Here is a 57130-nt window from a genome sequence, read left to right as displayed (position 1 = left end):
GCTACGCCCCGGTCACCCACCCCGACAACCACGACGGCTGGGGCACGACCGAGCAACAGGCGACCGCGGACTTCCTGCAGGACGCGGCCGCCGGCGGTGACGAGAACTTCCAACGGCACATCGAGGAGGGCCAACTCGCCCTGTACGTACGGGACATCGACTACGTCCGCGACCACGCCGAGGTCTGGTCACGGCTCGTCGTTTCTAGTGGTGATGGTGCTCATGGCCCCCGTGCGCGTGTTCCTGCTCGCCCTGGTCCGGTGAGCCGCCCATCATCCGCAGCATGGCCGGGCCGCCGCTGCGCAGGAACCGTACGACCAGACTCGCGGCCAGCAGCAGGAAGACGATGTTGAGCCAGGTCGTGTAGTTCCAGGTGATCCCGTTGTCGGGGATCTTGGCGTCTGCCTGGTCCGGGATGAGCCCCAGGCCGCCGAAGGCGAACTCGACGATGTACCCGGCGACGGCCATCGCCGTGAAGAAGGTGACGAGGAGGAAGCCGGCCATCCGGGCGCCGTAGTACTTCCGGTAGATGTTCAGGATCGGCAGGATCAGCAGGTCGGCGTAGATGAAGGCGATCACCCCGCCGAAGCTGATGCCGCCCTTCCACAGCACCACCGCGAGCGGCACGTTGCCGATCGAGCAGACGAAGGTCGCGATGGCCACCAACGGTCCGACGAGCGGTCCGACCAGCTTCGCGGCGAGGGGATGGTCCGCGAGGAAGAACGTGTGCCAGAAGCTGTCCGGCACCCAGGCGGCGATCGCGCCCGCGATCAGCAGCCCGGCCACCAGGTCGCGCAGGATCGCGGCCCACTCCATCACGAAGATGTGCGCGACGGACGTGAACCCGGCCCGCGAGAACAGCCGACGGACGAAGCTCCCCTCGCCCCCGATCGACATGTCCATCGCCGCATGCCCCTCCATGGAACCGGCCAGCCCGCGCTCCGCCTGTTCCCGCGCCCGGTCCAGCAAACGCTGCCGCAGGAAGAGACGGAACAGCACCGCGAGGACGACGATCATGATCGGTCCGCCGACGAACTCCGCGGCGGTGAACTGCCAGCCCATCAACAGGGCCAGGATCACGCCGAGTTCGACGACGAGATTGGTGGAGGCGATCTCGAACGCCATGGCCGCGGTGAAGTTCGCGCCCTTGCGGAACAGGGAACGGGCGAGCGCGACGGCCGCGTACGAACAGGACGACGAGGCCGCGCCGAGCCCGGCGGACAGGGCGAGCGTGCGCGGCCGGTCGTCACCGAGCAGCCGTACGACCGTCGACCGACGCACCACCGCCTGCACCACGGCGGAGAGCGTGAACCCGAGGATCAGCGCCCAGGTGACCTCCCAGGTCATCGAACCGGCAATGGACAACGCGTGCCCGATCGCTCCCATGAAACCGCCCCTCTCCGGTGTGTGCCTGGCAGGACTATACCCCTAGGGGGTATCAAGTGCGCGTGACGGGGCCCATCCGGTGGGGGTTGTCGGGTGCGGGTACGGGGCCCACGAACAGTACCGGCGGGGTTGGTTGCGGAGGCCTGCTCGTCCGCGTGCTCCGCAGCCGAAACCTGAGCCGAAGGCCGGCGGCAAGAGGCCGTTCAACCGATCGGTTGAACGCGACTTCAACCCCTCGCACACTCCTCGCTCCGTACGGACGACGCGAACGGCCCCCGGGCGGCAGAAGAATCACGGATGACCATGGCGCCGGGCTTCCGCCGACGCAGCTCATGGCTTCAAGCCCCCCTCAGAGAGGCCCCCCAGAGTGTCCAGTTTTCTCAGTAGGCGACGTGTCCTTGCCGGTGGAGCCGGTGCCGCCCTCGGGATGAGTGTGCTCGGTGCCGCGGCCACGCCCGCCGTAGCCGCGTCGGGCGGGCGGTCCTCCCGGAGTGGTTCCGGCGCGGAGGAGACCCGAACGCTCGACGAGCTGTACAGGGCCGCTCTGGCGGACGGCGGCAAGTTGGTGATCTATGCCGGGGGTGACACGCCGACCCAGCAGGATGCCACCAAGGCGGCCTTCAAGAAGCGTTTCCCCGCCATGGATCTGACGCTGATCGTCGACTACAGCAAGTACCACGACGTGCGCGTGGACAACCAGTTCGCGACCGACACCCTGGTGCCCGATGTCGTACAGCTCCAGACGCTGCAGGACTTCACGCGCTGGAAGGAGCAGGGACGGCTGCTGCCCTACAGGCCGGCCGGGTTCTCGAAGGTCTACGACAAGTTCAAGGACCCGCAGGGCGCCTGGGTCGCCATCGGCGCGGTCGCCTTCAGCTTCCTGTACGACGTCGCCGCGGCCGGTGCGGATGCCCCCAAGACCCCCCTCGACCTGATCGACCCCAAGTGGAAGGGGAAGATCGCCTCGTCCTACCCGCACGACGACGACGCGTCCCTCTACCTCTACTCGCTGTACGCGCAGCGCTACGGCTGGGACTGGGTGGCCGCGCTCGCCGGACAGGACGTGCGGTTCGCCCGGGGCAGCAACTCCCCGGGAGACGCGGTCCGCGGCGGGCAGAAGGCGATCGGCGTCGCCACATCGGGCTCGCTGGTCTCCACGTCTCCCGTGAAGTGGGTCGTTCCCGACAGCGCCCCCTTCATGGCCTGGGGCCAGCGCGCCGCGATCCTGAAGCAGGCCAAGAACCAGACGGCCGCCAAGCTCTACCTCAACTGGCAGCTGTCCGACGCTCAGCAGGGGGCGTCCTTCAACGGCTGGTCGGTGCGGACCGACACCACGCTCCCGGCGGGACTGAAGCCTCTCTGGGAGTACCCGAACGCGAACATCGACGGCTTCCCCCGCTTTATGGCCGACCGCGCGGGGGTCGAGCGCTGGAAGCAGACCTTCGCCCTCTACTTCGGCGAGGTCAAGGGTGATCCCTCGCCGGGCTGGCTGGGGCTGCACCCGGGGGCGTGACGGGTCCCACTGTTCACACCGGTCATACAGGTGGTCGATAGACTCGGGGGCCCTGTCCGGATCATGTGGCCCAAGGGGATCCGCCGTGTCCGCTCGCACTCCGCTGACCGCTCGCGGCAGTCGGCTCACCCTGGAGCATGTCTCCCATCTCTCGCTGTTCCTCGTCGTCGGGGCGGGCTTCGTCCGGCTCGCCCTCATCGACGTCCCGTTGTGCTGGTACATCGTGAGCCTCAGCGGGGCGCTGGCCCTGGTGTATGCCGGAGGGCTGACGTGGTGGGACCGGCTCGGGGTGCTCGGCAGGCGCGCCTGGATTCCCGTACTGATCCTGCTGTGGACGTGGCTGACCTTCCTCACCCCGGCGCCGCTCACCACCGCCTACGTGTGGTGCGCCGTTCCGCTCGCCTGCGCCGCGTTGCGCGTGCTCGGCCGGCGGGCCGCCGTGGTGACGGTGACCGTGATCACCGTCGTGCTCGTCGGGTCGCTCGTGCGGTCCACGGGCCGGTTCGACCCCGAGGTCGCGCTGGTCCCCGTCGCGGCGGTGTGGGCGACCGTCGCCCTCTACCGGACGCAGCAGCGGGACGCGGTCGTACGGCAGCGGCTCGTCGAGGAACTGCGCGACACCCGGGACACGTTGGCCAAGCAACAGCGTCAGGCCGGTGTGCTCGCGGAGCGCACCCGTATCGCCCGCGACCTGCACGACACCCTGGCCCAGGAACTCGCCGGCAGCGTCATGCTGTTGCAGGTGGCCGAGCGGGACTGGGACGAGCGGCCGGACGTGGCACGCACCCGCGTCCGTGCCGTGGCCGACGGCCTGGGCGCGAACCTGACGGAGACCCGGAGGATGATCCGCGATCTCACTCCCGCCGCTGTCGCCGAGGCGGGCCTGGAGGACGCGCTGCGGCTGCTGTGCGCCCGGTCGCGCACGGAAGGCGCCGGGGCGCGGGTCCAGTTCCGCGCGGTGGGCGCGTATCAGCCGGTCCTCGACGAGCACACGGCCACCACTCTCTTCCGCGTCGCCCAGAGCACGCTGGCGAACGTACGCGAACACGCCCGCGCGGCAAGCGTGTTGGTCACCTACCGGCGACACCGGGACCGGGTGGAACTCGAAGTGAGCGACGACGGGCTGGGCTTCGACCCATCCGCGGCCTTCGCGGCCGGTGCCCGCGCGGACCGCGGCTTCGGACTGCCCGCGGCCAGGGCGCGACTGCGCGAATGCGGCGGAGACCTCGACGTGAGCAGCGTGCCGGGGCGGGGGACCAGGGTCCGCGCCACGGTGTCCGCCCCACCCCGGATCCAGCCGGTCGCGCCTCTCACCGCGGCGAGCACCGCATGACCACCGCCTCGCTCCGCCTCCTGATCGCGGACGACCATGCCGTCGTACGGGCCGGACTGCATGCCCTGCTCGACGGCGAACCCGATCTCGACGTGGTCGCCGAGGCCGGCAGTGGTGAGGAAGCCGTGCGCCTGGCAACCCGGTTGACGCCCGATGTCGCGCTGATGGATCTGCGGTTCGCCGGGGCGGGGAGCGGGATCGACGGTGTCGAGGCCGTACGGAGACTCGCCCAGCGGGCGCCGGGCGTGGCCGTCGTCATGCTGACCAGCTATGCCGGACGGGCCGATATCGTACGGGCGTTGGAGGCGGGCGCCCGCGGATATGTGCTCAAGGCGGGGCCGCCGGAGGAACTGTTCCAGGCCGTCCGTACGGCCGTCGGCGGCTCGGTCGGGCTGGCCTCGGAGGTCGTGGGCGAACTCGTGGGCCAAGTGGTCAGCCCCGCCCAGGAGTTGACCCAGCGCGAGGTCGAGGTCGTCCGGCTGATGGCGGAGGGCCGCAGCAACCGGGCCATCGCCGAGGCGTTGTTCCTCAGCGAGGCCACGGTCAAGACCCATCTCGTGCGGATCTACCGCAAGTTCAAGGTCGACAACCGCGCGGCGGCCGTGTCGGAGGCCGTCCGCCGCGGGCTGCTCGAACTCACCTGACGGGCTGGCTCACTACGGCGACCTCCCTGGGGGAGAGCACGGGGAAACCGTCCTCGCCCGCGCTGCCGACCAGCAGTTCCCCGGACAGTCCGGTCAACGGCACTGTCCCGTCGGTCCGGTTGACCAGGAACAGATAGCGGCTCTCGGCGTTCCGGCGCACGGTCAGCTCGACACTGCCCCTTGCCGCGTGCGGGAGTTCACTGCCGACACCGGCGGGCGCGAGCAGCTCGGGGAGCAGACCGGCGAGGCCCTCGCGGCCCAGTCGCGTGGAGACGTAGGCGGCGGAACCTCCGCCCACCGTACGGCGGGTGACGGCAGGGCGGCCGGCGTACGTGCCGCTGCTGTAATGGGCCAGCACCTCCACCTCGGGGTCGGTCACCGTGATCCGGTCGGTCCACAGGGAGCCGGTGGCCGTGCCGTCGAGGTCCAGCTCGACCGAGTCGCCGTCGAGCAGCGGGCCGAACTCCTCGATGCGGATGCCCAACAGGTCGCGCAGGGCGCCCGGGTAGCCGCCGAGCCAGATGTGGTCGTTCTCGTCGACGACACCGGAGAAGTACGTGGAGACCAGGTGGCCGCCCTGCTCGACGTACCGCGTGAGTTCCTTGGAGAGGGCCGCCGGGATCATGTGCAGGACCGGCGTGATCACCACGTCGTAGCGGTCGAGGGCGGTCTGCGCCGTGACGATGTCGGCGCGGACGCCGAGGTCGAGGAGGGCGGAGTACCAGTCGAGCGCTTCCTGGCGGTAGTCGAGCCGGTCGGTGGGGTGCGAGTCCTGCTCGCTGGCCCACCAGGACTCCCAGTCGAAGACGATGCCGACCCGGGCCGTCTCGCGGTCCGACCCGGCGACGGGGGCCAACGTCCGCAGTGTGCGGCCGAGTTCGGCCACCGCGCGGAAGACCTCGCTGTCGGCTCCGGCGTGCGGGACCATCGCGGAGTGGTACTTCTCGGCGCCGGCCGCGGACTGGCGCCACTGGAAGTAGCAGACGGCGTCGGCGCCGTGGGCGACGTGCAGCAGCGAGTCACGGGCCAGGTCGCCCGGGCGCTTCGCCACGTTGACGGGCTGCCAGTTGACGGCGCTGGTGGAGTGCTCCATCAGGAACCACGGACGACCGGCGGAGATGCCGCTGACGAGGTTCGCGGAGAAGGACAGCTCGTCCCGGTCCTGCGAACCGGGCAGCACATAGTGGTCGTTGGAGACGAAGTCGATCTCGGCGGCCCAGTCGGCGTAGTTCATGCCCTTGGTGTTGCCCATCACCATGAAGTTCGTGGTGACCGGAACGTCCGGGGTGATCTCGCGCAACAGGTCGCGCTCCGCGCGGAGATGGTCCTTGAGCGCGTCGGAGGAGAAGCGCTTGAAGTCGAGCTGCTGGGTGGGGTTCGGGAAGGAGGCGGCCAGCCGGGGCGGCAGTATCTGCTCCCAGTCGCTGTACCGCTGGGACCAGAAGGCCGTGCCCCAGGCCTGGTTGAGCGTGTCGATCGTCGTGTAGCGGGCGCGCAGCCAGTCGCGGAAGGCGCGGGCCGCGTCGTCGGAGTAGTCGTAGACGTTGTGGCAGCCCAGCTCGTTCGAGACGTGCCAGGCGACCAGCGCGGGGTGGTCCGCGTACCGCTCGGCCAACTTCCGTACCAGGCGCAGCGCGTGCTCGCGGAAGACGGGTGAGGTGGGGCGCCAGTGCTGGCGGCCTCCCGGCCACAGGGTCTCGCCGGCGGCGGTCACCGGGAGGATCTCCGGGTGCTCCGTGCTGAGCCACGGCGGCGGGGACGCGGTGGCGGTGGCCAGGTCGACGCCGATGCCGCCCGCGTGCAGCAGGTCCATGACCTCGTCGAGCCAGCCGAAGTCCCATTCGTCCCGGGCGGGTTGGATGCGGGCCCAGGAGAAGATCCCCACGGAGACGATGTTGACGCCGGCCTCGCGCATCAGCCGGATGTCCTCGTCCCACACCTCCCGAGGCCACTGCTCCGGGTTGTAGTCGGCGCCGTAGGCGAGGCGGGGGGTGGCGTCACCGTCCGGCCCGTGCCGCAACTGGGACAGGAGGGTGGAGATCATGATGGTCCTTCCGGTTACTGCACAGGCGGTACGAGATGCGTGGTGGATTCCGGGCGGGCCGCCGCTGAGCGACTGCTGCTCAGCGGCGGCTCCCGAGGTGGTGCCGGCTGCTTCTTCGAGCCGGTTACTTCGAGCGGGTCACTTGTTGACCGTGAAGCCCTGCTCGTTGCCGTACTTGACCGAGGCGTCCTGCCAGCTCTTCAGGCCCTGGGCCAGCGTGGTGCCCGAGATGTAGGCCTTGCCGACGGTGTCGTTGAAGATCGAGTTGGCGTACTGCTGGAAGGGCAGGTACGACCAGTCGGAAGCGACCTCGGACGCGGACTGGGCGAAGATCTTGTTGGCCTGCTGCCCGCCGAAGTACGGGAACGTCTTGTTCTGGAACGCCGCGGACTGCTGCTCGGCCTTGGTGGCCGGGAAGGCGCCCTCGTTCACGCGGGTCTGGATGCCGGCGCCGGCGTTGGCGTACTGGACGAACGCGTAGGCGAGTTCCTTGTTCTTGCCCAGGGTGGGCAGGGTGAGGGAGCTGCCGCCGTTCTCCGCGCTGGCCTTGCCGCCCGCGGTCCACTGCGGCATCGGGGCCGCGCGCCAGTCACCGGAGGCACCGGCGACACCGCTGACGAAGTTGGCGGGCATCCAGGCACCGGTGGTCAGGGTGGCGATGGTGCCGTCACCGAGGCCCTTGTACCAGTCGTCGGTCCAGCCGTTGATCGGCGAGAGGAGCTTCTCGTCGATCAGCTTCTGCCAGGTAGCCGTGTACTTCTTGGCGCCCGCGTCCTCGAAGTTGACGGTCACCTTGGTGCCGTCGACCTTGTAGGGGCGCGAACCGGCCTGCCACAGCATGCTGGTGGTGAAGCCCGCGTCACCGGCGTCGTTGGCGATGTACGCCTTCGGGTCGGCCTTGTGCAGCTTGCGGGCCGCGACGACGTACTCGTCCCACGTGGTGGGGACGGCGATCTTGTACTTGTCGAAGACCTTCTTGTTGTAGAACATCGCCATCGGGCCCGAGTCCATCGGCAGGCCGTAGACCTTGGAGCCGTCGCTCACCGCGTTCCACGGACCGGCCGTGTACTTGGAGGCCAGCTTGTCGGCGCCGTAGGGCGTCAGGTCGGTCAGGCCCTTGGTGAGGGAGTACTGGCTCAGCGCGAAGTACTCGACCTGGGCGACGTCGGGAACGCCCTTGCCGGCCGCGATCGCGTTCGACAGCGCGGTGTAGTGCTTGTCGCCGGACCGGTCGCTGACCAGGTTGATCTTGACCTTCGGGTACTTCTTCTCGAAGTCCGCGGCGACCGTCTTCAGCGTGGGCTCCCAGGCCCAGACCGTGACCGAGCCACCCTTCTTCAGGGCCGCCTGGATGTCCGACGCGGAGACTGCCTTGCTGCTGGAGCCGCTGTCGTCCGAGCTGCCGCAAGCGGTCGCTCCCAGGGAGAGGACGGAGAGGACGGCGAGGCCGCGCAGCAGGCGGCTGGTGGTTCTGCGCATGGAGGTGCTTCCACTTCTTCGTGGGTGGGACTACTTGAGGGTGGGTTATTCCTTGACGCTTCCGGCGGCGAGCCCGGACTGCCAGTACTTCTGCAGCAGCAGGAACGCGGCGATCAGCGGCACGATGGTGAGCAGCGAACCCGTGATCACCAGGTTGAAGATGACGTCACCACCGATCGTCTGGGCCTGGGAGTTCCAGGCGTCCAGTCCCAGGGTCAGGGGGTACCAGTCCGGGTTCTTGATCATGATGAGCGGCAGGAAGTAGTTGTTCCACGTCGCGACCGTGGTGAACAGCAGCACCGTCACGACACCGGGGGCGAGCAGCGGCAGCGAGACCTGGAAGAAGGTGCGGATCTCGCCCGCTCCGTCGATCCGCGCGGCTTCGAGGAGTTCGACCGGGATGGCCTCGGTGGCGAACACCCACATCAGATACAGGCCGAACGGCGAGACCAGCGAGGGGATGATCACCGCCCACGGGGTGTCCGTCAGGCCCATCTTGCTGAACATCAGGAAGGTCGGCACCGCGAGGGCCGTACCCGGGACGGCGACCGCGCCGATGACCACGGCGAAGATGGCGCGCTTCCCCGGGAAGTTGAACTTCGCCAGCGCGTAGCCGCCGAGGATCGACAGGAAGGTGGCACCGCCGGCGCCGAGTACGACGTACAGCAGGGTGTTGAGCAGCCAGCGGCCGAAGATGCCGTCGTGGTAGGTGAACGTGTCGTGGATGTTGGACCAGAGGGCGAAGTGGTGGGCGAACCACAGGCCGTTGGAGTCGGAGAGTCCCTGCTGCGTCTTGGTCGCGTTGATGACCAGCCACAGCAGCGGCACCACGGTGTAGACCAGGATCAGACCGGTGAGCACGGTCAGCAGCACGCTGCGCTTGGGGCGCCCGGGGGAGTGCTTCTTGCGCGGGGTGCGCAGTCGGGGCGCGCCCTTGTGGCCGCCGCCGGACGGCGCGGATGCGGAGGGAGAGGCGGTGGTGACGGGGGTGCTCATGGCTCAGGCTCCCTTGCGCATGCCGCGGAGCTGCACGACGTAGGCGATGATCATGGTGATCAGCCCCATGATGATGGCGACCGCCGCGGAGTAGTTGTGCTGCTGTCCGTTGAAGGACAGTGAGTACGTGTAGAAGTTCGGCGTGTAGTCCGTCGTGATCGCGTTGCGCGCCAACGGGCGGAGGATGCTCGGCTCGTTGAAGAGCTGGAAGCTGCCGATGATCGAGAAGATCGTCGCGATGACCAGGGCGCCGCGGATCGCGGGGAGCTTGATGGCCGTGATGACGCGGAACTGCCCGGCGCCGTCGATCTCCGCCGCCTCGTACAGCGAGGTCGGGATGACCCGCAGCGCGGAGTAGAAGATCAGCATGTTGTAGCCGACGAACTCCCAGGTCACGATGTTGCCGATCGACGCCAGCACCAGGTGCGCGGAGAGCGGGTCGGGCAGCGTGACGTCGAAGGCGCTGTTGATGTCACCGACCAGACCGAACTGGGTGCCGTACATGAAGCCCCACATCAGGGTGGCGACCACGGCGGGCACGGCGTACGGCAGGAAGATCGAGATCCGGAAGAAGTCCCGGCCGAAGAGCCGGCCGCTGTCCAGGGCGAGCGCCACGAACAGGGCGATGCCGAGCATGATCGGCACCTGGATCACCAGGAACAGCGAGACCCGCTCCAGGGAGGACCAGAACTGGTCGTCCTGGAAGGCCTGCTTGTAGTTGTCCAGGCCGACGAAGTGGTTGCCGCCGATGAGCTGGTCGCGGAAGAGACTCAGGTAGATCGAGTACGCGATCGGAGCCAGGAAGACGAAGGCGAAGACCACCGCGAAGGGTCCGATGAAACCCCACCCTGTCCAGGAACGGCGGTCGCGTTGGGCCGACGGCCTGGTAGGAGGCCGAGTCGCGGCCGCAGGGGGTTGAAGCGTCGTCATGTAGTTCCTCGCTCGTCCATCTCGGAACCGGCGTCACACGCCGTCGCGATGTTGCGTAAACAGCCCGGTCCACAACGGCCCCGGCCTGTTATGTTTACGTAAACATCTGATGGCGGCATGTCTACACTGCCCCAATGTCGGTGGTCAAGGGTCGTTTGGTGAAACACGGCCGAGGCGATCGGATCGATATGTGAGGGATACAGGTGGACACAGTGGACAGTGCCTCGGGCGGTACGGAGAAGCCACGCAGACGCAGCGGGAAACGGTCGTCGAGACGCGCCCCGAGCGCGTCCATGGCGGATGTCGCACGCGTCGCCGGCGTGTCGTCACAGACGGTTTCCCGCGTGTCCAACGGCTTCGCGGGCGTGAACGAGGAGACCCGGCAACAGGTCCTCGCCGCCATGAAGGAGCTGGGCTACCGGCCCAACAGCGCGGCCCGCGCGCTGAAACGCGGTGAGTTCCGCACCATCGGCGTGATCACCTTCAACCTCTCCACCACCGGCAACATGCGCACCCTGGAGGCGATCGCCACCTCCGCCGCGCACGAGGGCTACGCCGTCACGCTCCTGCCGGTCGCCGTGCCCACCCAGGACGAGGTGCGCGGCGCCTTCTCCCGGCTGGGCGAACTCGCCGTCGACGCCGTCATCGCCATCATGGAGGTCCACCTCCTGGACGCGGCGACCATCTCCCTGCCGCCCCATGTCCAGGTCGTCGTCGCCGACTCCGACGCGGGCGACCGCTACAGCGTGGTCGACACCGACCAGAACGGCGGGGCACGCGCCGCCGTACGCCACCTCCTCGACCTCGGCCACCGCACGGTCTGGCACCTGGCGGGCCCCGAGGAGTCCTTCGCGGCCCAGCGCCGCGCCGACGCCTGGAGCGCCGAACTCACCGACGCGGGACGGCCCGTGCCCCCCGTCGTACGCGGCGACTGGTCCGCGGAGTCCGGCTACCGCGTGGGACTGGAACTCGCCCAACAGACCGACTGCACAGCGGTGTTCGCGGCCAACGACCAGATGGCCCTGGGACTGCTGCGGGCCCTGCATGAGCGCGGTCGGCGCATCCCCGAGGACGTCAGCGTCATCGGCTTCGACGACATCCCCGAGGCAGGCTCCTTCCTGCCGCCCCTGACCACCGTCCACCAGGACTTCGCCGAGGTCGGCCGCCTGTGCGTCGAGGGTGTCCTACGGCGGATGCGGGACCGCGGCGACGAGCACGGCACGACGCTGGTGCCCACGCAGCTCGTCATACGCGACAGCACGGCAGCGCCCGCCACCGCCGACGCGTAGCGGGCGCAAAGAACTCCGGCCCCCCCTGCCTGAGCAGGAGGGGCCGGAACGTCGTGCGCGGACGGCTCAGGCCGTCGTCTCCGGGCGGCCGGGCCGGGACCAGTGCGTGTGGAACATACCGGTGCGGTCCGTACGGCCGTAGGTGTGGGCGCCGAAGAAGTCGCGCTGGCCCTGGAGCAGGGCCGCCGGCAGCCGGTCGGCGCGCAGTGTGTCGTAGTGCGAGAGCGCGGCGGAGAACGCCGGGACGGGGATGCCGCGGCGGGCCGCGGAGGCGACGACCTCACGCCAGGGGACCTGCGCGTCGCCGATCTCCTGCGCGAAGCGCTCCTCGCCCAGCAGGCTGACCAGCCCCGGGTCGGCCGTGTACGCGGCACGGATACGGTCGAGGAAGGAGGCGCGGATGATGCAGCCGCCGCGCCAGATCCCGGCGACCGCGGCCAGGTCGATCGACCAGCCGAACTCGGTCGCCGCGTCCTGGATCATCTTCCAGCCCTGGTCGTAGGCGATGACCTTCGAGGCGTACAGCGCCTGTTCCACCTGGGCGGTGAACCGGTCGGCCTCGGTGCGGCTCAGCGGGGGAGTGGTGCCGCCGGGCAGGCCGCGGTAGGCCGCGCGCAGGTCGCCCTGGCTGGACGAGGCGCGCGCGAAGGTGGCCTGCGCGATCGCGGTGACCGGCGAACCCAGCTCCAGCGCGGTCTGCACGGTCCAGCGACCGGTGCCCTTCTGGCCGGCCGCGTCGGTGACGATGTCGACGAACGCCTTGCCGGTCTCCGCGTCGGTGTGGCCGAGGACCTCGGCGGTGATCTCGATCAGGTAGGAACCGAGCCGCCCCTCGTTCCAGCGCTGGAAGATCTCCGCGATCTCGGCCGGGGTGTAGCCGCCGACCTGGCGCAGCAGGTCGTACGCCTCGGCGATGAGCTGCATGTCGGCGTACTCGATGCCGTTGTGCACCATCTTGACGAAGTGCCCGGCGCCGTCGGTCCCGATGTGCGTGGAACAGGGCTCACCGTCGACCTTCGCGCTGACGGACTCGAACATCGGACCCAGCACGGCGTACGACTCCGCCGAACCGCCGGGCATGATCGACGGCCCGTTCAGCGCGCCCTCCTCACCGCCGGAGACACCAGCGCCGACGAAGTGGAGACCCTTGTCGCGCAGGGCGGCCTCGCGGCGGCGGGTGTCGGCGAAGTGGGCGTTGCCGCCGTCGATGATCATGTCACCGGGCTCCATGAGCGCGGCGAACTCGTCGATCACGGCGTCGGTGGCCGGACCGGCCTGCACCATGATCATCAGGCGCCGGGGCTTTTCGAGCGCGGCCACGAACTCCTGTGCCGTCTCGGCCGGGACGAAGGCGCCCTCGTCGCCGTACTCCTTCATCAACTCGTGGGTGCGGTGCGGCGACCGGTTGTGGACGGCCACCGTGTAGCCGTTGCGGGCGAAGTTGCGCGCGAGGTTGCGGCCCATCACGCCGAGGCCGGTGACGCCGATCTGGGCGGTTCCGTCGGCGGCGGAGCTGTGCGGTGCGGATGCGTTCATGGGGTGCCTGTTCTCCGGGTCGGTGACGTGGCGGGTCGGCGCGGGGCGCCCATGACCGCAGGTACGTCTGTGATCACGAATTGACTCGAAGTCCGGGGACCCGATTCGTAATTCGTTCCGGCGCCCCGCAGTCGGACCTACCTCTCAGCAACCCGTTCCGGCCGGGGCGAATTCCACGCGCGCGTGATCGTCCGCCGTGCGGACCTCGTCGTAGACGGCCCGCGTGACCTGGTACCAGACATCGTCCTTGGCGGTGTCGCCGCCGACGTCGTCGAGGCTCACACACCACTGCTCCTTGCGGACGGTCCGGGTGTACGTCTCGGTGCCGCTGTGCACTTGCGAGCACTTGCGGTACTGCTCCGTGGTGTACCAGGTACGGGTCTTCTTCTTGGAGCCCGATCCCGAACTGGACTTGTGCCGGACCTTTTTGGTGGCGGGCGTACACTTGGTGACGGTGTGCGGCCGGGTGCCCTTCGCCGTCCGCCTGGCGAGATGCCGGAGCGAGTCACGGAGACCGGTCACGGTGTCGGGAGTGGGCCGGCCTGCTGCTGAGTACTTGAACTGCCCTGCCCGACGCCGGACGCGGATCGCGTGCTGTCGTCGCTTCCGCCCCCGCATGCGCTGAGCGCTCCGATCAGAAGTGCTGTCAGTCCGCCCACTACCAGTTGTTTGGTGAACATGCCCCCGCCGCCTGTGAATTGGAAACGGTCAGCGTAACTGGTCATGGCGTGATGTCACGGGGAGGCGAGTGCGAACTGTCGCTGCTGCGAGGCTCCTGCGGCGGCCGGAGCCTCCAACACGCCCTCAAGGCGCTGGAGTTGCCACGATCCGGTCGCCGCCGTCCGGGTCCGGCCGCCGACGAAGACATACAGCCGCAGCAGCAGGAACCGGGCGAGGCCCGCGAGCCCCGAAGCGCCGAGGTACACGATCTGCTCGGTCAGCATCCCCGGCGACGACTGAACCATGTGCAGGACGAACATCGCGGCGCAGGTCACCACGTAGGCCGCCGCGGCCGAGCCCGCCGACTGCCCGTGCTGGCGCCATCCGGCGTGCCGGCCCGAGCCGAAGGTGAAACGGGCGTGGAGTTCCGTGCACAGGAGGGTGGAGACGACGGTGATCAGCGCGTTCGCCAGCGCCCAGGGCAGCCGCTCGGCCAGCAGGGCCACGGCACCGCTGGAGAGGAGCCCGGCACCGCCGCCCAGCGCCACGAACCTGGCGAAGGAGGCGAGCGGACCGGGAGCGGCCGGGGTCCGGGGCGCGTCGTCCATGGCGGTCTCCATCCGCTCCGTACGCTGCGCCTCCGTGATGCGGCCGCGTAAGGTTGCTTAACTTACTCAACTATAACCGATTCGTTGAGTTACGCAAGTACATTTCGCGACGGGGTGGGCCGTCCCACAGGCGACCTACGTACAATGCGGCCTGATCATGGGTGAGTTACTGGTGAGATGCGCGACGTTCAACGTGCTGCACGGCCGGCGGATCCAGCCGGACGGCCGCCCGGACCCCGTTGCCCCCGGCGATCCCTCGGCACCCCTCGCCGAAGCCGTCGCGGCGCTGGACGCCGACGTGGTGGCGCTCCAGGAGATCGACTGTCTCCAGGAACGGTCGGGCGGTGTCGATCAGGCGGCGGTCGCCGCCGACGCTTCGGGCGCACGCGACTGGAGGTACGCGACCGCGCTGCACTGCCGTTCCGTGCCGGGCCGGGGCTGGGTCTCCGACCCGACCGAGCCCGGGATGCGGGTCTACGGCCCCGAGGGGCAGCAGCGGCCCGAAGTCCCTTCGCACGGACTGGCGTTGCTCTCCCGGCTCCCGGTCCACGAGTGGCGGGCCCTACGGCTCCCGGCGGCGCCCTTCGGCATGCCGCTGCGGGTGGCCGGGCGGGCCGCTCCGGTGCTGGCCCGGGATCAGCCCCGGGCCGCGCTGGCCGCCGTACTGGAAGGACCGCACGGCCCGTTCACCGTCGTGGCCGTCCATCTCTCGTTCGTGCCGGGGTGGAACATCGGGCAACTGCGCACCGTGCGCCGCTGGATCGCCGATCTGCCCCAACCGCAGGTGCTGATGGGCGACTTCAACCTCTTCGGGGCCCTTCCCCGGCTCACCCTGAACGCGACCGCGCCGCGTGGCTGGCGGAGTCCGGCGCGGCGGGCGACCTTCCCTTCGCACCGGCCGCTCGTGCAGCTCGACCACATCCTGGCGACAGGGCTCGGCGCGGACGCCGCAGCGACAGCGCACGCACCGAGGACGGCGATCTCGGATCACCGGCCGCTGGTGGTGGAGCTGGCGCTCTGAGTCAGCTCCAGAGGGGGTAGGTCACGGTGTGCTGGAACTTGTCCGGCCGCGCGCCGGAGTACGTCAGGGTGATCTCGGTGTACTGCCGCGCCTGCGGATGCCGCTTCCAGGTCTGCGGGGTGTCGAGCCGGACGGTGACCGGGAACGAGTGGAACTTGCCCACCGCGCAATAGGGCTTGCAGTCGTTCACCCAGTTGACGCCCGTGGCCGTCGCGGAGTTGTCGTTCCAGGACGTCCAACGCAGCGACGTGAGGCGGCTGTTGCCGTCGCCGCAGGCGAGCATGAAGTCGGTGGGGCGCACCTCGGGATGCCACAGGCAGTCGACGAGCACGGGGTCCTGGAGCTGTCGGTGGGCGGTCACCGGGACCGTGGTCGGGGCTGCCGACGAGGTGCCGACGGCCGGCCCGAGCAGGGCCGCGGCACTGAGCGTGACGATTCCGACCATGGTGTGTTTGTACATGTCCGCTCCCGGCCGCCTCTTCGTCCTCGTCGCCCCGCACCAGCGGTGGGCCCGCCTGCCGGGGCACGGTCGTCGTGTCTCTGTCGACGCTACGACCGTGTCCCAGGATGCACCACTCGTACGGGTCTATGACGCGGTTGGCCGGGAGTGTCGCCGGGTGTGCGGTCAGGGCCGGGAAATGCCCGGCCCCGATCGGATCAGGCGGGCCGTACAGCGCCGCGGATGGCGGCGGCGCCGGCGTAGAAGATCGACTCCTCGCGTATCGGCGTACCCGGGCTCGGCGCGTGGATCATCAGGCCGTTGCCGGTGTAGAGGCCGACGTGGTCGATGCTGTCGTAGAAGAAGATCAGGTCGCCGGGGCGGATGTCGGTGAGCGGGACGAGGGCGCCGGCGCCCGACTGTTCCTGGGCGGTGCGCGGGAGGAGGACGCCCGCGGCCTTCCAGGCGGCCTGGGTGAGGCTGGAGCAGTCGTACGCGTCCGGTCCCGCCGCGCCCCACAGGCAGGGCCTGCCGATCTGTGCGCGGGCGAAGGCGAGCGCGGTGCTGGTCTTGCTGAGCGTGGCGGGGTCCTGCGGTGCGGCGGGTGCGGCCGCGGCGGGTGCCGGGCTGGTGGTCGGGGCCGGGGGGAGAATGATCTCCGGGGCCATCGTCGGAGCCGTGGGCAGGGTGAACTCAGGGGCGGCGGCCGGGGCCGCGGCGTAGGAGACCTCGGCGGCGGGCGGGGTCGGCTGCCACTCCTGCTGCGGCGGGCGCCAGTCCGGCTCCGGCGGGGTGTACCCGGTGGGCTGCTGGGGCACCATCGGAATCTGCCCGGTGGACCAGGCGGGTTGCTCCGTTGCCACAGCGAACTGCCCGGTCGACCATGCGGGTTGCTCCGATGCCGCAGCGAACTGCCCGGTCGACCAAGGCTGTTGTTCGGTCACCATGGGGACCTGCCCGGTCGACCATGCCTGTTGCTGGGGCACGACGGGCATCTGCCCCGTGGACCAGGTCTGTTGCTCGGCCACGACGGGCATCTGCCCGGTCGACCACATCTGCTGTTCGGGGACCATGGGCACCGACCCGGTCGACCAAGTCGCCTCCGGGGGCGGCCAGGTAGCACTCGCCGGGGCCGGTTCGGTGCGTGGTGCGGCGATGTACGGGAGCAGCTCCAGGTCCGCGGTGAGCGGGTCGAAGGCCGGCGCCGCGACGGCGAATTGCTGTGCCTCCACCACGGGCATGGGCGGCACTTCGACGGCGGGCACGGGCGGCAGGTCGAGGACGGTCGCCTGGGGCATCTGGACCATCTGCGGCATCTGGGGTGCCTGCGGCGCGGCGGGCGGCAGGGCGGCGATGGGCGCGGGCATCAACTCCGCGACGGGCGCTGCAAGGTGAGGAGCAGCGGGCTCCGGTGCGCCGGTCCCCGCGGTCAGTTCGGCCACGGCGCGGCCGGGCTGTGCTTCGAGCGCCCGGGCGCCGCCCTCGGGCTCGGGGCGTCGTTCGGGGCGCTCGGGCCGGGCCGCCGCCGGACGGGCGGGAGTCCTGCCCGGCGGGAGGACCGCCGGTACGGTCGGGCCGAGTTGGGCACGGGCCCGGTCGAACCACTGCTTGGTGACGGCGTCGAGAGCGGGATCGGAAGGGCGCGACGCGCTGGGACGGGGCTCGACACGCTTGCGCGGACCCCCGGACATCTTGCGCGTGGCGTTGTAGTTTCCGGTGGCCGTCTCGGCCCTGTCGTAAAGGGAGTTGATCCGCCGCTGCACTTCGTCACGGCTGGGTCGGTCGTCCACGGTGGGGCCACTGCCTCCGGTGCGCGTACTTCGTTCTGCCGGCATGGCAGACGTGCTCCTTCCGTATCGCGCCTACCGGGTTAGCTGTCGGGTTCGGGCGGTCGATCACGGAAGGATTGCCCTACGACCCTTGCCCGGACGGGCAGTTGGGCCGATTCACCCCAAGTCGGTTGGGTCCCCGGTTCCGGCTGTCGCGAGCGACACACCGGATTCGGCGCAAACCGTGCGGCCCGGCGCTGATCGCCGGAGTAGGTCGTACGGTCTGAGCGTCAACTTAGCCAACGTGTGTGCCTCGTGTGAAGGTTGAAGCGCGATATGTCCGATACGTTTTTGTGACCTTTACCTCTCCCAAACGTGTCCTGCCTCATGGAGTCGATGGCTCATGGGCCCGCCGGGTCCGGTGATCCATGTGAGGTCGCTATGAATTTTTGGGACGGTTGAACACTCCGGCATCCGGCTCCGTATTGGGACGGGGGATTTCCATGCCGGGACGATCCGGGCCGACCGATACGTGTAGGAGCAACTTCCTTGGCACGCAACACGCGCAGACGCCCCACAGGCGCACGACGCGCGACGATGGCAGCAGTCGCCCTGATGCTGGGCGGCGGAGGACTGGTGGCGGCGAACGTCTACGCGTCGGCGTCCGAAGGCGGTTGGGGCGGTGACTCGTCCCAGCAAGGGTCTCCCGATGCGGCGTCGAGCGGTGCGACGATCGACTGCCCGGACATCGGCACCCAGTTGACGACCGTCCCCGACGAGGCGAAGACGGAGGTCGACGCCCAACTCGCGCTTCTGGACCAGCAGATAACCGAGGCCTACCAGAAACTGAAGGACTCGACGGAGTCCATCCGCCAGGACGCCTCCTTCGCCGACAACGCGATCATGAATCCGTTGAAGGAGAAGCGGGCCGCGACCATCGGGCGGATCGACGACGCCATCGCTCGTGTCGGGGACCGCCCGGAGGGCCTCGACGCACTCGCCGGCTGCACCCTGATCGCCCCCACGAACGGCGACGAGAACGGCGGCGGCGGCGATCAGAGCGGTAGCGCCGACCCGACCAGCCAGGACCAGCAGCAGGGTGACGGCCAGGGCCAGCAGGGCAACCAGCCGTCCACCAACGGGCCCGTCGCCTCGGACTACGCGGACATCACCTCGGTACAGCCCAACGTGAACACCCCGCAGGATCAGGCCGACGCCTCCAGCGGAACGTTCGTCACCGCGTGCGGCGTGAACGAGAACGGCCTGTTCAACTCCGACAACGTGATCGTCGCGCCCGGAGTCACCAACGGCGCCCACCACTTCCACGACTACATCGGTAACCAGTCCAACAACGCGTTCGCCAGCGACGACGACCTGGCGAAGGCGAACACGAGCTGTGAGAACCCGGGCGACAAGTCCACCTACTACTGGCCCGTGTTGCGCCTCCAGAACGGCAAGCAGGAGCAGGACGCCGACAAGCCCGGCGGCGGCACCGAGGGCAACTCCGGTGAGATCGTCACCGCGAAGGCGGCCACGCTGACGTTCGTGGGCAACCCGAAGAGCAAGGTCGTCGCGATGCCGCGCCTCCTGCGCATCATCACCGGCGACGCCAAGGCCTTCGTGAACGGCCCGGCCAACGCCAACGCCTCCTGGAGCTGCACCGGGTTCGAGGACCGGCAGCTCAAGGACAAGTACCCGCTGTGCCCGGCGGGCAGTGACGTGGTGCGCACCTTCAAGTTCCAGAGCTGCTGGGACGGCCGCAACATCGACAGCGCCAACCACCGCACCCACGTGGCGTTCGAGGCCGCCGACGGCTCCTGCCCGGCAGGCTTCGAGGCCATCCCGCAGCTGGTGCAGCGGATCGTCTACGACGTGGACGCGCCGAGCCTCCAGGACGGCGGCAAGACGACCCCGCTGTTCGCGGTGGACTCCTTCCCCGAGCAGCAGCACAAGCCCGTCACGGACCACGGCGACTTCATCAACGTCTTCGACGAGGGCCTGATGAAGGACATGGTCAACTGCATCAACAACGGCGAGAAGTGCGGCGCCGGGACGGACAACGACCCCGGGGGCTCGGGCGACGGCTCTGGCTCCGGTGACGGCTCCGGTACGGGTGGCGGTTCCGGGTCCGGTGGGGGTTCCGGTGAGCCGCAGGAGTCCCCGTCGGCCACCGACACCGCTACGGCGGCGCCCACGGCCACCGCGTCCGACGAGCCCGCCGGGAACGGCGGCAACGAGGGGAACGGCGGCAACGGCGGGAACACCGGGAGTGGTGACAACGGCGGCAACGGTGGCCAGGCCACCGCGGATCCCGCGACGAGCGCCCCGGACACCGAGACCAACGCCCCCGAGCCCACGGACACCCAGACCACCGACCCCGGTGATCTGACGACCGCCGTCTCGGTCCCCAAGGCCGACACGAAGACCGAGGGGTCCAAGTCTTCCGAGACGCAGGGGAGTTCGGACAACGGCTCCGGCGGCGAGGTCGGCAGCGCCGTGACGACGCCGCCCGCTTCGTCCTCGGGCGGGGAGAGTTACGCCGCCGTGGGCCCCAACCAGCCACAGGCGCAGGGCGGGTTGGCGGAGACTGGCGCGAATCTCTGGCCCGCGGTGGCCGGTGCGCTGCTGCTCGTCGCCGGATTCGTCGTGCTGTACCGAGGTAAGCGCAGTACACGCTGACACAGCGCATCTCTGCGCACGTCTGTGACAACGACGGCCCGGCCGCCCTCACTTGGGGGTGGCCGGGCCGTCACACGTTCAGCGCGCCGCGTCAGACGGCCGGTGCGGGATACGTCGGGTACTCGACCCCGGAGACGTGCTGGACGACCCGGACGACCTGGCAGGAGTAGCCGAACTCGTTGTCGTACCAGAGGTAGAGGATCGCGTTGTCGCCGTCGACCTTGGTGGCGCCCGCGTCGATGATCGAGGCGTGGCGCGAGCCCATGAAGTCGCTCGACACCGCGTCGGGGGCGGTGGTGAAGTCGATCTGCCGTTTGAGCGGCGACGTCAGCGAGACATCGCGGAGGTAGTCCAGGACCTCGGCGCGGGTGGTCTCGCGGCCGAGCCGCAGGCTGAGGATCGCGATCGAGACGTCCGGCACCGGAACCCGGATCGAACTGCCGGTGATCGGCGCCTTCAGGTCGGGCAGCGCCTTGGCCACGGCGGAGGCGGCACCGGTCTCGGTGATCACCATGTTCAGCGGCGCCGAACGGCCACGCCGGTCGGCCTTGTGGTAATTGTCCAGCAGGTTCTGGTCGTTGGTGAACGAGTGGACGGTCTCCACATGGCCGCGCAGCACGCCGTACTCGTCGGCCATCGCCTTCAGCGGCGGCACGATCGCGTTGGTCGTGCAGGACGCGCAGGACAGGATCTGCTCGTCCGGCTTGATCGTGTCGTGGTTGACGCCGTGCACGATGTTGGGGACGTCGCCCTTGCCGGGCGCGGTCAGCACGACCTTGTCGATGCCGGGCCGCAGATGTTGCGAAAGTCCTTCCCGGTCACGCCACTTGCCCGTGTTGTCGATGAGGATGGCGTCCTTGATGCCGTACGCCGTGTAGTCGACCTCGGACGGGTCGCTCGCGTAGATCACCTTGATCTCGTTGCCGTTGGCGATGATCGTGTTGCTCGCCTCGTCGACGGTGATCGTGCCCTGGAACTGGCCGTGGATCGAGTCGCGGCGCAGCAGCGAGGCCCGCTTGACGATGTCCTGTTCCCCGCCCTGGCGAACGACGACGGCGCGCAGCCGGAGACCGTTGCCCGAGCCGGCCTTCTCGATGAGCAGGCGGGCGACCAGGCGGCCGATGCGGCCGAAGCCGTAGAGGACGACGTCGCGGCCCTCGCGGCTCTCGATCTTGTTGGCGCCGGTGGCGCCGGCGACGGCCTCGGCGGTGAACTCCTCGACGGAGAGCCCGCGTTCGTCGCTCCGGTGGGTTGCGGCGAGCATGCCGATGTCGATCTGCGAGGGGCCCAGGTCGAGTGCGGTGAGCGTCCGCAGGTAGGGGAGGGTCTCGACGACGGAGAGCTCCTCGCCGGCGATCTGGCGGGCGAACCGATGGGTCTTGAGGATGCTGACCACCGACTTGTTGACCAGGGAGCGGCTGTGCAGCAGGACCGTGACGTCCCGCTCGCGGTGCAGCTTCCCGATCATCGGGATCATCGACTCCGCGATCTCCTCGCGGGTCTTCCAGTTGGTGAACGAGTCCTCGTTGACAGGCACAGATTTCTCTTTCGAGCTAGGCGGCGCTCATATGCTAACCCGCTGTTCATCTGCCCGTTCAGTAGGGGTGCCGTCCGGCCCGTGGATCGCTGTGGGAACGCCGAGAGGGCCCTGCCGACGCGCGTCGGCAGGGCCCTCTCGGCTGTACTGGTGCAGCTGCTACACGTCCTGGGCCGCGCCGCTGCCCAGCAGCGCGGACGCGTTCTCCAGCGGGGTGAGGACGTGCACGGGCACGACCTCGGGCAGGCCGTGGCAGGTGAAGCCGAGCCGGGTCATGGCCCGGATGACCTCGCCACTGTTGAAGTCACGGGGGTCCTGCCGGGTGATGACCTGCCCCACCTGCTTGACGGGGTAGCGGCGCCGCCCGATGGTCACGGACTCACCCGTGATCAGCTCGGGCTTGATGCCCTTCATCGTCTCCAGGACACCCATCTTGGTGAGGTCGAAGGGATACCGGGCGATGACACAGCGCATGTTGCCTCACAGAGAGAAATGGAGGATCGGGGGCCGAACGGGCGCCCGAAGGCGCCGAGTTGGTCCTCAGGCCGCAGGGCCGAAGGACGACCGTCGCTGTCCCCGGCTGCTGCTTCCGCTGCCGCCGCTGCGTCGCGCGGCGCCACCGGCGGACCGGCCGCCCTCGCCGGCCGGACGGCCACGACGGCCCCGGGACGACGAGGAGGACGGGCTACGACGGGTGCGCTCGCGCTCCACGACCGGGGCCTGGATGACGACCGGGACGCCGGACGGGGCCTGGGCGCCCGTGATCCGGGTCAGCTCCTCCTCGCCGGAGCGCACCGCGGTGACCTCCGGGGTGACGCCGGCCGCGGTCATCAGCCGGGTGAAGTCACGGCGCTGGTCGGGGGTGACCAGCGTGACGACACTGCCGGACTCGCCCGCACGGGCCGTACGGCCGCCGCGGTGCAGATAGTCCTTGGGGTCCGTGGGCGGGTCGACGTTGACGACCAGGTCGAGGTTGTCGACGTGAATGCCACGCGCCGCGACGTTGGTCGCCACCAGCGCCGTCACATGCCCGTCCTTGAACTGGGCGAGCGTGCGGGTGCGCTGCGGCTGGGACTTGCCGCCGTGCAGACCGGCGGCGCGGACGCCGTTGTTCAGCAGGTGCTTCACCAGCCGGTCCACCGCGTGCTTGGTGTCCAGGAACATGATGACCCGGCCCTCGCGCGCCGCGATCTCGGTGGTCGCACGCTGCTTGTCCGTGCCGTGCACATGCAGGACGTGGTGCTCCATCGTCGTGACCGCGCCCGCGGAGGGGTCGACGGAGTGGACGACGGGGTCGGTCAGGTAGCGGCGGACCAGGAGGTCCACGTTGCGGTCCAGGGTGGCCGAGAACAGCATCCGCTGGCCGCCCGTCTGCACCTGGTCGAGCAGCGCGGTGACCTGCGGCATGAAGCCCATGTCGGCCATCTGGTCGGCCTCGTCGAGGACGGTGATGGACACGCTGTCGAGCCGGCAGTCGCCGCGCTCGATGAGGTCCTTGAGGCGTCCCGGAGTCGCGACCACGACCTCCGCGCCACCGCGCAGCGCACCGGCCTGACGGCCGATCGACATACCGCCGACGACGGTGGTCATCCGCACGCTGACGGCGCGGGCGTACGGGGTGAGCGCGTCGGTGACCTGCTGGGCCAGCTCGCGGGTGGGGACGAGGACGAGGGCAAGGGGCGCTCGCGGTTCAGCGCGACGGCCCGCCGTACGGGCCAGCATCGCGAGGCCGAAGGCGAGGGTCTTGCCGGAGCCGGTGCGGCCGCGGCCGAGTACGTCACGGCCGGCGAGGGAGTTGGGGAGCGTCGTCGCCTGGATCGGGAACGGGACGGTGACGCCCTCGTGGCCGAGCGCGGCCAACAGCTTGGCCGGCATGTCGAGTTCGGCGAACGCCTGCACGGCGGGAAGGCCGGGAGTCACCGTCTTCGGAAGCGCGAACTCGCCCTGCAGGGCGGCCGGTCGGCCACCGCCGCCCTTGGAGCGGCGCGGCGCGCCGGCGCGGTTGCCGGACGGGGCTGCCGAGCGGTAGCCGCCGCTCTTTCCGGATTCCGGATTTCCATTACGCTTTCGCGAGAAGCGGTCATTCGTACGTGCGCGGTTCAAAATGTGGAACCTTCCTTGATATGGCACGTATCAAGGAATTCCCGCGGTGAATGAACGGCGCAGAGAATCGCAAGAACGAGCCGGTGGCTTCGGCGGAATATCGCCGAAAGCTTGGAAAATGCAGCGAGCTGGGGCCCGCACCCCAAGGTGCGGGCCCCAGCTGCGAAGTAAACGTCGTCGTTACGCAGGAACGATGTTCTCGGCCGTCGGGCCCTTCTGGCCCTGCGCGATGTCGAAGGTCACCTTCTGACCCTCCTGCAGCTCGCGGAAGCCCTGGGCGGCGATGTTCGAGTAGTGGGCGAAGACGTCAGCGCCGCCACCGTCCTGCTCGATGAAGCCGAAACCCTTTTCCGCGTTGAACCACTTCACGGTGCCACTGGCCATTTTGTTCTCCTTCGGGGCGGTCACCGGAGCCCGCAGTGTGCGGACTCCGTGTCGCCGTGATGATCACCCCGCCGGAAAGAAACCGGACACACAAAAAAATGCTCCACCGTCCCGGAGGGCGGTGCGGGCATCTGAAGGGTTTGGCAACCACAACTGCAACTGAGATCAATAGTAGCACGGCGCGATCGGCCGTGTGCGGACGTTAATTTCATTTCTCATGTCGCCGACGTAGATATTGGGTTTCGTACCGGGCTACGCCAGCGCGTCGATCCAGTCACGGATGACCTTGGCCGTCGTCGCGGCGTCCTCCTCCAGCACGCTCAGGTGCGTGCCGGCGGTGTCCACCATGTCCCGCACATCCGGCCAGGACGAACGCCACTCCCGCGGCATGTCCGCGAGCGGCTCGGAGGCGCGCACCAGCAGGGTGGGCACCTCGGTGGGCTCGGGCCGCCAGCCCCGGAACATCCGGGTGTACGCGCCCAGCGACAGCAGCGTCAGATCGTCCACCATGGTGTCGAAGCTCTCGCCGACCATCAGCGGAATCCGTGCGGGAAGGGACAGCAGCCACGGCTCGGCCTCCCGGTCCGGGGTGACGTGGTACGAGTCGATCAGCACGAGCCCGGCCGGGGGAGCACCGAGGTCCGCCAGCCGGGTGGCGAGCGCGTGGGCGGCCGTACCGCCCATGGAATGACCGACCAACACGTAACGCCGGTCACCGAGTTGATGCCGTACGGCCGTGGCGTGCGCCTTCGTCAGCGACTCCAGGTCCCGGGCCACCGCGTCTCCGCCGTCGATGCCGGAGTGCCGCACCTCGAAGACGTCCCGCTCGCCCTCGAAACAGGGGGCGAGCCCCGCGTACCAGGGGCGGCCCAGGTTGCCGGCGAAGCCGGGAACACAGACGAGGGCGGGACCTCTGGTACCGGCGGCCAGCCGCAACGGCGGCAGCGCGTACCGGGCGGCCTCCTCGGGCCCGAAGACGGGCGCACCGATGGATGCGGTCACCAGAAGATGCATGGCCGATACGACATCACCGGTCTCGCAGACCTTCCTGTACAGGGCAGGCAGGGACCGCCCGGCACCGCGCCCGCGCCCACCGGCCCGGACCGGCGACGGGACGGTCGCGGCCGAGACCTCGTCCGGCAGACCGCCGCGCAACTCGCCGTACAGATGCTCGGCGAGCTGTTCCGTGTCCGGCCAGTCGTAGGCCACGGTGACCGCGAGGGGCGTCCCGGTCAGCAGGCTCAACCGGTTGCAGAGCATGACCCGCATCAAGGAGTCGAGGCCCAGTTCCGAGAAATCCCGGTCGACCGCGTCGGCGTCCGAGTGCCCGAGCACACCGGCCACCTCGGTACGGATCAGCGCCTGCAGCGCGGGCAGCCGCTCGGGCACGGGCAGCGCCGCGAACCGGTCCCGCCAGGACCCGGCGGCGGCGTCCGCCGGGATGGCGGAAGAGGCTGACCGCCGCTCCGCGCGCAACAGCCCGCGCAGCGGCGGCGGAATGACCGTCCCGGCCGGGATCGCCTTGGGCGAGCGGTCCAACGGCAGTGGCGCGAGGACCGGTTCGCCGCTGCCGAGCGCGGCGTCGAAGAGCGCGAACGCCTGCTCAGGGGAGACCGCGCGCACCGGCCCGCCGTGAACCCGCCCGCTGCGCGCCGCCATGCCCTCCTCGTCCCCCCACGCACCCCAGACCAACGACAGTGCGGGCAGACGGAGTTCAGCGCGATGGCGGGCGAGCGCATCCAGGAAGGAGTTCGCCGCCGCGTAGTTGGCCTGACCGGGATTGCCCAACAGCCCGGCCGCCGACGAGAACAGCACGAACCGCGTCAGCGGCAGATCCTTCGTCAACTCGTGCAACTGCCAAGCCGCATGGGCTTTCGGCCGCATCACCACCGCCAGCCGCTCAGGAGTCATCGAGGCCAGCACGCCGTCATCCAGAACCCCGGCCGCGTGCACTACGGCGGTCAGGTCGGGTCCGAACGTCTTGACCACGGCGGCGAGTTGGTCCCGCTCGGAGATGTCGCAGGCCGCGAGGTCCACTTGCGCGCCCGCCTGCTGCAGATCGTCCCGCAACTCCCGCGCGCCCGGCACCTGTTCACCCCGTCGGCTGAGGAGTACGAGTCGTCGAACTCCGTGTCGGTCGACCAAGTGCCGGGCCAACATCGCCCCCAGGGACCCGGTGCCACCGGTGATGAGGACAGTGCCCCCGCCGAGTGAGCCGTCGGTCGTCGGACCGGGTGCGATCGCCAGTCGGGGGATGCTCAACATGCCGTCCCTGACGGCGATTTGGGGTTCGCCGGTGGCGAGGGCGGCGGACACCTGTCGTAGCGACTCGGGACGGCCGTCGATGTCCACGAGGGTGAGGCGTTGTGGGTACTCGGACTGTGCGGTCCGCACCAGGCCCCAGACCGCGGCGGCGGGCAGATCGGGGGAGGCCTCGGAGGCGCCGCGCGTGACCACCGCCAGCCGCCCGGAACCGGTGAGATGTGTTTGCAGCAACTGCAGTGCCCGTGCGGTCAGTTCGTGCGCTGCGGCGGCCGGGTCCGTGCTCGTGTCGCCGGGAGCGGACAAGGACGCCACGACCAACTCCGGTGTTTCCTCGGACCAGGACGACTCGTCGTCGGCGGAGGCGAGGAACGCGGCCAGGTTCAGGTCGTCCGTCTCGGACATCGCTACGGCGGGTGCCTCGCCGGAGGCCGGAACGCCCGTCCAGCGCAGCCGGTACAGCTCTCCGGCCGGGGTGGGACCCATCTCCGGTGCCGGTCGGGTCGTCATCGACTCCAGCCGGGCCACGGGCGCGCCCGTCGGGGTGGCGAGGTCGAGGGTGATCGAGTCCGGGCCGGTTGTCCTCATGCGGACGCGCAGGGCCGTCGCACCCGTGGCGTGCAGGGTCAACCCCCGCCAGGCGAACGGCAGTCGGGGTGCGCCGGTCGGGGGCTCGGCGAGTAGTCCCGGGTGCAGGGCGGCGTCCAGCAGGGCCGGGTGGAGCATGTGGTGCCGGGCGTCCGCGACCGGCAACGGGCCCACCTCGGCGAACAGTTCCTCGTCCCGCCTCCACAACGCCGTGACCCCTTGGAACGCCGGACCGTACGCCAGCCCGGCTTCGCCCACCCGCTCGTAGGCACCGGAGAGATCCACCCGCGTAGCACCCGTCGGCGGCCACGCCGTGAGCGAGAGCGCGTCGTCCAGGACGCCGGGAACCGCCGGGCCGAGTCGACCGGTCGCGTGCTGCGTCCAGGCGCCGAGCGCGCCGGACTCCTCGGGCCGCGCGTACACGTCCGCGCTTCGGCGCCCGGAGTCCTCGGGCTCGCCCAGGACCACTTGGAGTTGGAGGCCCGCTTCGTCGTCCTCGGGGAGGAACAGCGGGTTGAGCAGGGCGAGTTCCTCCAGTACCGCGAGACCGCACAGGTCGCCCGCGTGCAGCACGAGGTCGGCGAACGCGGCGCCGGGCACGAGGGTGTGCCCGCTCACGACGTGATCGCGCAGCCACGGCTGGGCCGCGCCGGACAACCTGCCCGTGCACAGCAGGCGTTCGGTGCCCGGCACCGTGACCGTCTGCGTGAGCAGCGGGTGCCCGGAACCGACGCTCGCGGCGGCACCGGTGTCGGGCAGCCAGTAGCGCTGACGCTGGAAGGGGTAGGTCGGCAGACCGTCGACCCGTCGGGCGCCGCTGTCCGCGTAAACCCGGCGCCAGTCCAACCGCACGCCATGGACGTGGAGTTGGCCCAGCGCATCGAACACCGTCCGTGGCTCGGCGCTGTCCCGGCGGGCCGCCGGGGTGAACAGGAGTTCCTGGCCGGTCCCGGCCAGGCTCGCGGCGGCCTGGGCCGTGAGCTGGGCGTCCGGGCCGATCTCGGCGAACGCGGTGACCCGTCCACCGTGCGCCAGCCAGTGCACGGCGTCCCCGAACCGTACGGCCTCACGGGCATGCCGTACCCAGTACTCGGCCGACCGCAGCTCGTCCCCGGTGGCGGGAAGCCCGGTCAGGCCCGACATCACCGGGATGGCGGGGGAGCGGTATGTCAACTCACCTGCCACACGCCGGAATTCGGCGAGCATCGGCTCCATGAGAGGGGAGTGGAAGGCGTGGCTGACCCGTAGCCGGACGGTACGACGGCCGCGTACGGCGAACCGCTCCGCGAGCGCGAGGACCGGCTCCTCCGCGCCGGAGACCACGACCGCGCGGGGGCCGTTCACCGCCGCGATCGCGACCCCGTCGGTCAGCTCGGGCGTCACCTCCGCCTCGGTGGCGTCGAGCGCCACCATGGCGCCGCCCTCCGGCAGCTCCCGCATCAATCTCCCGCGCGCCGCGACCAGTTCGACGGCGTCCGCCTCGGACAGCACACCCGCGCAGTGGGCCGCCGCCAGTTCGCCGACCGAGTGTCCGGCGAGGAAGTCCGGCCGTACGCCCCAGGATTCGAGCAGTCGGAAGACGGACACCTCGAAGGTGAACAGAGCCGCCTGGGCGAAGTCCGTACGGTTCAGCATCGTGCCCGCGTCGGTGTCCCACAGGACCGAGCGCAGCGGACGTTCCAGATGGGCGTCGAAACGTGCGCACAAGGCGTCGAAGGTGATCGCGAACTCCGGGAAGGTGTCGCACAACTCCCGGCCCATGCCCGTTCGTTGAGCTCCCTGGCCGGTGAAGAGCAGGGCCAGACGGGCGGAGGTGTTGGTGGTGTGTGGTGGAGCAGATGCCGTCAGGCTGTCGAGCGCGGTCAGCGTCGCCGCGCGGTCGTCGGCGGGGACGGTGGCTCGGTGGGGGAGTGCGGCTCGGGAGGTGGCGAGCGTGAACGCCAGGTCTGACAAGGGGAGTTCGGGGTGGGCGCGCAGGAAGTCGGCGGCGCGTGCGGCCTGTTCGCGCAGGGCTGCCGGACTCGCGGCGGAGAGCAGCAGCGGAGGTGTCACGGGGCGACGAAGGGACGGTTCGTCGACTACGGCCGCCTCGGGCTCCTCCAGGATCACGTGCGCGTTGGTTCCGCCGATGCCGAACGCCGACACCGCCGCTCGTCGCGGGCGGCCGGGCTCGGGGAGCCATTCCTCGTCCTGGGAGAGGAGTCGCACGGTCCCCGATGACCAGTCCACGTGCGGGGACGGCTCCTCGGCGTGGAGGGTGCGGGGGAGTCGGTCGTGGTGCATGGCCAGGACGGTCTTGATGACGCCGCCGACACCGGCCGCGGCCTGGGTGTGGCCGAGGTTGGATTTCAACGAGCCCAGCCACAGCGGGCGTTGGACGGTGCGGTCCTGGCCGTAGGTCGCGAGGAGCGCGTGGGCCTCGATCGGGTCGCCGAGCGCGGTGCCCGTGCCGTGAGCCTCCACGGTGTCGATGTCGGCCGGGGACAGTCCCGCGTCGGCCAGCGCCGATCGGATCACCCGTTGCTGCGCAGGGCCGTTGGGCGCGGTGAGGCCGTTGGACGCGCCGTCGGAGTTGACGGCCGAGCCGCGCAGTACGGCGAGGACGGGATGGCCGTTGCGTCGTGCGTCGGAGAGCCGTTCCAGTAGGACCAGGCCGACGCCCTCGCCCCAGGCGGTGCCGTCGGCCGCCGCAGAGAAGGGCTTGCAGCGGCCGTCAGGGGCGAGCCCGCGCAGTCTGCTGAACGCGATGAACGGGCCGGGCGAAGCCATCATCGTGACGCCGCCGGCGACGGCGAGCGAGCACTCCCCGTCGCGCAGGGACCGTACCGCCGAATGCATCGCGACCAGCGACGACGAGCACGCGGTGTCCACCGTCACGGCGGGCCCGCGCAGCCCCAGCGTGTAGGCGATACGGCCGGAGGCCACGCTGCCCGCCGAACCGAGGGCGAGATGCGCCTCCAACTCGTGTGCGCCACGGTGGAGCAGACGGCTCGCGTAGGTGGCGTGCATGACGCCGACGAAGACGCCGGTGTCGCTGTCGCGCAGACCGGTGGGGTCCATGCCCGCCCGCTCCAGCAACTCCCAGCCGGTCTCCAGGAGCAGTCGCTGCTGGGGGTCGGTGGCGAGGGCCTCGCGGGGCGACATGTTGAAGAAGGCCGCGTCGAAGTCGGCTGCCCGGTCCAGGAATCCGCCCCGGCGGGTGACCGACTTGCCGAGGTGGTCGGGGTCCGGGTCGTACAGGTCGGCCACGTTCCAGCCGCGGTCGGCGGGAAAGTCGGAGGTCGCGTCGGTGCCGTCGGCGACCAACTGCCATAGATCCTCCGGGGATTCGACTCCGCCCGGGTAGCGGCAGGCCATGGCCACGATGGCGATCGGTTCACCGGGCTCGGCGTCATGGCCGTCTCCAGTGGTACGCGCGGGGCTGTCGCCGTGCAGCGTGTCGCGGACCAGTGTCGCCACGGCGGCGGGCGTGGGGTGGTCGAACACCAGCGTCGCGGGCAGGGCGAGGCCGGTGGCCGTGCCCAGGCGGTCGCGCAGCAGGACAGCGCCGAGCGAGGTCAATCCCTGTTCGTTGAACGGCACTTCGGAGTCCAGCTCCCGCACGGGCACGTCGAGAGTCCGTGCCGTCACTTCGAGAACCAGGTCGAGTACGGCGTCGGACGCGGCCGCGAGTCGCTCCCGCAGCGCGGCCGACGCGGTCGTACGTTCCGCCGCGAGGCGCTCCGGCAGCTGCTCGGCGAGCACGGCCCGGGCGATCTTGCCGGACGCGGTACGGGGGAGGGACGCGGTCGGATAGATCTCGTCCGGCACCTTGAACCCGGACAGCCGTTCCCGGCAGGCGGCGAGGGCGAGCGCCGTGTCGACCCCGTCCGGGCCGGGCACGACGAACGCCACCGGTACCTCGCCCAGCACGTCGTGCCGCCGGCCGACCACAGCGGCGTCGGCGATGTCGGGGCGGGCCAGCAACACCCGCTCCACTTCGGAGGGGTTGATGTTCACACCGCCCCGGATGATCAACTCCTTGACACGGCCGGTGACATGGAGATGGCCGTTCGCGTCGCGCCGACCTAGGTCCCCGGTGCGGTACCAGCCGTCGGTGAACGCCTCGGCGGTCGCGTCCGGACGGTTGTGGTAGCCGGTCATCAGTCCGGGCCCGCGCACCCAGATCTCGCCCTCGTCCCCGTCGGCGGCCTCGGCGCCGGTGGAGGGATCGGTGATCCGGACGTCCAGCACCAGCAGCGGGAAACCGCGCGAGGGTTCTTCACGGGGGTCGTCGAGCCGCTCGATCGCGATCTTCCCGCAGGTCTCCGTGGAGCCGTACCCGTCCAACAGGGGTGCGGTCAGGGCCAGTTCGGCCTCATCTCGCAACTCCGGGGAGCAGGGCGCGCCTCCGCTGACGCACACGCGCAGCGAGGGTGGCACCGGTCGCGCCGTCTCGCGCAGCGACTCCAGCAGAAGGCGGTAGGTGGCGGGCACCCCGCCCAGGATCGTGAACGGCTCGGAGTTCAGTGCCTCGGCGACGTTCGCGCCCGGTGCGAGGACGCGTGCGGTCGCACCGACCGAGAGGACGCCCAACAGACACACGGAGTGGCCGAGGGCGTGGAACATCGGCAACGGCCAGAGAAGTCGGTCCTGTTGCTCCAGTCCGTACGCCGGTACGTAGGCCGCCGTCACCGACCACAGTCCCGAACGCTGCGTGGAGACAACGCCCTTGCTCTGCCCGGTGGTGCCCGAGGTGTAGTGGATCCAGGCCGGTTCGTCGAGATGGAGGTCGTCGCGGGGCGCCGTACCCGAATCCGTCCCGGCAAGGCTTTCGAAAGGGATCGTGCCGTCGGTCGGCCCGTCGTGTCCGACGACGATCATCCTTTGTCCGGAGGCCAGTTGGGCGAGCGGTTCCTCGCTCACCACCGCCACGGCACCGCTGTCGTCGAGGAAATACGCCAACTCCTCTTCCGACGCGGCAGGGTTGAGCAACACGCCGATCGCCCCCGCGCGCAGCACCCCGAGCCAGGTCTCCACCAGCTCCACCCGGTTGCCCAGATGGATCGCGACCCGGTCCCCACGCCGTATCCCGAGCCGAACCAGATGCCCCGCCATCCGGCCGGTGCGCCGCTCCAACTCCCCGTAGGTGACGGCACGTCGGTCGTCCCGGTACGCGGTCTTCCCATCGATCCGAGCCGCGTGCTCCCGCAGGATGTCCGGCAGTGTACGCACCGAGTCGCCCCCGTGAATTCCCATTCCCACCCTTTCGTTCCCCCACAGTGAGCGGTCACCGTACGACAGTCGCTGTCACACGGCTGCATAGGGCACGCTCTACGGCATGGTGATGTGCGAGTACTTCTCGGCCGCGAGTGACGAGGCCGCCGTCGGTGTCCTCGACGGACCGGGCGGGCCCGACGCGTCGGTGTTCGACGTGCTGTCCCTCAAGGGCATCGACCCGGTGGTCGTGATGGCACGGCTCGAAGGCATCCTCACCGACTGCACCTACGACGAAGCGCGCGCCCGCCCCCGCTCCGGGCAACTGCTCTCGGACGCCGAGGCCGACGGAGCCTTCGTCATCAGCGTCTCCGACACACTCCGGGACGCCCTGGCCACGGCGTCCGGTGAGCGACTGGACCTGGCGGCAGGGCCGTTCGCGGCTGTCGAGGAACTGAGACTCACGCCCACCAAGACGTCGGAACTGCTCCATCGGTTGTCCGGCCTGGCCAGGAGAGCCGCAGCGGAGAACCGGCGGCTGTACTGCTGGTGGGCCCTGTAAGTACCTCAACTCGGCATTCAGGAGCGGCCCGTGACCACACCCGGCGACCCGTCGACACCCGAGCCGCTCGGGCCGTCGTCTCTGGCCTGGCGGTACTTCAGCGACTGGCGGGGCATGCTGATCGGCCTCTGGGCCGGGTCGATGCAGAACATGCATCCCGCCCTGGGCGCCGGAGTCGAGGAACACTCACAGTTCTTCGAGGAGCGCTGGGAACGGCTGCTCCGCTCGCTCTACCCGATCGCCGGAGTGATCTACGACGGCCCGGACGCGGCCCGTACCGCCCGCGAGGTACGCGACTATCACGTCGGTATCAAGGGAGTCGACGGCCAGGGGCGGCGCTATCACGCCCTCGACCCGGACACCTTCTTCTGGGCGCACGCGACCTTCGTCATGGTCCCGGTACTGGTGTGCCGGTACTTCGGCCGGCCGCTGACGGAGGAACAGAAGGAGGAGTTCTACGCGGAGAGTCTTCAGTGGTACCGGCTCTACGGGGTCAGCGACCGGCCCGCTCCGGCCAACTGGGCAGGATTCACCGCGTACTTCGAGCGGATGTGCGCCGACACCCTGGAGGACAACCGGGCGGCACGTGCCGTGCTGGACATCCGCCGCATCGGCAAGCCGCCTTTTCTGAAGTGGCTGCCGGACGTGGTGTGGCGGGTGATCCGGGCTCCGCTGACCCGGCCCTTCGTCTGGCTCACTGTCGGGATGTATCCGCCCGCGGTGCGCGCCAAGTTGGGCTTCCGCTGGTCGCGTCGGAGCGCGGTCGGGCTGTGGCTGGTGGGCCGTACCGTCGCGCTCGGCTGGCACCTCGTGCCGTTCGAGCGGCGCTACCACCCGCGGGCCAGGGCCGGTTGGCGGCGGGCGCGCGGTCTCGTCGTAGGACCGGTCGAGACGCCGCGGCGGAATCTGCCTCCGGTGGAGAGCCGGGGTGACGGCAAGCACTACGCGCCCGATGTGTAGCCGTCGCCGCGTGGTTGCCCTCGCGGCGGGGCTCAGCCGAGGACGTCGGGTTCTTCCTCCACCACGAGGTCGGCCAGGAGGTTGAAGTTGTGCCGGGCCATGTTGGCGTTGCTGAACTGCCGGTGGGCCAGGGTGACTTCCTCCTCGGTCATGACGCGGGGCTTGCCGGCGGCGTCGGCGAGGAGCTGCATCCGGCAGGCGCGGTCCATGGTGATGAACCACCACGCGGCCTCCTCGACGGACCGCCCGACCGTCAGCAGGCCGTGGTGGCGGAGAATGGCGGCCCATCGGTCGCCGAGCCGGACGGCGATCCGCTCGCCCTCGGTCCGCTCCAGCACCAGGCCCTTGTACTCGTCGAACAGCACGTGGTCGTCGTAGAACGCGCAGGACTCCTGCACGATCGGGTCAAGGAGCTTGTCGAGTGACGCGAAGGCCCTGCCGTGGATGGTGTGGGCGTGCGCCACGGCCACCACGTCCGGGCGGGCCTGGTGAATGGAGGAGTGGATCCAGAAGGCCGCCTTGTTGGTCCGGCGTTCGCCCTCGACGACCCGGCCCTCGTCGTCGATGAGGAGCAGGTCGCTGACGCGGATCTTGGAGAAGTGCACCGCGTACGGGTTGACCCAGAACCTGTCGGGGAACTCGGGGTCCCGCGCCGTGATGTGTCCGGCGATGCCCTCGTCGAAGCCGTAGCGGGCGAAGATCCGGAATGCCGCCGCCAACTGCCGCTTGCGGTGGGCGCGTTCGGCCTCGATGGACTCGCGGCTCTCCGCCAGGCGAGGAATGTCCAGTTCCTCGGTGTGCTCGAAGTCGATGTCGTTGCTGCCGGTGGTGAGGGACATCGGTACGTCCTTTCCGGGGCGCGGCGAATTTCTTTCAGGCTGCAACCATCTTCACGCCCATGTCACCCTCACAGGCAAGAAATAGTGCCTCCTGGGTACTGGTGGCCTGGCTCTTCAGTCACCTCTGCGCCACGCGCCCAGCACCATCAGCGTCTTCGTGCCGATCACGGCACCTGTACGCCGGAGCCGGTCGATGACGTCTCTCAGGTGCTGCACGTTGGTCACCCGGACGCGGACCAGGGTCATTCCAGGAAAAACAGGGAAGGCTCACGATGTCGTCACCCGTTGCGCTGAAATCCTGCCGAACTCCCGCCCCTCACCGGTGTGATCTCCCACGGCCTGGCCATTTCTGACCTCGGCCTCATCTACACGTCCGGGCAGGTCGCGTGGGACGCCAAGGGGGAACTCGTCGGGGTCGAGACGACCTGGCGGCGCAATTCACCAAGGCCTACGAGAACATCGACGCGGTGCTGGCGGCCGGCGGTTCGAGCCGTAGCAAAGTCATCAAGGAGACGATCCATCTCGTCGGGTACGACACCGACGACGCAGAGCAGCTGATCGGGCTCATCGCCAGCTGCCGGGGAGAAGGGCAGACGCCGCCCGCGAGTACGTGTGTGGGTGTGGAGACTCTCTTCGCCGAGGGCTTTCTGGTCGAGATCGAGGTGGTCGCGACCTTGTGAGCGGTCGCTTCGGCCCGGGTAGCATCGATCGGTGACCAAGACGCCAGGCGCTGCCCCGACCAAGGTCGGCATCACGATCGACCGTGTTGTCGAGGCCGCATTCGTCGTCCTGCAACGGGACGGCATCGCCAAACTGTCCGCTCGGGCGATCGCAGCCGAACTCGACGTCCGGATGAACACGGTCATGTGGCACATCCGGACCAAGGACCGGCTGCTCGGCCTGATGGCGGAATCCATCCTGGGCGAAGTCCACCTGGACAACCTGCACGGAGACTGGCGCGAGCAAGTGGCCGAACTGCTCCGGCGGTTGCGGCAGGCGATGCTCGGACACAGGGACGGCGCCCTGCTCGTCGCCGGGACCTTTCCCGTCGAGCCGAGCACGTTGGCCTTTTCCGAGCGGGTGGTGACGGTCCTCTTCGAAGGCTGCCCCACACGCAAGTCGGCCGCGTGGACGTCGTGGAGCCTTTTCTATTTCACGCTCGGGCTTGTCCAGGAAGAACAGGCGACACCGGCCGCGTTCCACGACCGTCTGCGGGACACGGTGGACGAGCAGCGTTTCCCGGGCCTCCATTCGGTGCTGGAGGACTACCTCTCGATCGACTACAGCGAGCGCTTCGACTTCGGAATCGAGCAGATCCTTCAGTCGGCCCCGATGGTCAAACCGCGGTCTCATGCCGTGAGTTGACGGCGTGTCAGGGAGGTGTAGCGCTCGCTGCACTCTGAGCGAGGATGTGGCGTCGCGTCTCAGGATCAGAACGCGTTTTTGGAGACCTCGTCCCAGGTCCGCCACTCGTCGAGCCGCGCCTCGTACTCCTTGGTGAGCCTCTCCAGCGGGCCTTGACCGAAGAAGATCCGCAGGGGCGGCTGTTCCGCGTCGACCACGGTGAGGATCGCCGCCCGTGTCGCGCTGGGGTCGCCGCGCCGGGAGGAGATCCCCGACATGGACGCGCGGAAGTCGTCGTAGGCCGGAAGGTGTTCGGTCCGCACCGCGGAGGGCCCCGCCCATTCGGTGGCGTACCCGGCCGGCTCGACCAGGGTGACCTTGATGCCGAAGCCCTTCACCTCGGCGGCGAGGCTCGCGGTGAACCCTTCCAGGGCGAACTTGGAGGCGTGGTAGAGGCCGAGTCCGGGCAGCGAGGTGACGCCGGCGACGGACGACACCTGGATGATGTGGCCGGAGCCGCGGGCGCGGAGGTGGGGGAGCACGGCCTGGGTGACCCAGAGCGCGCCGAACACGTTGATCTCGATCTGGTCGCGGGCCTGCTGCTCGGACACTTCCTCGACCATGCCGAACAGGCCGTAGCCCGCGTTGTTGATGACGACGTCGAGCTCGCCGAACGTGTCGACCGCGCGCTGCACGGCTTCGAACGCGGCCACCCGATCGGCGACATCGACGCGCAGCGGCAGCACCGCGTCGCCGTACTTCTCGACCAGGCCGTCGAAGGCGGCTGCGGAACGGCTGGTCGCGGCCACCCTGTCGCCCCGTTCGAGCGCGGCTTCCGCCCATTCCCGGCCGAATCCCTTCGAGGCTCCGGTGATGAACCACGTCTTCGCCATGATCTTCCTCCAGGAGTGCATGCTCTTGTTCAGTGACCAACACGACAAGTGAACTTGGTCAGTGACCAAGATGTCAACTCCGGACGGATCCCTTGTGCGGCGACCAAGGTGATTTTGGGTGCGAAAGGATCATTCCGAGCAATGAACGCGACTGTGCGCCATCAGGATTTCTTCCACGGCGTGTTCACGTGGATATCCGGTCTGTTTGACGCCGGGAGTCGCGGCACCCGCAGCCCATGCCCAACGCGCCCTGATCCGTGCCCCCGTCGCACGGGAGACACGGATCAGGGCATCGGATCAGAGCGGTGACTCAGGACTTCACGGGCTTGCCGCGGCCCCACGCCCACGCCAGGCGGTCGGCGCCGGACTGGTTGGTGGTGACCAGCCAGGGGCGGGCCGCGTCGCCGATGAGCTTCTGGATGGAGTACGTGTCGTCGGTGCGCAGGCCGGGCCAGTACACCGAACCCATGCCGAGCTTGCGGAACGTGTCCGTGTCGGCCTGGATGAAGTTGACCGAGTTGTCGGCGGGCGTCGGCACGTTGTAGTTCAGGCCCGTGGTCATCGGGGCGCCGAACTCGTCGGCCACGGTGCGGTTCGCGCAGTCGCCGAGGCGTTCCTTGAGGTCGCTCACCCACTGGTCGTAGGTCGCGTAGTCCTTCCAGAACCCGTAGTGGTGCAGCGAGAGGTACGTGCCCTTCAGGCGCGGGTCGGCGCAGACCGTGGTGACGTGGTCGTTGTAGCCGGCGCCGCTGACGAAGACGCGGTTGCGCGGCACCTTGGAGTAGGTGTCCAGCCACTTGGCGGCGAGGTCGGCCCACTCGGCGTCGGTGTACCCATGGGGCTCGTTCATCGGCTCGAAGTAGACCCGCTGGTTGTGCTGGTACGCCTTGACCACGGTGTTCCACATGGGCCAGTACGTGGCGGGGTCGTCGATGAAGCCGTCCTTGTTGGCGCCCGTCCCCTCCCAGTACGAGACGATGACCTTGAAGCCCTGTGCCGTCGCCGCGTCGATGACCCCGCGGTAGGACTTCCAGTAACTGCCGTTCACCGTGTACGGGTTGATGGGCAGCCGCACCGTGTTGGCACCGAGGTTGGCGCGGAACGCGGCGATCACCCGGGTCGCCTTGGCGTACGTCTGGGCGTAGCTGTCGGAGAGCGACAGGCCGGACAGGACGACCGGGTCGTCGGCGTAGTTGTCGCGCGGGTCGGCCCAGTTGACGCCCTTGAACTGGGACGTGTCCGTGCTCGGCGCGGCGGAGGCGGGGCTGCCGCCCAGCGTGGTGCCGGTGACCGCGGCGATCGCGACGGCCACGAAGGTGGCCCGCAGGCGGGTTCTGGCGGGGATGGTGCGCATCGACTTGCCCTTTCAGGAATGGCGACTCCGCGCATGGCGAGGCCTGCGCGCGGCTGAGCGGCCGTCGGAACGGATACCGGGCGGGACGGATGACGTCGGCTCGTCGTCCCAAGTCCCGGTGGGCTCGGTGGTGTCGGGGGAGTGCGGGCACGGTGGGCCCTGCTCGCCGGGAGCCTCCAGTTCTCCCTCCTCCACCGGCCGCGACGCGGTGTTTACGTAAACATCCTGCGGTCCGAACGCCGACCGGATCTGTCGGTCGGGCCGGACCTGGAGATGTTTACGCAAACATGGCGGCGCCGGAATCGTGGCATCCGGCACCGCCATCGTCAAGGTTTCCCGCACGTAACGTCGTTGGCGCCCCGCGGCAGGCCTACGGCTTGATGCCCACCCCGGTCCACAGGCTGACCTCGGCGTCCGTGGGCGGCTCCGTCGGGGCGGCGGCCTCGCTGGCGGCGTCGGGGCGCCAGCGGTGGCCGACGGCGATGCCGGGATCGAGCAGTTCGAGCCCGGTGAAGAAGCGGGAGACGTCCTTCTGGGAGCGGAACTGCACCGGTGTCCCGGCGTTGTTGTAGATCGAGGTCACCTTCGCCCAGGTGGCCGGATCGAAGTCGGGCGTGCAGTGGCTGATGGCCAGGGCACTGCCCGAAGGGAGAACGGACAGTAGGCGGGTCACGAGCCCGTACGGGTCCTGGGCGTCGGTGACGAAGTGCAGGAGCGCGTTGAGGGAGAGTGCGACCGGCTGGTCGAGGTCGAGGATGTCGGCCAACTCGGGGGCGTTGAGAAGGGTTTCGGGGTCGTTGACGTCCGCCTGCACGTACGTGGTGCGACCCTGCCGGGTGCTGCGCATCAGACGCTCGGCGTACTTGAGGACCAGGGGGTCGTTGTCGGCGTAGACCACCCGGGCCTCGGGGACCACGGACTGGGCGACCTGGTGCAGGTTCGGTTCGGTGGGGATGCCGGTGCCGATGTCGAGCCACTGGCGGATGCCGTGTTCCCTGGCGAGGACGCGGGTGGCCCGGTGCATGAACGCGCGGTTCTCGCGGGCGCAGACGAAGATGGCGGGGTAGGCCGCCGCGACCGTCTCCGCCGCCTGCTTGTCGACCTCGAAGTGGTCCTTGCCGCCCAGGTAGTAGTCGTACATGCGGGCGGAGTGCGGCCTGCTGGTGTCGATTTCCCGCGCGGCGTGGGGGTTGGTCATGCTCTCCCTCTCAAGTGGTGTGCATCGGCGTCTCGGGCAGGTCGCAGCCGGGCCGGCTCCAATTCCTCACGCCCGTGGTCTGGTTCAGCCGGCCATCAGATGGTCGGCCAGGCCGCGCTTGACTCCGTCGACGAACGCGGCCATCTCCTGCGGCGTGTAGATCAGCGCGGGTCCGGCGGGATCGGTCGACTGGCGCAGCGCGATACGGCCGTCGGCAAGTTGCTTCGTCTCCACGCACTGACCCCCGTTGGGACCGCTCCAGGGGCACTCCCAGCCCTGATCGCCGAGGTTCGACGCGGGCATCCCGTTGTAGACCTTGTCGTCCGTGGTGGTCATGAGTACTCCTTGCGCATGCGGTTCAAGAGCGCCTTGCTGTCCGCGGACGAGGTCAGCAGCGACATCCTGTTGTGCGCCTCCAAATGGGCCACGACATCGGACCGTTGGTCCAGATACATGGAGGCGGAGAGGATCTCGCTGTAGACGACGTCGGGCAGCTCCGGTTCCTCGAACCGGAAATAGGTGAAGGGTGCACACGCCCCCACGTGGGCACCCGCCGAGAACGGGACGATGTCGACACTGACGTGGTCCAGTTCCGAGACCTCCAGGAGCCGGTCTATCTGGTCCCGCATGACGGCGGGACCGCCCACCACCCGGTGGAGCACGGCTTCTTCCAGCACCGCCCAGAGCGTGGGCGCGTCCGGCCTCTCCAGCAGACTCTGGCGGCGCAGGCGTAACTGCACCCGCCGTTCCAGGTCTTCGTCGTTGTCGTTCGGGAAGCCGCCGCTCAGTACGCCTCGCGCGTAGTCGTACGTCTGCAGGAGTCCCGTGACGTAGTGCGGCTCATAGGTACGGAGGGTCTTGGCGCCGGTCTCCAGGCTCACGTAGGCGGTGAACCAGCCGGGCAGGACATCGCGGTAGTCGTGCCACCAGCCGGGCCGGTTGGCGCGGTCGGCGAGGGCGACGAACTCCTCGATCTCCTGGCGGTCGGCGCCGTAGGTCTCCAGCAGCTTCTCGACGTAGAGCGGTTTGAGGCCGACCTCGGCCTTCTCCAGCCGGCGGATGGTCAGGGACGTCACCCGCAGGGCCTTGGCGGCGCTCTCCAGGGACACGCCCGCGCCCTGGCGCCGATCCTGAAGCCTGCGGCCGAGGATCATGCGCAGAACCGTGGGTGCACCCGCGCCGGTGCTCGACCGAGCTTCGCTCACGCCCAACCTCCTGAGGGACTGTCACCGGCATTAGTCTGACAGCGACTTGCTGATGTCGCCAGGCAGAAACCGACGTTCTGAAATTATCAGGGAGTCGGTTGCAGCTTGAACTGAGCTATGGGCATAGTTACTTGTGTGAGCGATCTAGGCCTCTCACCGGAACACCCCAAGTCCGGTTGGCCTGTTGCTGATGCTGTGCGTCTCCCGCCTGCGCCCGCCCCCGATGGAAGGCGAACCACCGTGTCCCCCCACACGACTCCCTCCCCGCAGCTCTTAGACGTCGTCCGCCCGGACCTGGCGCACTGGCTGGAACTTCCCGCGCACCGCTCCGGCGTCCGGACCGCCCGGCACGCCATGGGCGCGCAACTGGCCAAGTGGCACCTGCCTGAAGCCGTGCGCGACGACGCGGTTCTGCTCATCTCCGAGTTGGCCACCAACGGGGTGTGCCACACACCCAGCGCGAGACTCCTGTGCGGTGTCGGACTCGTCACCGACCGTAGTCTGCGCGTCGAGGTCCACGACCACGACTACACGGGCAGCAACCTCTCCCGCTGCGAGCCGTGCGTCGACGACGAGAGCGGGCGGGGACTGTTCATCGTGCAGGCCCTCGCGGACACCTGGGGGGTCGACCGGTCGGCGCTCACCGGCGGAAAAGCCGTGTGGGCCACACTGTCCACCGGCTACTGACGCCGGACACGTGGAGGGGGCGAGGACGCCCGCGGCCTGTTCAGGTGGTCGCGGGCGTCAACTCGGCCAGCAGCAGCGTCCGGTCGTCCGCCCCGGGCGTCGCCGACGGGGCGCGCAGCAGCCGCTCGCACAGCGAGGGGAACGCCTCCGGTCCGCCGGCCGGCGTGGGCTCGGCGGCGGCCGTGTCGAGGGCCCGGGCCAGGCCGGCGATCTCCTGGTCGATGTCGGCGTGCCGCGACTCGACCAGCCCGTCGCTGTACAGCAGGAGCAGCGCCGGTTCGTCGATGGTCAGCACCGTGGCCTCGTAGTTGCCCGTGCCGAGCCCCAGCGGCAGCCCCGCGCTGGCGAGCGTCACCGGTACGGCCGGTCCGTGCGGGCCGCGCAGCAGCGGCGGCGGGTGGCCGGCGCCGACCAGGGTGCAGGAGTGCGCCCGGGCGTCCCACTCGGCGTAGATGCAGGTCGCGAAGGACGCGCCCGGAGTGTCGTAGGCCAACTCGTCCAGCCGGCGCATGAGTTCGGCCGGTTCCATGTCGAGCCGGGCCAGGGTGCGCACGGCCGTACGCAACTGGATCATGGCCACGGCGGACTCGGGGCCGTGGCCCATCGCGTCGCCGACGACCAGACCGACCCGGCCGCCGGGGCGGGGCAGGACGTCGAACCAGTCGCCGCCGATGATGTTGCCCTGGCCGGCCGGGAGATAGCCGTGCGCGATGCGGCAGCCGTGGAACGCCTGGGCCGGGTCCGGGAGCAGGCTGTTGCGGATGGCCAGCGCGGTGCGGCGCTCGCGTTCGTAGCGGCGCGCGTTGTCCAGGGCGACGCTCGCCCGGGCCGCCAGCGACTCCACCGCCACGGCCTCGCCGGGCAGGAAGGGGCCCCGCTCCGGGCCGCGCGTGCAGGCGATGAACCCGACGGTGGCGCCCCGCAGTTGGAGCGGGACGACGAGGAAGGACGCCGTCCCCAGCAGGTCGTCTATACGCTGTGCGTCCCCGCCCGCGGAGGCCAGCAGCCGGTCGGAGGTGTGCTTGTCCACTCCGTCGAGGACCTGCGAGTGACCGCTGGCGAGGGCACGGGCGTACGGGGTCTCGCGCGGGAAGACGACCACCTCGCCGACCGGCAGCACACCGTCCCAGCTCTCGGGCGCCTCCGTGCCCACCCGCACCGCCAGCCGGCGCGCCTCGATCTGCGGCGGATCCACGGCGGGATACGCGTTCTCCTCCAGCACCCACCGCTCCAGCAGATACACCGACGCCGCGTCGCAGAACCCGGGCGTCAGCGCGTGCACGACATGGCTGCCGGTCAGCCGCAGGTCGAGCTCCGAGCCGATCACGTCCGCGGCGGGGGCGAAGGCCTGCCTGCGGCGTGGGGGCCCGGCAGGGGGTGCGTCACCGTGATGACTGCGCGGTTGGTTCCGCAGGGTCGTGCCTTTCCGGGTGGGGACCGGCCGCGTGGCGTGGGGCAAGCGGTCTGCCGTGCTTTCCTCGGCAACTATATGATGACGCGTCAAGGAACCTGGGGCCAAAGGGAGTTGTGGTGACGGACAGCGCAGATCTGCCGCAGGGGATCGATCCTCGCAAGGCGAGTGTCGCCCGAATGTACGACGCGATGCTGGGCGGTGAACACAATTTCGCCATAGACCGCGAGGCGTTGGCGGCCTTCACCGCGATCGACCCGCAGGTGCGCACCCTGGCCCGCGCCAACCGCGAGTTCCTCGGCCGGGCCGTGCGCTTCCTGGTCGACTCCGGCGTACGGCAGTTCATCGACCTCGGCTCGGGCATCCCCACCCAGGGAAACGTCCACGAGGTCGCGCAGGCGGCCAGCCCCGGAGCCCGCGTGGTCTACGTGGACAACGACCCGGTGGCCGTCGCCCACAGCACCTCCCTCCTCGCCGACAACCCGGACGCGGACATCGTGGACGGCGACATCCGCACACCGGCCGACGTCCTGTCTTCCCCGCAAGTAAGGAAGTTGATCGACTTCGAGCGGCCCGTCGCCGTCCTGATGATCACGATCCTGCACTTCGTCACGCCCGCCGAGGACCCGGCCGGCATCGTCGCCGCCTTCCGCGACGAACTGCCCGACGGCAGCTGGCTGGCCATGAGCCACGCCACCAACGAGGATCGCCCGGACACCGCGGCGGCCGTGGGCAAGTTGTACAGCTCCAAGGCCACTTCGCCCGTCACGGCCCGCTCCTACGACGAGATCCTCGGCCTGTTCGACGGCTTCGACCTCGTCGAGCCCGGCCTGACCTACGTCCCCCTGTGGCGCCCGGACCCGGCGGACGAGATCCCCGAAAACCCCTCGGAGTACTGGGTCTACGCGGGCGTCGGCTCCAAGAACGCATAGACCGCGGGTACTTCGGTCGCGGAAAACGAGGTGCGCGCCCCGGATTTGGCCGGATGAGGGGGAGTGAGTCGTGAGAACCGGGGCAGGGGGCTCTTGTCAGCAGTTCCTTCGGACGAATGGGGTGGGCGATATGGCAGCCGTGACGGCAGCGGAGGCACCGGCCACGGCAGGACGGCGGACCACGGTCGGGGAGGCGCTCCCGATGATCGCCGAGCCGTCGAAGGTGAGCCCGAAGGACGCGCGTGAGCTGTCGCGCCAGTTCTTCGACCGGCTGACCTCGCTGGAGGAGGGCACCCACGAGTTCCAGTACGTGCGCAACACCCTGATCGAGATGAACCTCTCCCTCGTGCGCTACGCGGCCGCGCGCTTCCGCAGCCGCAGCAACAACGAGATGGAGGACATCGTCCAGGTCGGCACGATCGGACTCATCAAGGCGATCGACCGGTTCGAGCTCTCGCGGCAGGTGGAGTTCACGTCGTTCGCCGTCCCCTACATCGTCGGCGAGATCAAGCGCTTCTTCCGCGACACCAGCTGGGCCGTCCACGTGCCGCGCCGACTGCAGGAGGCCCGCGTCGAGCTGGCCAAGGCGACCGAGGAACTGCGGTCCCGCCTCGGTCGTACGCCGACCACGCGTGAGCTGTCCGAGCTGATGTGCCTCACCGAGGAAGAGGTCATCGAGGCCCGCAAGGCGTCCAACGGCTACACCTCCTCCTCGCTCGACGCGGCGCTCAGCTCCGACGCGGGCGCCGAGGGCGAGACCGTACTGGCCGATGTCATCGGCGAGGACGACCCGGGGCTCGAACTGGTCGACGACCTCAGCTCCTTGGCCCCCCTCATCGCCCAACTCGACGAGCGCGAGCGGAAGATCATCCACATGCGCTACGTCGAGGAGCGCACCCAGGCCGAGATCGGCGAGGAACTCGGCGTCTCCCAGATGCATGTGTCCCGGCTCATCAGCCGTATGCTCCGCCGCCTCCGCGCGGGGCTGCTCGATCCCGCGGTCGCCTGACGAGTCGTTCCGGCCCAACAACCGGGGCTGTTGGGTGATTTCACCCTCCCCGGATGTCCGTTCTGCGGCACTCTCGTACTGTGGCCGGGCCGGCATCTCAGGTGCGGGCCCGGCCGTCGCGGGGTTGCCGGAAGGGGGAGTTGTGGCGTGGCGGAGTGAGGAGTTCGGGGAGTCCCACGAGGGCATCGTGGGAGCGGTCCTCGCCGACGGCAGTGAGCCGAAGTCCGTGTATCTGGATGTGGGCAGCGGCAGTTCCATGTTCGAGACGCGTGAGTGGTGGGCCTACAACGGCTGGATGGGCCGGCCCAAGGCAGCCGGCTGGCGGGCCTCGTGCGCGTGCGGTTGGCGTGGGGACGGTCATCCCATCGACTGGGACCAGGTGGAAGACCACGACCTGGACGACCTGGACACCTCCGACGCGTACGACGAGTGGTGGGAACACATCCACGCGGTCGAACGCCGGACGGTCCCGTTGCCTGAGGAACTCTCCGAGCTGATCGAGCAGTTGGAGGAACGGCTCGACGCGCTCTCGGACGCGGCGCCGGTCGCCGCGCTGAAGGCGGTGGCCATCCTGGAGCGCCTGTCCGCCCGGGTCGGCAAGGAGGCGGCGTACGGAGCGCAGGCCGACGACGTGCCGGGCGAGGCGCTCGGCAAGGCGCTCGGGCTGAGCGTGGACAACGCCCGGTCCCGGCTCGACCGGTACCTCCGCGCCTACTACTGATCGACGGACAGCGGGCGGAAAGGGCAGCTGGAGGCGGGTGCCCGTGGTGCCGTGCTGCCAAAGGGGCGAGGGTGCGTGCCAGACTGGATGTACCGCTCGCCCCCGCTCCGTAGCTCCCGCACTTCACCGAGGTTGTCCGTGACCAAGCCCCCGGCCCGAGTCCCCCAGCGCAGCAACGCGCGCTCCAACCGGGAACGCATCCTGGCCACGGCCCGCCGGGAACTCGGCCGGAACCCCGACATCACCCTGGAAGAACTCGCGCGCGCCTCCGGTGTCGTACGGCGCACGCTGTTCGGGCACTTCCCCGGCCGGGAGGCGCTGCTGGAGGCGCTGGCCGAGGAGGCGTCGGAGGCCCTGCGGGCAGCGCTGCCCGCCGAACCGGCGCCGTCCGGTGCGGGGGTGGAGTCGGCCGAGCGGTCGTACGTGCGCTTCGTGCTGTCGATGTGGACCGTGGGCGACCGTTACCGGCTCCTCCTGGCGCTGGCCCGGCGCGACCTGGGTGTGGAGCGCGTCACCGAGATCCTGTCACCGGCCCGCAGCGCGGCCACCGCCATCCTGGACCGAGGCCAGCGTGACGGCGTCTTCCACACCCAACTGCCGGCCGTCGTGCTGAGTGCCGGACTCGAAGCCATGTCGATCGCCCTGCTCGAAGCGGTCAACTCCGGGGAGCTGGAGGACGACGGGACCTGTGTGGCGGTCGCCGGGCTCATCGCGGCCGGTGTGCCGGAGAAGCAGGCGCGGATCGTGGTGGACGAGGTCGCGCAGGCGGCGGACGTGGCTCCGGCGGACGAGGCCGTCGCGGACGACTGAGGCTCAGGCGTCGCCGTACGACGAGCCGCCCTCCGCCGAATCGCCCCGCGAGCCGTCGGCGGACCGGAAGGTGACCGACTGGCCCGACAGGCGGGCGATCAGCCCGCTCTCCGTCGTGGTGACCGAGCGCAGGCGCAGGCCCTGAGGAATGTTCCGCAGCCGGATCGGCTGCTCGAAGACCTTGCCGAGCGCGAGTCGCCCCACCTCGGGGAGCGGACCGCCCGTGACCTGGAAGTCCTTGAAGGCGATGCGGTTGCCGGACAGCACCGAGACGGTCGCCGCCACGGTGACGTCGTCGCCGGTGGGCAGGAGGACGCTCGCGCGGACCTGGCCGGGACGGGTGCCCCGGGAGATCTCCAGCCCCAGGGCATCGGACACGTCCGCGTAGGACAACAGGGCGGTCGCCTCCGCCGAGCGGGCCAGTGCCTCCGTGTCGTCGTCGGATTTCCTCAACTCAGTCAGCCGGAGGGAGAGTTCACTCACCGGCAGTGGGCCGGTGGTGTCGCTCGCCGGTATGCCGTGCGCGGTGATGTCCACGTGCCGCAGGGTGCCGGCGGCCAACTGCGTCAGCACGGGGAAGCCCCGCACATGCACCTCCGGCGTCGAGGGCGTGTGCATGCCCTCCTGGAACGCCTTGGCCGTACGGGACTCCACCCGCGCCGTCGCGAAGCGGTCGACAGCGATGGGTACGAGGATCAGCGCGAGCAGTGCGCCGACGGCGATGACGACCTGTCGGGGGCTCCTCCGGGGCGGGGGCGCGTCACCGGGCTCGTACGCGGCGAACGTGGTGTCGGCGTAGTCGTACGGGTGCATGGGTCTCCTTCAACGGGATTCAACGGGACGGTCGCAGGTGGTGAACCGTGGCGGCCGCGAGGTCGGGTGCGACGCCTACGGCGATCAGGGCAGCGGTGGCGGCGGCAGTGCCGTCGTCGGTCCAGAGGCCGGAGTTGACGCTGTCCAGCAGCGCCAGCAGGTGTGCCTCAAGGGCTCTGCCGAGCGGGCCCGGCGGGACCGCGGTGTGGAAGACGCCCTGCCGCTGACCGTCGGCGAGGATCCCGGTGACCGTGTCACGGGCCGGGCCGAGCAGCGCGTCGATCCGGTCGGGGCCGAGGTCGCGGTGGGCGAGGGCGATGAGCGTGCGGTAGCGGTCGCCGACCGGCCAGAGCGTGAGGACGAAGTGGGCCAGCGCGGTCACGGCGTCCGGTGCCGGCGCCCGGGCGACGGCACTCGCACGCCGTACCGCCTCCCCGATGTCCGCCGCGAGGCCCTCGACGAGCGCGGCCCGTCCGGCGAAGTGCTCGTACAGGGTGCGCCGCGCGACGCCGGCCGCCTCCGCGATCTCCCCGAGGCTGCTGTCGGGTTCGCGGCCCAGTTTTCGCCGGGCCGCTTCCAGGATGCGGGCGCGGGTGGCGCGCGCCTTGGCGCTGCTGCGGCCGGTCACGTCGACACCTCCTGGCGGGGCTGGTTCGTCTCGGCATAGTTGCACATCGCTGAGCAATAAAATAACCTGCACATCAGTGAGCAATTAATGTCGTCAAGGAGTCTCCGATGCCGCTCTTCGCCACCACACCCGTCGACAAGACGACCGGGCCCTACGCGAGGCGCTGGTCCGCCCTGATCGTGCTCTGTCTGAGCCTGCTGATCGTGGTCATGGCGAACACCTCGCTGATCGTGGCCGCCCCCGACATGACCACGGACCTGGGCCTGAGCAGCAGTGATCTGCAGTGGGTCATCGACGGCTACACCGTCCCGTACGCCGCGCTGATGCTCGTGCTGGGGGCGATCGGCGACAAGTACAGCCGTCGCGGCGCGCTCCTCACCGGCCTGGTGGTCTTCGCCGCCGGATCGGTGATGGGCAGCCTGGTCCACGAGACCGGGCTGGTCATCGCGGCCCGCGCGGTCATGGGCGTGGGCGCGGCGGTGGTCATGCCGGCCACGCTGTCCCTGCTGGTCGCGATCTTCCCGAAGCACGAGCGGGCGCGGGCCATCACGGCCTGGACCGCGACCTCGGGCCTCGCCATCGCCGTCGGTCCGCTGGTCGCGGGCTGGTTGCTGGAGGACCACGCCTGGGGCTCCACGTTCCTGATCAACGTGCCCATCGCGCTCGTCGCGGTCGCCGGCGCGCTCGTCCTCGTACCGCCGTCCAAGGCGGAGGCGATGGGCCGTATCGACTACGTGGGCGGGCTGCTCTCGATCGTCTCGGTCGGCAGCCTGGTCTACGCGATCATCGAGGGCCCGCACTTCGGCTGGGGCACGGGTCCGGTCACCGCGGCCGTCGTGGCCGCCATCGGTCTACCCGCCTTCGTGGCCTGGGAGTTGCGCCACCCGCACCCCATGCTCGACGTCCGCAAGTTCGCGCAGCGATCCTTCAGCGGCTCGATGACGGCGGTGCTGTTCTTCTTCTTCGGCACGTTCGGTGCGATCTACTACGCCACGCAGTTCCTCCAATTCGTCCTCGGCTACGACGCGTTGGAGACGGGCGTACGACTGCTGCCGCTGGCCGGTGCCGTGTTCCTCGGCGCCGCGGTCACCGGGCGGCTGACTCCCAAGCTGGGCATGAAGCCGATGGTCGGGACCGGCATGGTGCTCGGCACCGTCGGCGTCCTCCTGCTCACCCAGGTCGACAAGGCCTCCACCTACGGCGACTTCCTGCCGACGATGATGCTGTTGGGCTTCGCGATCGGGCTGAGCGTCTCCCCGGCCACGGACACGATCATGGGCTCGTTCCCGGAGAACGAGCTGGGTGTCGGCGGCGGCGCCAACGACACCGCGCTGGAACTGGGCGGCTCTCTGGGCATCGCCATCCTCGGTTCGCTGCTGGGCACCACCTACAAGGACAAGCTGACGGACCTGGTCGGCGGGCACCTTCCCGCCGCCGCGGTGGACACCGCGAAGGACTCGGTCGGCGGCGGCCTGGCGGTCGCCCAGCAGATCGCGAAGACGCCCTCCGCGGGACCGCAGCAGGCGCAGGCCCTGGTCGACGCCGTGCACGAGGCCTTCGCCCACGGTGTCGCCCGGACCAGCCTGGTGGGCGGCATCATCATGGCCGCCGGCACGTTGATCGTCCTCGCGGTGCTGCCGGGCCGCCGAGCCACCAACGAGCCCGAGTCGAAGGAGACGGAGACCGGCCAAGAGCAGGAGCACGCCGAGTCCGTCTGAACGCCCCGGGCACCCTTCCGCGGCATGCCATGAATGCGGTGAACTGCTCGACGTGCAACGCCCGTTGGTCGACATCCCGAAGACGAGGAAGCGAGAGATGGCCCGGTAAGTGGCATCAGCCGGGGGCGCACGCCGGTCGGTCGGACCATCGTGGATAAACTGGCACAGTTCCGCCTCGGCGCCCGCTCCCTCGTCCGCTCGGAGAACGCCGTCCCCGCACTGAGCGGTGCCGGCATCGCCGACGGCTGAAGCTCACTTCACGAAATCGACGGTCCTGCCTGTGCACGCTCCGGACACCACCGCCACCGAACCGGCCGACGCGGCCCCGCATCGCACCCGACGCTGGCTGCGCCCGGCGGTGATCACGGTCCTGCTCGCGCTGTTCACCACCGAACTGGTGCTGGGATGGCCGTCGTTGGCCGCCGCGCTGTCACAGCTGCGCGCGCCCCGGCTGAACTGGTTCGCCGTCGCGCTCGTCGCCGAAGTGGCCGCCATGGGCTGCTACGCGCGCATGCAGCGCCGACTGCTGCGCTCGGCCGGGGTGATCGTGCCGATCCAACGGCACGTCGCCCTCGCGTACGCGGCCCACTCGCTGAGCGTCACCCTGCCCGGCGGGCCGGCCTTCTCCACGCACTTCAACTACCAGCAGATGCGCCGCTTCGGAGCCACGCCCGCCGTCGCCTCCTGGTGCATCGCGCTGTCCGGCCTGCTCTCCGCGGCGGCCCTCGCCGTCGTCACCGCGATCTCCGCGATCGCCTCTGACGGAAGGCTGCAGTGGCACAGCCTCGTCACCCTCGGCCTGGCCGTGCTGCTGCTCACGGTCGGCATCCGGCGCATGACCCGCCACCCCGAGAAGGTCGAACCGGCCACCCGCGCCGCGCTGGCCAGGGTCAACCGGCTGCGGCACCTTCCCGAGACCCAGGGCCTCGACCGCATCCGCGGCTTCGTCGAGCAGCTCCGTACTGCCCGGCTCGAACCCTGGCACGCCGTCGCAGCCGCCGTCTTCGCCGTGCTCAACTGGCTGCTGGACGCAGGCTGTCTGTGGCTGTGCTTCCACGCCATCAGCGACACGCAGATCAGCAGCGCCCAACTGCTGCTCGCCTTCTGCGCGGGCATGGCCGCCGGGACCCTCACGATCATCCCGGGCGGTCTCGGCCTCATCGACAGCGCGCTGATCCTCGGGCTGGTCACGGGCGGCGTCGCGACCAGCACCGCCATCGCCACGGTCGTGCTCTACCGGATCATCAGCTTCGGGTTCATCATCGGCATCGGCTGGATAACGTGGCTGGTCATCCGCCGCCACAATCGCCGGGAGCCCGCCGTCTAGCGGCGACGGACTCTCAGGCCCGCGCGCCGCCGTCGACCCGCAGGACCGTGCCGGTCACGAAGGAGGCACGGTCGCTGAGCAGCCAGGCCGCGGCCTGGGCGATCTCGTCGGGGTCGGCCATGCGCCCCAGCGGAGTGTGCGTGATGCGTTCCAGGAGACCGGGAGAGTCCGCTTCCCAGGTCCGGATCATCTCGGTCAGCGTGCCGCCAGGGGCGATCGCGTTGACCCGGATGCCTTCCGGGCCGTACGTGACGGCGGCCGACTCGGTGAGGCTGTTGACCGCGCGCTTCATCGCGCCGTAGGCGGGCAGTTCGGGGTTGCCCATCAGGCTGCCGACGGAGGAGTTGTTGACGATGGCGCCGGTTCCCGCGGTCGCCCGGATCGCGGCGACCTGGGCGACCATGGCGAGCCAGACGCCCTTGAGGTTCACGTCGTAGACGTGGTCGAAGTCGCTCTCCGGCAACTCGTCCATCGGGCCCGGGCGTTGGATCGTCGCGCCGTTGTTGAAGGCCACGTCGAGCCGGCCGTACAGTTCGACGGTCCGGTCGACGGCCGCGCGCACACTGGCCGCGTCGGCCAGGTCGCACACGACGTAGTCCGCGGTGCCGCCGACCTCGCGGATCTCCTCGGTAACTGCCTTCAGCTGGGCCTCCGTTCGGGCCGCGAGCAGTACCTGGGCGCCTTCCCGGGCGAACAGCCTTGCTGCCGCCGCGCCGATGCCGCGTCCGGCGCCGGTGACGAAGGCGACCTTGCCGGACAGCAGGCCGAGGGAGGGATGAGTGGGTGTGTTGGTCATGGCAGCGACCCTGCGCCGGTCCGCAGGGCTGATCCAGGCACCGGCAGTACCTGGCTGACCCGCCGACGCGCGTACACACTGGGGGAGTGGACCGACGAGAACTGGCCGACTTCCTGCGCAGCAGGCGTGAGCGGATCACCCCCGCCGAGGTGGGGCTGCCCGCAGGGCCGCGCCGCCGTACCCCGGGGCTGCGCCGCGAGGAGACGGCGCAGCTGGCGTTCATCTCGACCGAGTACTACACCCGGCTGGAGCAGGCCCGCGGCCCGCATCCGTCGCGCGAGGTACTGGCCGGGCTGGCCCGCGCCCTGCGCCTGACGGACGCCGAGCGCGACCACCTCCACCACCTGGCGGGCGTACCGCCGGGCCCGCCGCCCGGACCCTCGCGCGAGGTGCGGCAGAGCATCCTCGATCTGCTGCACCGGCTTCCGCAGGCCGCCGCGATCGTGGTCTCCGCGACGCACGAGGTGATCGCCTGGAACGACCTGGCCGCCGCCCTCATGGAGGACTTCTCGGCCGTGCCACGACGCGACCGCAACCTGCTGCGCCGGGTCTTCCTCGGGCCGCACCCGGAGGGGCGACGGCTGTACGGGGTCTCGGACGCGGACGAGTTCGCGCGCCGCGCCGCCCAGGACCTGCGTGCCGCCGCCGCCCGCTACCCCGACGACCCGGAGCTGACCGAGCTGGTTGCCGAACTCCTCGCCGGAAGCGAGGAGTTCACCGAGCTGTGGGACTCCCACGACGTGGCCACCGCGCCCACCTTCCGCAAGACCTTCCAGCACCCGATGGTCGGCCCGGTCACCGTCAACTGCGACGTCCTCGACATCGCCGACCGCGACCAGCGGGTCGTGATCTACACGACCGTCCCCGGCTCGCCGTCCGAGAGCGCCCTGCGGCTGCTGTCGGTCATCGGCACGCAGAGCATGGACATCGCCCCCTGACCCGGGTCAGCCCGCCGTACGTGCGACGAGGTCCAGCGCGATGTCGGTGATCATGTCCTCCTGGCCGCCGACCATCGCCCGCCGCCCGGCCTCGACCAGGATGCTGCGCGTGTCGAGGCCGTAGCGCGCGGCCGCCGTCTCGGCGTGGCGCAGGAAGCTGGAGTACACACCCGCGTAGCCCAGGCTGAGGGTCTCGCGGTCCACCCGTACCTCGCGGTCCTGCAGCGGTCGTACGAGATCGTCGGCCGCGTCCATGAGCGGGAACAGGTCGCAGCCGTGCTTCCAGCCCATCAGGTCGGCGACCGCGACGAACGCCTCCAGCGGACAGTTGCCCGCACCCGCGCCCTGGCCCGCGAGGGAGGCGTCGACGCGGATCGCGCCGCCCTCGACCGCGACGACCGTGTTGGCCACGCCCAGCGCGAGGTTGTGGTGTGCGTGGATGCCCAACTCGGTCTCCGGGGCGAGGACTTCGCGGTACGCGCGGAAGCGGTCCCGGACCCCGTCCATCGTCAACCGGCCGCCGGAGTCGGTGACATAGACGCAGTGCGCGCCGTAGGACTCCATCAGCTTGGCGTGGCGGGCGAGTTCGGCGGGCCCGGCCATGTGGGACATCATCAGGAACCCGGCCACGTCCATGCCCAACTCCCGTGCCGCCGCGATGTGTTGGGCGGAGATGTCGGCCTCGGTGCAGTGCGTGGCGACCCGCACCGAGCGGATGCCCAGCGCGTGGGCCTGCCTGAGGTCGTGGACGGTTCCGATGCCGGGCAGCAACAGGGTGGTGGGGACGGCCTGTTGTACGGCGTCGGTGACGGCCTCGATCCACTCCCAGTCGGTGTGGGCGCCGACGCCGTAGTTGATGCTGGAGCCGGACAGTCCATCGCCGTGCGCGATCTCGATCGCCGCCACTCCGGCGCTGTCGAGGGCGGCGGCGATCGCGCGGGCCTGGCCGACGGTGTAGCGGTGCCGTACGGCGTGCATGCCGTCCCGCAGTGTGACGTCCTGGACGTAGAGGGAGGGGGTCACTTGGCTGCCTCCTTGCCGGTGTGGGCGGCGATCCGTTCCGCGGTACGCAGCGCGGCCGACGTCATGATGTCGAGGTTTCCGGCGTAGGCGGGGAGATAGTGGGCGGCGCCCTCGACCTCCAGGAACACCGACACCTTCAGCAACTCGCCCGCGCCCGGCGCGAGGGTGCGCAGCGGGTCGTCGGCGGCCACCTTGTCGTACTGCACCTCCTGCTTGAGCCGGTAACCGGGCACGTACGCCTGGACGCGGCCGACCATCTCCTCGACGGACGCGGTGACCGCCTCGGTCGCGCAGTCGGAGACCAGGCAGTGCACGGTGTCCCGCATGATCAGCGGGGGTTCGGCCGGGTTGAGGACGATGATCGCCTTGCCGCGCGCCGCGCCGCCGACCTTCTCGACGGCGGAGGACGTGGTCTCGGTGAACTCGTCGATGTTCGCGCGGGTGCCCGGGCCCGCCGAGCGCGAGGCGATGGACGCGACGATCTCGCCGTAGTGGACCGGGGAGACCGCGCCCACCGCGGCGACGATCGGGATCGTGGCCTGGCCGCCGCAGGTGACCATGTTGACGTTCGGGGCGTCGTGGTGGGCGTCGCCGTTGACCGGAGGGACGACGTACGGGCCGAGGGCGGCCGGGGTGAGGTCGACGAGGGTGCGGCCGAGGGGCCGTAGGACGTCTTCGTGGTGGCGGTGGGCGCCGGCCGAGGTGGCGTCGAAGACGATGTCGACGTCGGCGAACTCGTCCAGGGCGACCAGGCCTTCGACACCCTCGTGGGTGGTGGCGACCTTCAGGCGGCGGGCGCGGGCCAGGCCGTCGGAGTCCGGGTCGATGCCGGCCAGGGCGGCGATCTCCAGGGTCTCGGAGAGGCGCAGGACCTTGATCAGGAGGTCGGTGCCTATGTTGCCGGAGCCGATGATGGCGACCTTCGTGGTCACTTGCCGTCCCCTTCCGTGGCTTCCGCTGCGAAGCGGACCCGTACGGAGCCCAGGTCCGAGATGTGGGCCTCGAAGGTGTCGCCCGGGGCGGCCGGGGTCATCGGGCCCAGGGCGCCGGTCAGCACGAGGTCGCCCGCGCGCAGCGGGTCGCCCCGCTCGGCGAGGGCGGAGGCCAGCCAGACGGCGGCGGTGAGGGGGCTGCCGAGACAGTCGGCGCCGGTGCCCTCGGAGACGGTCTCGCCGCCCCGGGTCATGGCCATCGTGACCGTGCGCAGGTCCACGGCGGTCAGCGGTACGGGCGTGGCGCCCAGCACGTACAGACCGCAGGAGGCGTTGTCGGCGACGGTGTCGGCGAGGGAGATGTCCCAGTTCCGCACCCGGCTGTCGACGATCTCCAGCGCGGGCAGCGCGAAGTCCACCGCGCGCAGCACGTCGACGACCGTGCACTCGCGCTCCGGCAGGTCCCGGCCGAGGACCAGCGCGACCTCGGCCTCCACCTTCGGCTGCAGCAGCCGGCCCAGGGGTACCTCGCCGCCGTCCGGCACCGCCATGTCCGCGAACAGGGCGCCGAAGTCCGGCTGGTCCACGCCGAGTTGACGCTGCACGGCGGGGGAGGTCAGGCCGATCTTGCGGCCGACGACGCGGCGGCCGGCGTCCACACCGCGCCGGACGTTCAGCTGCTGCACGGCGTAGGCGGTCTCCAGGCCGCCGCCGTCGAGCAGGTCGCGCACCGGCGGGCAGGCGACCCCGGTGCGGGTGGCCTCCGCCAGAAGGTCGGCGGCCTTGACGACGGCCGGGGACACGGCGTCCGCGCGGGCGCCGTTGGACTCGGTGGGCACGGGTTACCTCCTGGGAGAGCGGTGCGGGTACACCCCATCGGTATAGACAGCATCCCTGCGAAGGGACAATGTTTGTTCCGTGACACGGAACAACGCGAGCGGCAGCATGCTGGAGAAAGCCGCGCTCATCCTGGACTGCTTCAGTCCGAGCGGCGGACCGTACCGCCTGTCGGAACTTTCGGAGCACACCGGACTGCCCAAGCCCACGGTCCACCGGCTGGCCGCCGACCTCGTCCGGCTGGGCTGGCTGGAGCGCTCGGGCCCCCGCTACCTGCTCGGCGCGAAGCTGTTCGAGCTGGGCTCGCTGGTGCCGCACCGGCGCGATCTGCGCGAGACGGCCCTGCCCTTCCTCCAGGACCTCTTCGAGGCCACCCGCGAGACCATCCACCTCGGCGTCCGCGACGGCATGGAGGTGGTCTACCTCGAACGCATCCACGGCCACGAGGCCCTGCGGCTCCCGTCCCGCATCGGCGGCAGCCTGCCGCTGACCTGTACGGCCGTCGGCAAGGCCCTACTCGCCTTCTCCGGCGCCGAGTTGACCGAGGAGGTGCTGTCCCGCCCGCTGCCGAGCCTCACCCCGCACTCGATCACCGACCCGGCCCGGCTGCGCATGACCCTGGAGAAGATCCAGGTCTCCGGCCTCTCCTACGAGGAACAGGAGGCCGCGTTGGAGGTGAGCTGCATCGCGGCCCCGGTGTTCGCCGGCGACACCGCGGTCGCCGCCCTCTCGGTCGCCGTACCCCGCACCCGCTTCCGGCCCGCCCAACTCGCCCCGGCCGTACGGACGGCGGCGCTCGGACTCTCCCGCGTGCTGCGCGGTGGAGGGACCACGAGGACCCCACTGTCCTGGCGGTGAACCCGACCGTACACTGACAAGTCACGGCAACGGGGGCATTGTTGAGCGGGGGGAGAATCATGTCCGGGGATCAGTACGGGTCTGTCCAGGGGTTCGTCGTGCCACCGATGCCGTCGTCTCCACCCCCCGGCCCGCCGGACCGACTCAGATCCGTCGCGGTCGGCCTCCTCAACCTCAGTGGTCTCGGGCTCGGTTACGCGCTGATGCGCCGCTGGCTGCTCATGGCCGTGTGCTGGGTCGCGACCGTCGTGCTGCTGCTGGTGGCCCTGCCCGCCGACCCGGACGGCGTCCCGGGCGCCGCCGTCACCCTGTATGTCGTGTTCCTCGTACTCGCCGCCGTCCACGGCGCGTTGGTGGGCCTGCGCACCCGCCTCGCCTGGCCCTCGCCCACACCGGTCGCGGTCGTGCTCGGCCTGGTCCTGCTCGCCGTACCCGCCGGGGGAGTCGTCCTCTACGGCAACGCCCGCGACGAGGCGACCCAGCAGATGCTCCTCGACCGGCTGGAGACGGCCGACCAACTCGTCGCGGACTCGGGGAGGTTGCCGTTCTCGGCGGCCGAACCCCACTACCGGCAGTCGCTGGTCGCCTACGACGACCTCAGCACCGCCCACTCCGGTTCACGGGCCGCCAAGCGCGTGCCCGACCGGCTGAAGACGTTCTACACGACGGTCGCCGGCGCCTACGCGCAGAAGAACTACTGTGACGCGATACCCCAGTTGAAGTATCTGCGGACCGTCCCCGGCACCATCGCCAAGAAGGAACTGGGCACGCTCACCACCTGGCCGGACGACCGGCTGGCCACCTCCCTGTACGAGTGCGGCTCCACCGGTCTTGCCGCCCAACGCGCGGACTGGTCGACGAACTTCGGCGATCTGCTGGCCACGTTCCCGCAGTCGTCCCAGGCGGGTCAGGTCGAGCCCGCCGTCAAGTCGGCCGTCG

Annotated in this window: 49 protein-coding genes, 1 pseudogene and 1 riboswitch (1 of these 51 cut by a window edge); of the genes and pseudogenes, 21 read left to right on the top strand and 29 right to left on the bottom strand. The window is 70.0% G+C overall.

The window, feature by feature from the left end:
- Positions 1-204: 204 nt before the first annotated feature.
- Complete coding sequence (locus ACGFY9_RS29055; protein WP_393758959.1) at positions 205-1386, bottom strand: permease; 1182 nt, start codon at positions 1384-1386, stop codon at positions 205-207.
- A gap of 427 nt (positions 1387-1813) precedes the next feature.
- Between ACGFY9_RS29055 and ACGFY9_RS29050 the strand changes: the two genes are divergently transcribed.
- From ACGFY9_RS29050 to ACGFY9_RS29040, 3 genes are all read left to right on the top strand, one after another.
- The gene (locus ACGFY9_RS29050) at positions 1814-2899 is read left to right on the top strand and encodes an ABC transporter substrate-binding protein (RefSeq protein ID WP_393758957.1); all 1086 of its coding nucleotides are present in this window, start codon (positions 1814-1816) and stop codon (positions 2897-2899) included.
- 85 nt (positions 2900-2984) lie between these two features.
- Positions 2985-4232, top strand: coding sequence for a sensor histidine kinase (locus ACGFY9_RS29045; protein WP_393758955.1), 1248 nt, complete (start codon positions 2985-2987; stop codon positions 4230-4232).
- The gene (locus ACGFY9_RS29040) at positions 4229-4876 is read left to right on the top strand and encodes a response regulator (protein ID WP_393758953.1); all 648 of its coding nucleotides are present in this window, start codon (positions 4229-4231) and stop codon (positions 4874-4876) included. The genes ACGFY9_RS29045 and ACGFY9_RS29040 overlap by 4 nt, the downstream gene beginning before the upstream one ends.
- Here ACGFY9_RS29040 and ACGFY9_RS29035 read toward each other — a convergent pair.
- The 4 genes from ACGFY9_RS29035 to ACGFY9_RS29020 all read right to left on the bottom strand — a co-directional run bounded on the left by ACGFY9_RS29035 (position 4869) and on the right by ACGFY9_RS29020 (position 10325).
- Complete coding sequence (locus tag ACGFY9_RS29035) at positions 4869-6920, bottom strand: beta-galactosidase (RefSeq protein ID WP_393758951.1); 2052 nt, start codon at positions 6918-6920, stop codon at positions 4869-4871. The genes ACGFY9_RS29040 and ACGFY9_RS29035 overlap by 8 nt on opposite strands.
- Before the next feature lie 138 nt (positions 6921-7058).
- Positions 7059-8399 carry an ABC transporter substrate-binding protein gene (locus ACGFY9_RS29030; protein WP_393758949.1) on the bottom strand — a complete coding sequence of 447 codons (1341 nt, stop codon included), beginning with the start codon at positions 8397-8399 and terminating at the stop codon, positions 7059-7061.
- Positions 8400-8444: 45 nt separating this feature from the next.
- Positions 8445-9395 (bottom strand): carbohydrate ABC transporter permease, encoded by a 951-nt coding sequence (locus ACGFY9_RS29025; RefSeq protein ID WP_393758947.1) that lies wholly within the window; start codon positions 9393-9395, stop codon positions 8445-8447.
- A gap of 3 nt (positions 9396-9398) precedes the next feature.
- Positions 9399-10325: a carbohydrate ABC transporter permease gene (locus ACGFY9_RS29020; RefSeq protein WP_393758945.1), complete on the bottom strand. Its 927-nt coding sequence runs from the start codon at positions 10323-10325 to the stop codon at positions 9399-9401.
- A 293-nt stretch (positions 10326-10618) separates the two neighbouring features.
- Between ACGFY9_RS29020 and ACGFY9_RS29015 the strand changes: the two genes are divergently transcribed.
- A complete protein-coding gene (locus ACGFY9_RS29015; protein WP_393758943.1) occupies positions 10619-11614 on the top strand; it encodes a LacI family DNA-binding transcriptional regulator in 996 nt (331 codons plus the stop codon).
- A 66-nt stretch (positions 11615-11680) separates the two neighbouring features.
- On the opposite strand, the gene gndA is transcribed toward ACGFY9_RS29015, so the two are convergent.
- From gndA to ACGFY9_RS29000, 3 genes are all read right to left on the bottom strand, one after another.
- Positions 11681-13150, bottom strand: a complete 1470-nt coding sequence (gene gndA / locus ACGFY9_RS29010; RefSeq protein ID WP_393758941.1) for an NADP-dependent phosphogluconate dehydrogenase — start codon at positions 13148-13150, stop codon at positions 11681-11683.
- 144 nt (positions 13151-13294) lie between these two features.
- Complete coding sequence (locus ACGFY9_RS29005; protein WP_393758939.1) at positions 13295-13672, bottom strand: hypothetical protein; 378 nt, start codon at positions 13670-13672, stop codon at positions 13295-13297.
- 212 nt (positions 13673-13884) lie between these two features.
- On the bottom strand, positions 13885-14418 hold the full coding sequence (locus tag ACGFY9_RS29000; protein WP_393758937.1) for a GtrA family protein: 534 nt from the start codon (positions 14416-14418) through the stop codon (positions 13885-13887).
- A gap of 157 nt (positions 14419-14575) precedes the next feature.
- On the opposite strand from ACGFY9_RS29000, the gene ACGFY9_RS28995 reads away from it, so the two are divergent.
- On the top strand, positions 14576-15439 hold the full coding sequence (locus ACGFY9_RS28995; RefSeq protein ID WP_393758935.1) for an endonuclease/exonuclease/phosphatase family protein: 864 nt from the start codon (positions 14576-14578) through the stop codon (positions 15437-15439).
- A gap of 1 nt (position 15440) precedes the next feature.
- Here the strand turns inward: ACGFY9_RS28995 and ACGFY9_RS28990 are convergent, their stop codons facing one another.
- Positions 15441-15899, bottom strand: coding sequence for a hypothetical protein (locus ACGFY9_RS28990; RefSeq protein ID WP_393758933.1), 459 nt, complete (start codon positions 15897-15899; stop codon positions 15441-15443).
- 197 nt (positions 15900-16096) lie between these two features.
- A complete protein-coding gene (locus ACGFY9_RS28985; RefSeq protein WP_393758931.1) occupies positions 16097-17713 on the bottom strand; it encodes an NlpC/P60 family protein in 1617 nt (538 codons plus the stop codon).
- Positions 17714-17721: 8 nt separating this feature from the next.
- Positions 17722-17895: riboswitch (cyclic di-AMP (ydaO/yuaA leader) on the bottom strand.
- A gap of 349 nt (positions 17896-18244) precedes the next feature.
- Between ACGFY9_RS28985 and ACGFY9_RS28980 the strand changes: the two genes are divergently transcribed.
- Entirely contained in the window at positions 18245-20326 is a 2082-nt protein-coding gene (locus ACGFY9_RS28980) for a DUF1996 domain-containing protein (RefSeq protein WP_393759064.1), read from the top strand.
- A 91-nt stretch (positions 20327-20417) separates the two neighbouring features.
- Here ACGFY9_RS28980 and ACGFY9_RS28975 read toward each other — a convergent pair whose 3' ends face one another.
- The 5 genes from ACGFY9_RS28975 to ACGFY9_RS28955 form a co-directional block, all read right to left on the bottom strand.
- Positions 20418-21863, bottom strand: coding sequence for a glyceraldehyde-3-phosphate dehydrogenase (locus tag ACGFY9_RS28975; RefSeq protein ID WP_393758929.1), 1446 nt, complete (start codon positions 21861-21863; stop codon positions 20418-20420).
- 159 nt (positions 21864-22022) lie between these two features.
- The gene (locus tag ACGFY9_RS28970) at positions 22023-22337 is read right to left on the bottom strand and encodes an SCO5918 family protein (protein ID WP_393758927.1); all 315 of its coding nucleotides are present in this window, start codon (positions 22335-22337) and stop codon (positions 22023-22025) included.
- A gap of 66 nt (positions 22338-22403) precedes the next feature.
- Positions 22404-23966 (bottom strand): DEAD/DEAH box helicase, encoded by a 1563-nt coding sequence (locus tag ACGFY9_RS28965; RefSeq protein ID WP_393758925.1) that lies wholly within the window; start codon positions 23964-23966, stop codon positions 22404-22406.
- Positions 23967-24146: 180 nt separating this feature from the next.
- The gene (locus ACGFY9_RS28960) at positions 24147-24350 is read right to left on the bottom strand and encodes a cold-shock protein (protein WP_019056860.1); all 204 of its coding nucleotides are present in this window, start codon (positions 24348-24350) and stop codon (positions 24147-24149) included.
- Between the two features lie 252 nt (positions 24351-24602).
- Entirely contained in the window at positions 24603-32414 is a 7812-nt protein-coding gene (locus tag ACGFY9_RS28955) for an alpha/beta fold hydrolase (protein WP_393758923.1), read from the bottom strand.
- 106 nt (positions 32415-32520) lie between these two features.
- Here ACGFY9_RS28955 and ACGFY9_RS28950 point away from each other — a divergent pair, with 106 nt between their 5' ends.
- On the top strand, positions 32521-32958 hold the full coding sequence (locus ACGFY9_RS28950; protein ID WP_393758921.1) for a hypothetical protein: 438 nt from the start codon (positions 32521-32523) through the stop codon (positions 32956-32958).
- Between the two features lie 30 nt (positions 32959-32988).
- Positions 32989-33918: an oxygenase MpaB family protein gene (locus tag ACGFY9_RS28945; protein ID WP_393758919.1), complete on the top strand. Its 930-nt coding sequence runs from the start codon at positions 32989-32991 to the stop codon at positions 33916-33918.
- A gap of 32 nt (positions 33919-33950) precedes the next feature.
- Here ACGFY9_RS28945 and ACGFY9_RS28940 read toward each other — a convergent pair whose 3' ends face one another.
- Positions 33951-34757 carry a class II aldolase/adducin family protein gene (locus tag ACGFY9_RS28940; RefSeq protein ID WP_393758917.1) on the bottom strand — a complete coding sequence of 269 codons (807 nt, stop codon included), beginning with the start codon at positions 34755-34757 and terminating at the stop codon, positions 33951-33953.
- A 114-nt stretch (positions 34758-34871) separates the two neighbouring features.
- Entirely contained in the window at positions 34872-35003 is a 132-nt protein-coding gene (locus ACGFY9_RS28935; protein ID WP_393758915.1) for a hypothetical protein, read from the bottom strand.
- Between the two features lie 140 nt (positions 35004-35143).
- Between ACGFY9_RS28935 and ACGFY9_RS28930 the strand changes: the two genes are divergently transcribed.
- Positions 35144-35437, top strand: coding sequence for a RidA family protein (locus ACGFY9_RS28930; RefSeq protein ID WP_393758913.1), 294 nt, complete (start codon positions 35144-35146; stop codon positions 35435-35437).
- A 31-nt stretch (positions 35438-35468) separates the two neighbouring features.
- Positions 35469-36122: a TetR/AcrR family transcriptional regulator gene (locus ACGFY9_RS28925; protein ID WP_393758911.1), complete on the top strand. Its 654-nt coding sequence runs from the start codon at positions 35469-35471 to the stop codon at positions 36120-36122.
- Positions 36123-36187: 65 nt separating this feature from the next.
- Here ACGFY9_RS28925 and ACGFY9_RS28920 read toward each other — a convergent pair whose 3' ends face one another.
- The 5 genes from ACGFY9_RS28920 to ACGFY9_RS28900 form a co-directional block, all read right to left on the bottom strand.
- Positions 36188-36994 carry an SDR family NAD(P)-dependent oxidoreductase gene (locus tag ACGFY9_RS28920; RefSeq protein ID WP_393758909.1) on the bottom strand — a complete coding sequence of 269 codons (807 nt, stop codon included), beginning with the start codon at positions 36992-36994 and terminating at the stop codon, positions 36188-36190.
- Positions 36995-37304: 310 nt separating this feature from the next.
- Positions 37305-38348, bottom strand: coding sequence for a glycoside hydrolase family 5 protein (locus tag ACGFY9_RS28915; protein ID WP_393758907.1), 1044 nt, complete (start codon positions 38346-38348; stop codon positions 37305-37307).
- 370 nt (positions 38349-38718) lie between these two features.
- The gene (locus ACGFY9_RS28910) at positions 38719-39546 is read right to left on the bottom strand and encodes an SAM-dependent methyltransferase (RefSeq protein ID WP_393758905.1); all 828 of its coding nucleotides are present in this window, start codon (positions 39544-39546) and stop codon (positions 38719-38721) included.
- Positions 39547-39630: 84 nt separating this feature from the next.
- On the bottom strand, positions 39631-39882 hold the full coding sequence (locus ACGFY9_RS28905) for a DUF397 domain-containing protein (protein ID WP_366437400.1): 252 nt from the start codon (positions 39880-39882) through the stop codon (positions 39631-39633).
- Positions 39879-40751: a helix-turn-helix domain-containing protein gene (locus tag ACGFY9_RS28900; protein WP_393758903.1), complete on the bottom strand. Its 873-nt coding sequence runs from the start codon at positions 40749-40751 to the stop codon at positions 39879-39881. Before ACGFY9_RS28900 ends, ACGFY9_RS28905 begins: the two co-directional genes overlap by 4 nt.
- 240 nt (positions 40752-40991) lie before the next feature.
- Between ACGFY9_RS28900 and ACGFY9_RS28895 the strand changes: the two genes are divergently transcribed.
- Entirely contained in the window at positions 40992-41438 is a 447-nt protein-coding gene (locus tag ACGFY9_RS28895; RefSeq protein WP_393758901.1) for an ATP-binding protein, read from the top strand.
- A 40-nt stretch (positions 41439-41478) separates the two neighbouring features.
- On the opposite strand, the gene ACGFY9_RS28890 is transcribed toward ACGFY9_RS28895, so the two are convergent.
- The gene (locus ACGFY9_RS28890; protein ID WP_393758899.1) at positions 41479-42765 is read right to left on the bottom strand and encodes a PP2C family protein-serine/threonine phosphatase; all 1287 of its coding nucleotides are present in this window, start codon (positions 42763-42765) and stop codon (positions 41479-41481) included.
- Positions 42766-43028: 263 nt separating this feature from the next.
- Here ACGFY9_RS28890 and ACGFY9_RS28885 point away from each other — a divergent pair, with 263 nt between their 5' ends.
- From ACGFY9_RS28885 to ACGFY9_RS28870, 4 genes are all read left to right on the top strand, one after another.
- On the top strand, positions 43029-43781 hold the full coding sequence (locus tag ACGFY9_RS28885) for an SAM-dependent methyltransferase (RefSeq protein ID WP_393759062.1): 753 nt from the start codon (positions 43029-43031) through the stop codon (positions 43779-43781).
- A gap of 130 nt (positions 43782-43911) precedes the next feature.
- Positions 43912-44790, top strand: a complete 879-nt coding sequence (locus ACGFY9_RS28880; RefSeq protein ID WP_393758897.1) for a SigB/SigF/SigG family RNA polymerase sigma factor — start codon at positions 43912-43914, stop codon at positions 44788-44790.
- A gap of 142 nt (positions 44791-44932) precedes the next feature.
- Positions 44933-45511, top strand: coding sequence for a hypothetical protein (locus tag ACGFY9_RS28875; RefSeq protein WP_393758895.1), 579 nt, complete (start codon positions 44933-44935; stop codon positions 45509-45511).
- A gap of 138 nt (positions 45512-45649) precedes the next feature.
- On the top strand, positions 45650-46321 hold the full coding sequence (locus ACGFY9_RS28870; RefSeq protein WP_393758893.1) for a TetR family transcriptional regulator: 672 nt from the start codon (positions 45650-45652) through the stop codon (positions 46319-46321).
- Positions 46322-46324: 3 nt separating this feature from the next.
- Here the strand turns inward: ACGFY9_RS28870 and ACGFY9_RS28865 are convergent, their stop codons facing one another.
- Both ACGFY9_RS28865 and ACGFY9_RS28860 read right to left on the bottom strand, forming a co-directional pair.
- The gene (locus ACGFY9_RS28865; RefSeq protein ID WP_393758891.1) at positions 46325-47134 is read right to left on the bottom strand and encodes a DUF2993 domain-containing protein; all 810 of its coding nucleotides are present in this window, start codon (positions 47132-47134) and stop codon (positions 46325-46327) included.
- Positions 47135-47153: 19 nt separating this feature from the next.
- Positions 47154-47762, bottom strand: coding sequence for a TetR/AcrR family transcriptional regulator (locus ACGFY9_RS28860; protein WP_393758889.1), 609 nt, complete (start codon positions 47760-47762; stop codon positions 47154-47156).
- A 107-nt stretch (positions 47763-47869) separates the two neighbouring features.
- On the opposite strand from ACGFY9_RS28860, the gene ACGFY9_RS28855 reads away from it, so the two are divergent.
- From ACGFY9_RS28855 to ACGFY9_RS28845, 3 genes and pseudogenes are all read left to right on the top strand, one after another.
- Positions 47870-49480, top strand: a complete 1611-nt coding sequence (locus tag ACGFY9_RS28855) for an MFS transporter (protein WP_393758887.1) — start codon at positions 47870-47872, stop codon at positions 49478-49480.
- A gap of 123 nt (positions 49481-49603) precedes the next feature.
- Positions 49604-49729: pseudogene (locus ACGFY9_RS28850) on the top strand (extradiol ring-cleavage dioxygenase); the annotation flags it as partial.
- 31 nt (positions 49730-49760) lie between these two features.
- Entirely contained in the window at positions 49761-50807 is a 1047-nt protein-coding gene (locus ACGFY9_RS28845; protein WP_393758885.1) for a YbhN family protein, read from the top strand.
- Between the two features lie 13 nt (positions 50808-50820).
- Here the strand turns inward: ACGFY9_RS28845 and ACGFY9_RS28840 are convergent, their stop codons facing one another.
- Complete coding sequence (locus tag ACGFY9_RS28840) at positions 50821-51603, bottom strand: SDR family NAD(P)-dependent oxidoreductase (RefSeq protein ID WP_393758883.1); 783 nt, start codon at positions 51601-51603, stop codon at positions 50821-50823.
- Positions 51604-51689: 86 nt separating this feature from the next.
- Between ACGFY9_RS28840 and ACGFY9_RS28835 the strand changes: the two genes are divergently transcribed.
- Positions 51690-52541, top strand: a complete 852-nt coding sequence (locus tag ACGFY9_RS28835; protein ID WP_393758881.1) for a helix-turn-helix transcriptional regulator — start codon at positions 51690-51692, stop codon at positions 52539-52541.
- Between the two features lie 6 nt (positions 52542-52547).
- Here ACGFY9_RS28835 and dmpG read toward each other — a convergent pair whose 3' ends face one another.
- From dmpG to mhpD, 3 genes are read right to left on the bottom strand one after another with little or no spacing between them, the layout of a single operon-like run.
- Complete coding sequence (gene dmpG / locus ACGFY9_RS28830; RefSeq protein WP_393758879.1) at positions 52548-53564, bottom strand: 4-hydroxy-2-oxovalerate aldolase; 1017 nt, start codon at positions 53562-53564, stop codon at positions 52548-52550.
- Complete coding sequence (locus ACGFY9_RS28825) at positions 53561-54496, bottom strand: acetaldehyde dehydrogenase (acetylating) (protein WP_393758877.1); 936 nt, start codon at positions 54494-54496, stop codon at positions 53561-53563. The genes dmpG and ACGFY9_RS28825 overlap by 4 nt, the downstream gene beginning before the upstream one ends.
- A complete protein-coding gene (gene mhpD / locus ACGFY9_RS28820) occupies positions 54493-55335 on the bottom strand; it encodes a 2-keto-4-pentenoate hydratase (RefSeq protein ID WP_393758875.1) in 843 nt (280 codons plus the stop codon). The genes ACGFY9_RS28825 and mhpD overlap by 4 nt, the downstream gene beginning before the upstream one ends.
- Positions 55336-55441: 106 nt before the next feature.
- Between mhpD and ACGFY9_RS28815 the strand changes: the two genes are divergently transcribed.
- Both ACGFY9_RS28815 and ACGFY9_RS28810 read left to right on the top strand, forming a co-directional pair.
- Entirely contained in the window at positions 55442-56191 is a 750-nt protein-coding gene (locus ACGFY9_RS28815; RefSeq protein ID WP_393759060.1) for an IclR family transcriptional regulator, read from the top strand.
- Positions 56192-56250: 59 nt separating this feature from the next.
- Positions 56251-57130 carry the 5' portion of a hypothetical protein gene (locus ACGFY9_RS28810; protein WP_393758873.1) on the top strand. The gene runs 677 nt beyond the window's last position, so only the first 880 of its 1557 coding nucleotides appear in the window; the start codon lies at positions 56251-56253; the stop codon falls past the right edge of the window.

This window comes from Streptomyces sp. NPDC048504 (genome assembly GCF_043200035.1).
GTDB lineage: Bacteria > Actinomycetota > Actinomycetes > Streptomycetales > Streptomycetaceae > Streptomyces.
The sequence above is the reverse complement of the archived record's forward strand: the minus strand, read 5'-3'. Positions and strand labels throughout refer to the sequence as shown.

Coding starts and splice junctions, on each gene's coding strand:
- ACGFY9_RS28880 (WP_393758897.1), top strand. CDS start 43,912: ATGGCAGCCGTGACGGCAGCGGAGGCACCGGCCACGGCAGGACGGCGG.
- ACGFY9_RS28990 (WP_393758933.1), bottom strand. CDS start 15,899: ATGTACAAACACACCATGGTCGGAATCGTCACGCTCAGTGCCGCGGCC.
- ACGFY9_RS28920 (WP_393758909.1), bottom strand. CDS start 36,994: ATGGCGAAGACGTGGTTCATCACCGGAGCCTCGAAGGGATTCGGCCGG.
- ACGFY9_RS28885 (WP_393759062.1), top strand. CDS start 43,029: ATGTACGACGCGATGCTGGGCGGTGAACACAATTTCGCCATAGACCGC.
- gndA (WP_393758941.1), bottom strand. CDS start 13,150: ATGAACGCATCCGCACCGCACAGCTCCGCCGCCGACGGAACCGCCCAG.
- ACGFY9_RS29025 (WP_393758947.1), bottom strand. CDS start 9,395: ATGAGCACCCCCGTCACCACCGCCTCTCCCTCCGCATCCGCGCCGTCC.
- ACGFY9_RS28980 (WP_393759064.1), top strand. CDS start 18,245: ATGGCAGCAGTCGCCCTGATGCTGGGCGGCGGAGGACTGGTGGCGGCG.
- ACGFY9_RS29020 (WP_393758945.1), bottom strand. CDS start 10,325: ATGACGACGCTTCAACCCCCTGCGGCCGCGACTCGGCCTCCTACCAGG.
- ACGFY9_RS28910 (WP_393758905.1), bottom strand. CDS start 39,546: ATGACCAACCCCCACGCCGCGCGGGAAATCGACACCAGCAGGCCGCAC.
- ACGFY9_RS28915 (WP_393758907.1), bottom strand. CDS start 38,348: ATGCGCACCATCCCCGCCAGAACCCGCCTGCGGGCCACCTTCGTGGCC.
- ACGFY9_RS28940 (WP_393758917.1), bottom strand. CDS start 34,757: ATGTCCCTCACCACCGGCAGCAACGACATCGACTTCGAGCACACCGAG.
- ACGFY9_RS28905 (WP_366437400.1), bottom strand. CDS start 39,882: ATGACCACCACGGACGACAAGGTCTACAACGGGATGCCCGCGTCGAAC.
- ACGFY9_RS28985 (WP_393758931.1), bottom strand. CDS start 17,713: ATGCCGGCAGAACGAAGTACGCGCACCGGAGGCAGTGGCCCCACCGTG.
- ACGFY9_RS29015 (WP_393758943.1), top strand. CDS start 10,619: ATGGCGGATGTCGCACGCGTCGCCGGCGTGTCGTCACAGACGGTTTCC.
- ACGFY9_RS28815 (WP_393759060.1), top strand. CDS start 55,442: ATGCTGGAGAAAGCCGCGCTCATCCTGGACTGCTTCAGTCCGAGCGGC.
- ACGFY9_RS28995 (WP_393758935.1), top strand. CDS start 14,576: ATGGGTGAGTTACTGGTGAGATGCGCGACGTTCAACGTGCTGCACGGC.
- ACGFY9_RS28960 (WP_019056860.1), bottom strand. CDS start 24,350: ATGGCCAGTGGCACCGTGAAGTGGTTCAACGCGGAAAAGGGTTTCGGC.
- ACGFY9_RS28950 (WP_393758921.1), top strand. CDS start 32,521: ATGGTGATGTGCGAGTACTTCTCGGCCGCGAGTGACGAGGCCGCCGTC.
- ACGFY9_RS28840 (WP_393758883.1), bottom strand. CDS start 51,603: ATGACCAACACACCCACTCATCCCTCCCTCGGCCTGCTGTCCGGCAAG.
- ACGFY9_RS28935 (WP_393758915.1), bottom strand. CDS start 35,003: ATGACCCTGGTCCGCGTCCGGGTGACCAACGTGCAGCACCTGAGAGAC.
- ACGFY9_RS29055 (WP_393758959.1), bottom strand. CDS start 1,386: ATGGGAGCGATCGGGCACGCGTTGTCCATTGCCGGTTCGATGACCTGG.
- ACGFY9_RS29035 (WP_393758951.1), bottom strand. CDS start 6,920: ATGATCTCCACCCTCCTGTCCCAGTTGCGGCACGGGCCGGACGGTGAC.
- ACGFY9_RS29030 (WP_393758949.1), bottom strand. CDS start 8,399: ATGCGCAGAACCACCAGCCGCCTGCTGCGCGGCCTCGCCGTCCTCTCC.
- ACGFY9_RS28865 (WP_393758891.1), bottom strand. CDS start 47,134: ATGCACCCGTACGACTACGCCGACACCACGTTCGCCGCGTACGAGCCC.
- ACGFY9_RS29000 (WP_393758937.1), bottom strand. CDS start 14,418: ATGGACGACGCGCCCCGGACCCCGGCCGCTCCCGGTCCGCTCGCCTCC.
- ACGFY9_RS28970 (WP_393758927.1), bottom strand. CDS start 22,337: ATGCGCTGTGTCATCGCCCGGTATCCCTTCGACCTCACCAAGATGGGT.
- ACGFY9_RS29040 (WP_393758953.1), top strand. CDS start 4,229: ATGACCACCGCCTCGCTCCGCCTCCTGATCGCGGACGACCATGCCGTC.
- ACGFY9_RS29050 (WP_393758957.1), top strand. CDS start 1,814: ATGAGTGTGCTCGGTGCCGCGGCCACGCCCGCCGTAGCCGCGTCGGGC.
- ACGFY9_RS28855 (WP_393758887.1), top strand. CDS start 47,870: ATGCCGCTCTTCGCCACCACACCCGTCGACAAGACGACCGGGCCCTAC.